The sequence below is a fragment of the Chitinivibrionales bacterium genome, assembly GCA_014728215.1.
Lineage (GTDB): Bacteria > Fibrobacterota > Chitinivibrionia > Chitinivibrionales > WJKA01 > WJKA01.
The window spans coordinates 1-57671 of record WJLZ01000126.1; the positions used below are offsets into that span (position 1 = coordinate 1).

A 57671-nucleotide genomic window follows, 5' to 3' on the forward strand; every position below is an offset into this window, starting at 1 on the left:
TGCCGAGTATGCCCTTGCAAAAGTGGTAAGCCTGATGGGTACGTCGCATGAAGAACGGGCTATTCAGAAGGAACGGGAAAAGGCCGAAGAACTCGATGATGAAATCAAGAAACTTCAGGAAGAACTCCAGGAAATAGAGTAAAAAACGCTCTCCCATAAAAAACACCTGTCACACCGCATATCAGCGGATGGGACAGGTGTTTTTTTTATGTTTTATCTCCCCTATTCCGCCTTTAGAGGTACATTGTTGTATTTTTATTAGCATCGAACAGTTTTTTATACATTCGAGACATGGTAATGAGTTCTATTCGAGTGAAGTTGCTTCACGGCTGGCCCGAAAGCCGGGAAACAATGCTCAAAAAATTCAGGAAAATGACCCGGGATGGTAATTCATGGAATGATATTATTCTCTGTGACCATGATCCCGATTATTATGTAATCCTCAATTATCCGCAGGATGAGTATTACGATCCCGACCGGACACTGATATTCCAGATGGAACCCGAACCCCTGAGAAAAGAATGGGGTGAATTCTATCGTCCCGACAAGAAAAATTTTCTCTATGTCTTCGATGTGGAATCGCACCGGAACGTATTCGACTGGTGGCTGAGCAGCGATTACAAGGGCCTGAAAAAGGCCCGGATAGTCAAATCAAAGACACTTTCAACCGTGACATCGAACAAAACATGGCCCCAATTACCGGGACATACCAAACGGCTGCAATTTCTTGAATACCTGAAATCAAAAATCCGGATCGATCACTTCGGATTCGGGTTTCAGGAACTCCATGATAAAGAAACCGGGATGTTTCCCTATAAATATACCATTGCAGCCGAGAATTGCATCGAACGTAATTATTTTACCGAAAAACTGCTCGATTCGGTGCTTGCTGAATGCCTCTGTTTTTACTGGGGCTGTCCGAATGTTGCCGATTTTATCGATGACCGGGTTTTTATCAGAATCGATATTGATGATTATGAAAAAAGTACGGCCATAATTCAAAAGAGTATACAAAACAAGGAATGGGAAAATCGGATTGACGCTATTCGACAGGAGAAAGTTCGTGTTTTAGATGAACTGTCCTTTTTTCCCACACTGGAGCAGGTGTTGAAAATGCCTGAAATACAACAGCGTACAGGGGTATAAGCGTGTTACCGAAAAATGTTTGCAATGATAAACTTTCCCGGATGGCAGCCGGATCCCGTGGTCCGGTTTCTTCAGAAAACCTTCTCCTCCCCGACTCTGTGGAGATTGAAACCGATTCACGATGTAATCGGTCATGCCCCTATTGTCCTTCAAACAAAAAAGAATTCGACCGGGGTAGCGGAACTCTTCCCGAAGAGGTATTCGATAAAATTCTCGCCGACCTTGCAGCATATAACTACAGTGGTATTATCCGCCCTCACCTTTTCAATGAACCGCTTATGGACCTCCGTCTTGTCGATTTCATGAAACGCATAAAAAAGGTTCTTCCAAAGGTTGATATCGAAATACTCTCCAATGGCGATCTCCTCGATATCGAGACCTATACGGCCCTTGTCGATGCCGACATTAAAGTAATCCGTGTCACCCAGCATGGAAAGCGGCCTACAAAAATTTTCAATGATCTTCTTGAGTATCTCTTTAAAAATATCGATGTTGAAAACCGGATGAGATACCGGATATTTTCCCGCGAAACCCCTCTTGCCAACCGGGGCGGCCTGGTCGAACCCGATGTCTTGAATGTGAACCCTCAGGCCCAATGCGATTGGCCGATGGATAACATGGCGATCAATTTCAAAGGCCATGTTCTCCTCTGCTGCAACGACTTTATGGGGCACCATGTCTTCGGGAATGCCGCAACCGAAAATATTATCGATATCTGGAACAGCGAAAAATTCAAATCGATCCGCACACGACTTCGCAACGGCGATCTTTTCATGGAAATATGCAGAAAATGCCAGGGTATCGAATAAATATATTATTTTAGACCCTTAATTTTTTCACCAACACCTGCACATTATAAATAGCGGATTGAAGGGGATTTACCTATGGCAAACAACAGCAACGGCGTCACAAAAACATGCCTCAACGGTTACTGGGACATACTTCCCGACTACGGCACTCTCAGCAGTGATACGGTTCCTGAAGAAGGTTGGATTTCCGATACCTATCTCGTGCCTTCTTTCTGGACAAAATCGACCGCCATGGTCCGGAAAAAGGGCGAAACCTATTACCGTCCCATGTCCATCGACAAAATAACCGATAACGAAGAGTGGGAGTTTCTCTTCGATGCATTCCGCTATCCACTCAAATGGTCGACAACCCGGAAAGGATGGGTCCGTCGCTCCATTGATATCAAGCAGATCACTCCGGACAAACGGTATTTTTTGCTCTTCGAAGCTGTTATGCCCCATTCCCATCTTTTCCTGAACGGTAAAAAGATCTGTTCTCATCACGATTGTGCACTACCGCTGGAAATCGATGTAACCGAGCATCTGAAGACCGGGACCAACGAAGTAGCGCTGTATATCGACGACTATCCCCGCAATCATAACAACCGCTTTCTTACTCCTGTCGGCACCGCATTTACCGTCTCCAATTCGGGAATATGGCAGGATGTGTATCTGATCGAACGGAGCGATCTGTATGTTTCCGATATCACAATTCGTCCATCGGTACGAAACAGCGAACTTACCGCCGTTTTTGAAATAACCAACAGTTCTCAGAAGGAGCGTACCGTCACGGTCGCCCCCGATATTATCAGATGGGACAAGCATAACGATCCTTATACAAAGGAAAAAGTCCTTTCGCTTCCCTCAAAAGAGCTTACCCTCGCTCCCAACTCAACCGAATGTATCGAGTGCAGCATGAAATGGGAGGATCCGGAACTCTGGTCGCCGGGCAATCCGGTCTTGTATCAGATACGAACTTCGGTTGAAGAACGTGGCCGGACGCTCGAAACCACTCTCGAACGGTTCGGGTTCCGGGAGATCTGGATCGAGGGCCACAAGCTGATTCTCAACGGCTCTCCGGTTCACCTCTTTTCCGATTGGGGCCACAAGCTTGCACCTTTCTGGCTTACCGAAGCCTGGGTCCGTAAATGGTTCGGCATGATCCATGACGCCAACATGAATCACAGCCGTCTCCATAATGCACCCCATCCACGGATGTATCTGGACCTGGCTGATGAGGAAGGGATTCTAATTACCGCCGAATCGCTCATTACCGGATCGGGAAAAATCCTTGCCTCCGAATCTCCCGAGTTCTGGGAAGCAGCACGGAAACATCTGAAAGATTTTATCCGCCGTGATAAAAATCATCCCTCCATCCTTCTGTGGAGCTATGAAAACGAGATGCGCTGGAATGAAGACCTGAAAGGAGAATGCCGGGGTGGTGAGAGCGATCTTCTGCTCAAAGAACCTCCCCGTTTGCAGCAGATGATTCATGAACTCGACCCGACGCGTATTGCTTACCCTGATGGTGATACTACCATATGGAATGAGGGGAAACAGCCGATCATTTCCCGTCACTACGGAAAAGCATGTTCGGGACTGGGATGGTGGCATCGTGAGCAGCCCCTTCTCTCCTCGGAAATGAGCTGGTATCATATGGCGGGTCCCCACAATGTGTTCAATCTCGGCGGTGATAAAGCCTATGCCGATTTTCATACTGTCGATGATTGGGGTGGACTCGATACCCAGCTTATTGTCGAGGCCGGACGGACCTTGGGAGTCTCCTGCTTTGGACCCTGGAATGTCTCCTGTGTCTGTAATCTCCGTATGGAAAAGGAACCGATCGAACTCCACTACGATGATCTCTCCGCACCGGGGACAAAACCTCTGTATGTTGAAGCTCATTCTTCCGAATTCAGCTTCTGGAAAGACGGAAAAGGATATACGCCTCATCATTCTTTCGGACGTCAGGTATCGGCGTTCCGTCCCTTTGCAGCGATCGATCTTTCGCTCAACTCTCAATACTATCTGGGAGATACTTTTGAGCGGGAGATTCACCTGGTCAACGATACGGATCACGATATTGCCGGCGGTCTCTCGGTGACCCTCGAAAAAGACGGCGTCCAGAAACACGGGATGGCGTGCACAATCGAAATCCCCCGGGGAGAAGTGGTCGCCGAAAAGTGCACCATGAAAATTCCGGAGAAATGGGAAGCCGGAACCTACACCTACAAAGTTGCCTTTACGAGCAACGGCGCCGCTCTCGAAATATGGGACCGTCAAATAACATTTGCATCCGGAAAGGATTTTCCTGCAGTGGATACCGCTTCAATCACTGCAAAGAAAATCGGGCTCCATAAAGCCGATTATCTTCACGACCTGTTCACCGCCGCGGGAATCTCCTTTGTCACTCTGGAAGAGATAAGTGAGAATTCTCTCAGGGAATGCGACATTGCGGTTTTAGGAAAAAACTGCGTTGTCCCCGAATCTTCACAGAATACAATAATCGACAATTTTATCTCCCGGGGCGGAAGGATTATCCTGTTGGAGCAGGAATGCTCGCTGTTCCCGTCGCTGACTCTCGAGCATGCACAGGTGCTTTCGGCCTTTCCCAGGGCCTATGATCATCCCGTCCTTAATGGGTTCTCGCCTTCCGATTTCGAACATTGGGGTGAAGACCCCTATGCATCACTGCTTTCGGATTCTTTCGTGGCCCAAATCATGTATCGCAAAGATGATTTACGTTCCATCCTGCCGATTATCGATTCCGGTGAGGGACGCTGGGGTGAAGGTGGCATCTATCATACACCGCTTTTCGAGTATACTCAGGGCAAGGGGTGTCTTTTGGCCTGTCAACTTCGGATCAGCGATAAATTCAGGACAATTCCTGCCGCGGCCAGGCTCATGATGAAACTGCTGGAATATGCAGCAGCCTATGTCCGGCCCGAAGACGCCTCTCCTGTTCTTGTTGCCGACGGCTCGAGCGATAGTGATATTACCCGTGCGGTCGAGCATGCGCGCAGTGGAGGAAATGCAATTATCGAGTCATTGACGCCAAAGGCATGCGAAAAGCTCAACAGCTCCGCCGGGACCTCACTTTCGCTGAAAAAGATCGATGAAATCTATCAGGCTGTACGGGTCGCGGATGCCCCTGTGTTGAGCGGTGTTTCCAATGAGGACATCTGCTGTATTGAAACCTGGACCTATGCCCCACCCAGCACGGAAAATTTTGTCATTGGCGACTGGTTCCTCGATCATACCGACGGCCTCGAACCGCTCTTGGCAACGCCAACACAATCCTGTTTAAAAGAACTGATGGTATACAATGGTAAAAAGGAGCGAGTCAGAGCCCATACCCTGTCCCGGTTTCTCTACGATGAAAAACCGGAAGAAGCCGTTGTGCTGGGCCGTATACCGGTGGAAGCGGGCCATATCTATATTAATCAGTTTGCCCCGCCCCTCGAAAAACGGGACCGGTTCAGACGATTGAAAAACCGTCTTGCGGCAAATCTCGGAGCAGATACCGGTCAAAGCCCGCTCTCCGGGACAATCTGTGCCAATGCCGGTGGTAAATCCCCCGGCTATCCTGGAGAAGTTCAGATTCTGACCATTCCGGTCGATCAAGCACTGGAAAAGGACATGCGCCGCTGCTGCCGCATTACCGGAGAAGGATGCCCGAACAAGTCTATCCTGAACATCGACGGGTGGAAGATTATCCCGAGTGATGGTGGAACTGTCGCTCCGGGTGTCGGTTCTCCGCTCTATGTCTACTATCAGGTTTTTTCTCCTATCAATCGGATGACTCCCGAATATCTTGAGCCGGACCCGAAACTGCTTTCCAATCTCGCCTGCAAAGGCAGCGGAACCATGACACTTTTTGTTAACGGCGCCGAACACGGAACGCAAAGGCTTACCACGGAAGAATCACTTTTTGACGGTATTCCCCTGATTCAGCGGTTCAACCAGATACTTATCAAGTGGGAGCCCGAAAGCAACAATTCGACCCTCGCCATGCAATGGCGCACCTGGAACGGCGCCCCCGAAAGTGAATTCAATTTCACCGCACTCAAAGAACGGAATTATATCTTTCCGGGTGGCAACAAACGGGAAGGGTATTAAGCCGAGTGCACGAACATACGAGCGCACGAACGTATGAGGGGTTAGTAAGCGATCGATATGCCGCAGCCCGACCGTGAGGGAGGGCTTAAGTACGAAGGCCGGTGGTCCGACCACCGGCCTTTACGAATCTTTACTCTGCCGATCCTGCCGAAATGTCAAACCATTTAAGGTTCACCATTCGACACTTCAACTTTCAACGCTCCCTCTACCCTAAACTTCACAGTCAAAAATTCCTTCCAGACTCACCGGGCTCTTTCCTTTGGCTTCACACTCGCCAAGCCAGAGCTGAACCGCGGCTCGCTGGTTTTCAGGAAGATTGCTGAATACATTGATATAGTTCGAAAGGTTGGGTAATTCCCAGATAGTATAGGGATTACAGAAAGAAGTGAATACCACCTGCGGATGTTCGGTCCACCATGCACGCCAGAATGATTCGACCAGTTCGCTGACCATGCGGGTGGAACCGTAACGGGGCGGAACATTAAAATTCACAAAGACCGCTTTGTAATCATGCATGATTTCCCGGATTTTATCGCCGTGAAACGGTGTTGTCTTATAATCTACTTTAAAACCTCGTTTTTCGAGTTCTTCACGAACAACCGGGAGGCTCTGAACAAATTCACGAAGGGTACCGAGAAACTGAACATCAACACACAGGACCTTGTCACCCTTTTCGAGTTTGACCGGAATAGTGCCGTCGTTACGGACAATGCTCATGCAGTTTTCGGCGATCTGCACCGGCAGTTTCCTGAATTTCTTTTTATCCTCATCGGTAACGGTCTGTTCCATGCTGCCGTCAAAGAGGCCGACCCGTTCCTTGACATTAAGAATGCGGCGGCATGCATCGGTAAGACGGTCTTCATCCACAATACCCCGTTCGATACATTCCATAAGCCACGGATAGTCTTCATCGCGGCCACCGAGAATGATATCGGCACCTGCAGCAACGGCCCGGGCAACCCGTTCATTGATCGGGTAATGGGCCGAAAAACCGATCATGCGGATAGCATCGGTAACAACGACTCCCTCAAAGCCAAGCTCGCCTTTGAGGAAATCGGTGGTGATTTTTTTACTGAGCGTCGTAGGCCAGTAGCCGATATTCCTGTTGGTATCCGAATCAATCGCGGGAAAGGCCATATGAGCGGTCATGATTGTCAGCACGCCCTCCTCAATTACCTGCTGATAAACATAACCGTAGGTTTTATACCATTCATCCAGCGAAAGCGAGTGCACCGATGTGGCCACATGAGGCTCCCGGGCATCAACACCATCACCGGGAAAATGCTTTGCCGTGGCGGCCATTCCATGTTCCTGCATGCCGCGAATAAAAGCCCGGGTGAGAGCCGCAACCCGATCGGGTTTTTCACCGAAAGGTCGGGCATAGCACATTGGATTCATGTGGTTCATACTGAGATCCACCACCGGAGCGAGGTTCCAGTGATGACCATGCATACGCCCCTCTTTTGCCGTAGCAACACCGCATTCATAACAGACTTCCTCGGAATCCAGTGCTCCCCATGCCATGGGCCAGGGAAGTGATGTTGCATTCTGCTGGATCCGTGCGCCCGCCCCAAGCTCAAGATCACTGCACTGCATAATCGGAATCGGATGGTCCTTCGCAAAATCATCGAAAACCTTCTTGACCTCCAGAAACCGCTCCGCACTCTCCGCGCCATTATACACATTCCCCATGTGGTACTTCTCAAGCATGGCAACAAGGTCGTCAGAGGACATTTTTTCAATCCAGGGACATAGCACCTGGCCGGCTTTTTCTTCCAGACTCATGCCCGAAAGAATCTTCTCGAGCTCCTTTTCCCGCTCTTCAGAAATTGGTTTCAGCACAATCTGCTCCTTTCATTAGTAGTATACTGTCGTATCACAAAAATGAGTTTTCGGGGCAAAGAAAATAGAAATTACCTTTTCAGAAATCAAATTTATTGCCGATGCTGAGAGTGAAAGTGGAGTGTGGAAGTACTCGAGTACTGGAATAATCGCTCTTGGTTCCGGCCAGGTATGGAAGGGAGCTGATGGGAATTTACGGCCGGTTTATACGGTCAGTGGTGCTTAAAAGAGGCGCGCAATTCCGGTCGCTTAAACACGATACTGCGCACATATTCCCCATACCGTGAACGAAACGCTTCCCGTCTTCGATCATAGTCCCGGGCCGGATCGATCACCCGGGGATCATCAGGCACCTTCGTGCGAACATGATCTTTTGACACCTGAGCGATGCATCGCTCAAGCCTGATGGCGTCAAAAGGCCTATCGAAATGATCACATATTTTGGGGAATTCCGTTTCGGGGTTTTTGCGCAGCCTGTCGAAGCAAAGGATGGTTTTCTTTTTTGTAAAATCTTCATCGAGCAGCCATTTATTTAGATGGCGGCCATAAAATGCAGCCCGTTCTTCGATCACCCCAAAATCGGTGGAATCTTCTTTATAATACCGCAAATAGGAAAAAATCGTATCCACCGGGTTGCGATACAGATACAACACGTTCCTGCGCTGGATATCGAGTTCGAGATCGTGGGTATGGAGCGCGAGAAAATGCCTTTTATCATGAAAAAAGAAAATCCGTGTGAGCAGGGGACGTTCGAAATAGAGTTCCATCACCATTCTCAGCCAGTGACTGCCCGTGCGGGGAAAACTTACCAGAAAAGGAGCATGGGGGTCGGCAACGAAACTGTCAACAATTTCCTTTTTGTAATATAATGAGACCGATGGTTTATTACTGCGCGGGCTCATGAATTTCACTTCGCACCTTTTCTTTTATTCTTTTTGGAATGAACAGTTCCCTTTTCGCTCCGAATGAAAGCAACCCCCAGCCTCGCAATGGATGATGCGGCGACGTTTTATCCCGGTAGTTCGGGTAGTAGAGCGAATAGCTCCGGGATGAATCGAGGGCATCGTGGATATATTCAAAGGAACACACCTGGCCATTATACTGATCATACCCGAACCATTCCATACCGGGAACCTTGAAATCATCAATGAAAGCATGGCCGGTTTTGAAATGATTGGTTATAAATTCAATTTCCTTTTTCAGGGGCCACTCGAATCCGTTTCCATGAGCATCGAGCCAGAAGATGGTCTCCTGGCTAAAGAGTTCGGTATGATCGCGGCGCAGGCGCTGCATGAAATTCTGCGAACTTTCGCAAAAGAGCATGACATTACCGAGTTCCTCCCGGGCAATACTCCGGGCAGCCTCATTGCAAGCCACCGGATCGGCCTCACAGGAGTAGCAGTGCACATGGGGATAGGTTCGGGCAACATAGGCCAGCGTTGAGCCGATATTGGCGCCGGTTTCAATGAAAACTTCTGCTTTTTTCAAAACACTGTCGGCACAGGCAAGAAGATAGCTGTCGCCGTGAAATCCAAGTGTATAAAACTCAGTTATCGTTCGATTTTCATGCGTCATCTTGATTGTACTTCCTCAGAAGAATGAAATGCCTGGTAATTGTGCAACTCGCTGTATTTTCCAGTAGATGTTCCACATACCGGAACGTTTCTTGTGAAAAAAAACATATATGGGTTATATCTTCCTTGTACCACCATGAGAGAAAATTGCTGTCTGGATAGAACGCGGTTTTTATGAAGGCTGTTCCACCGGGAACAAGGGCCTTCCAGATTTTACGAAGCTCCTCGGCTGGTTTTCGAAGGTGTTCGATAACTTCACAGAGAACAACACAGTTATATTTTTTTTCCAAAGCCCTGCCACCGACACCGTATAAGGGATCGTAGGCTGCACATTCATAGCCGGCCTTCTTCAGAAGTGAAGTTAGTGCGGCGTGTTCGCCGCTGCCGAAATCCAGAATCCGGCCCCCCGGCCGTGCGATTTTCTGTATATTTGATACTATACGCCCGAGATAGCCGATATATTGTTTATCCTCTCCATCGTTGGTATGAAGTGCATATCGTGCTTTTTCTTCATGAATCCCCACATGATACTTTGGCGGCACAAAGCGCAACGCACAGGTTTGACAGTGATAATATTCTCTCCGTCCATCCGCCCCCAGAAAAACCGTGTGAGGCTCCCGGCACAGTGGACATTCCATGCTCATCCCAGAAACGGATTGAGCCATGCCATCAGAAATCCGGTAATAACCGGAACAGTAAGGTTGTCGTTAATCTCAAAATTTTTAATGGTAATCGGAAAAAGCTCCATCACCGTAATAGCCGCGGCGGTTATCAGAGCAAGGGGCAGAGAAATAGTACCGGACCATGCGCTGAGAAGACCGGGCATGTGAGGAAAAACAGCCATCAGCAATATGCCGCAGCAGATAAAGCAGGCAACCGACCCTTCCAGGGATTTCTTCCCGATTTTAATCTTTCCCATGCTTATTCCCACCAATGCAGCCGCAGCATCACCCCAGATAAAAAGCCAGAGCGCCATTGCAGCGATATGGGGACGGTTAATGAAAATTATCGAACAGAGAAGTGATGACATACAGATATAGGTGGCCCCCGAAAACTTCCTCTCCTCATCAGGCCGCATCATGGAACCAAACATCTTATTCACGACCCCCTTCATGAATGCCACCCGGAACCGTAAGATCTCACCACCCAGGAAAAGGAAGGTAAAAAAGGCCAGAATAAGCACAGGATAATATTCCGGTTTAATCCCCCCCGGTACCCAGGATGCCTCCGCTGCATAGTTGGGGATATAAAAAATCCCGGCAGGAATCACAATGCCGAAGATAAGATGGAGAACTTTTCGCTGTATTTCTTCTTTCCTCAGTTTCATTCAGCTGTCCGTTTCGTTTGGGTGGTGACAGGATAATCCCAATGAAAATAAGTATATGATGAATAGGTTGGCTCAATTCGAAGGGTCAGAGGGCCTTTTTCGACAATATTTTTTCTATCTTTAACTGTCAGCGATGTGCCGCCGGGAAGAATTCGGCGTTTTTTCACCAGAAAGGAAGTATCCGATTCAGTTGCCTTAAACAAAGAGACATAACTGTATTCGGTGCAGTCTACAGTGAGTTCATAGACATTGGGGCTTTTTCGTTCAAAATCCTTTGACTGCAGCTCAGTGCCGATCCAGTAATACTGTGCCCCCTTCTTTTCGGCGATGAATGTCTGGCCGTAGCGTTTCCAGATAGCAATTCCCCGGGGTTCGACAAACTGATTGTCCTTTGTTCCGTAAGAACCGAAAACATCAAGCAGCTCCAGATTATGATCAAACTTGAGAATGCAGTGGTTCTCCTTATCGGTAACCCATAGATTATGATAGTAATCTACCGCCGCATATTCGGCCCGGTGATTCGAGGGCATGGTGATTTTTCGAATAACGGAGCCGTCGAATTTGATTTTCCAGAGCCGTCGTCCCCCTTTATCCGCACAGAGGATCAGACGGTCCTTATTGAAATAGCTCCATTTCATTCTGCCGTCGGCAACAGCAATCGCTGTCGGCCCCTTTTCAAACATGGTTGCTCCGGGACGGGGTATGGTTCGTGCAACCACTCCGGAAGTATCGAAAACCACGATCCTCCTGTTGCCGGGATCGGTGACATACACTTTTCCCTGCGCACCGAGAGCGACCCGTTCCGGACTGCGTAATTTCGGCCCGCCCCCCTTACTGCCGTCAAAGGCCTTCACCCACCGAACCTCTTTTTCGGGATTGAAAAGATGAACAATCCGATTGTTGCCCCGGTCGGCAACAAACACGTGTCCCCGGGCATTGGTGGTCACCCCACGTGGATCGAGAAACTCATCCCTGCCGCTCCCTTTCTTTCCATACAGCCCCAAGGTCCACATCGAAGTGTTGTATATCAACTGATGCCTTCCCGAATTAACGCCATATACCACGACCTCATCATCGTCCTTTTCCGTGGATGGATCATCGCGGGAATCCATCTTTGCGGTCGCAAGCCCCTGGGGATCATCAAAAAATGTCACCGGACCAAAAAACATGAAAAGATGTTTCGGTGTGGCTTTCCGGATTCCATAGGAATGACCATAGGGAGGAAATACAAGCGTTTCTCCACGTCCCGGAACCGCAAATCCAAAGATAAAGGCGGAAAAAAGCAATTTTTTAAACATAGAGACGAATTGAAGGAAAAGGGTACGATTGTGGGGAAAACGAAAAGAATTGAAAACAAAAAACCTGTCCCGAAATACTATGGGAACCACGAAATGAGAAAACATTGTACCTTTAACCTTTAACCTTTAACCTTTAACTTTTAACTTTTAACTTTCGACTTTCGGCACGCTCAGTGCATCGAGTTGGACTGAAAGAAAAATACATTTTTCAATAATTCAAAGTCCTGTTTGTTACGGTGGTTCAATGAAATTATTTTAAACAATCTGTTTCCAGACACCACGAAGGGGTTATCTTCATATTATGAAACCTATTGTATTGGCCATGATCATTTGCGATTACTATTACCGGGATTCCCATACGGGTAAAAGTATTCTTTCCGGAACGTTCAGTTCCATTAACAGTCCGAAATTCCCGTCAAAGCACGGTAATTGCGCAGTGTATATCGCACTCACCGATGTTGCGCAGAACGGAAAAATCCAGTTGGAATTTAAAAAAGAAAATGGTCCCTTTTCAATGAAACTCCCTCCCTGGGATGTAAAATGTCCTGAAAACCGCCGTGCAGTGGTTGAAATCGGCGGTAATATCAACGGACTGCCGCTTCCCGAAGAAGGGTATTATGAATTTGTGGTGCTCTGGAATGAAAACGAAATTTCTTCACGACGCCTTAAGGCAGTAAAAATCGATGTTGGCCCTGAAGATTCGCCCCCACCAAAACAAGAGGATTAATCTATGGAACTCTCAATTATTCTCGTAAAAATTGTCGGTGCCCTCCTGCTTATCTGGACCCTCTATTCTATCTATAAACATGTCAAAGAGGTCAAAGCGATAAGCAGCTCCCCGAACCAGGAAGAAGTCCAGTCGGTCAGCGAACAGGTGCTCAACAGTATCCTTCTCTACCTCTGGCTGGCCTTTATGGTTGTTTTTTCGGTTGGTATGATCGTGAATAACTAAAAGGGGTTTCCACCCCTTATCCCCTTTAGGAGCCGGAGCATAGGGATGTGCGGAGACGACTGCCGAAGGCAGGGCCGCAAGGCCACGGAGCAGGACTGCGGAGTGCAAAATGCTTGATTATAGGCTATGGCACCGGAAGGTGCATAGGAAGAGCGTTGCAGGCGTGATATGACATTGTCGGTTTGTGACGGGAAAGCTTTATTTGATCGATTAAAAGAATTGCCCCTTCCGTCGGTCTTTCATTGGGACGGTTATTCATTTTTTTCCTATTGGGCAGACTGAAACACAAATACCGCATATGCTTGTATTTTTTTGAAGATTTCTTTTTGCCAATTCTCTACATTTATTTCTGCATTTAAAGGCATTATAAAATTCATCTCTATCAGTTTCAGTATTCCATTTCTTTCCATTTGCAGCTTGTGCCGGACAATTAGTGACACAGATATTACAATTACCACATTTACTTTTAATTATTGGGGTGCCTGTTTCAAATTCGTAATTTCCATTTTCAACCAATATTGTAGAGAGCCTTAATCGTGGGCCATATTCTTTTGATATCAACAAATCAGTTTTTCCTATCCAGCCAATACCCGCTTGAGTAGCTGCAAATTTATGAGAAAATTCTGTTCTCAATGTTTTTTGATATTCTTCATCCACATCTTTGTCCTTAAGGGTTGGCTTTACTAATTTGTATCCTATCCCGGCAGTTTCTAATACTTTTTCAATTCTATGCAGTTGCATTTCCAAATTCGCATTGGTTTCTCTATAGAGTTCATAATATTCCAAAGTTGGACCGTTCTCTATAGAATCTATTATCAAATCATCCATTTTTTTTCCAATAGAAATCGCATACTTATATCTTCGAAATTTCCCACTCAATAACCCCTCTACTTTTGCGAAACCCAGTAGATATCCTGAAGATGATTGAATAATGTCTTGAATTTCTTTTTGTATTTGCATTTTCTTTCCGCCCCGGGGGTGTCCAAAATAACTATATATGCTAGGGAGTACTTGTCTCCGGTCTTTTCCCGTTTTTTTCAAAGAGCGCTATTGCTGCGTTCATGTCGCCCGGAAATGGTGCGCTGAGTTCCGTTTCTTTTTGAGTGAAAGGATGGATAAAGGAGATTTTGAATGCGTGCAGTGCGTGGCGGGTGAAGCATTTGAATATTTTGTAGGCAAAGGGGCGGTAGAGGGGGGCGATCTTTTTGACCTGTTCTCTGTCTCCGCCATAGAGGGGATCGGCGACAACCGGAAATCCGGTATAGGAGGCATGGATTCGTATTTGATGGGTCCGTCCGGTATGGGGGCTGAACTCGACAACAGAAATGCCCGATTCGAATGTAAGGAGACGGTATGATGTTTTCGCGGGTTTACCGTTTTTTTTTATGACATGTCTGATAGGATCGGACCGGCTTCGCCCAATGGGAGCTTCGATAGTCCCCTGCTCCTGCGGGCGGGCACCGATACAGATACCGATATAGCGTTTGGATATTTTTCGTTCTGAAAAAAGTGATGCCAGCGCGGCATGGGCCTGATTTGTTTTGGCGACTAAAAGAATACCGGAAGTTTCTTTGTCTAACCGGTGAACGATGCCCGGACGGTCGTGGGCAAAGCCGTCGGACAGTGAAGGGATATGATATGCCAGGGCATTGGCAAGGGTGCTGTCCCGCACTCCGCTTCCCGGATGTACCACCATACCCGCGGGTTTGTTGACTGCAATGAGGTAATTGTCTTCGTAAACAATATCAAGGGGAATATCCTGAGGCACGAGTGTCGTTGAAGTGAGTGCTGTCATCTCCTGTTCATCGATAGTAACGTCATCACCCCTCTTGAGTCGTACGTTTTTCCCGGCAACTGTCCCATTCACCAGCACACCGCCCGACTTGATCGCCTTCTGCACCTGCGACCGTGTCATACCTTCCATAACACCCGCCACAAACACATCAAGACGGCTCCCCGAAGAATTTTCATCTATTATATAGGTATTCATGTAAAAATCGGTGGTCAGAAGCCAGTTCTATTATTGTTGCCTATTATTCTCATCCATTATCATCCCACGCTCTTTTCCCTTCTCCTCCACAAAACTCTCTGGTTCCTTCTTACTCTGCACTTCATCCCGTATAAAGCAGAAAAGCAAAATCCCCACCCCGACGGAGACATAGATATCGGCAAAGTTATATATCGGCCAGTAGACGTCTTCGGAAATTCCCATTTTAATGAAATCCACTACCCCTTTCTGCGGATGGATAATTCTGTCCCAGAGGTTGCCGATTGCGCCCGGAAGGATCAATGCCAAGCCGAAACGCATAGGGAGATCATTTACCCGAATATGGTGATAGTAGATAAGCAGGACGATTACTGCGATAGTGGAAAATATAAAGAAGAAAAGATGAAGCGGGAATCCGGGGAAAATGGAGCGGGGATCGAACCCGAACAGCATCCCTTTATTGTATACGAGTATAAACTGAAGATAATCGCCGATCACCTCCACCGGTTTTCCCATGCGGAGCATTGTTTCCGCAAGATACTTTGTGTACCAGTCTGCAAGAAATCCGACAATTGTTATCACAATAAGCAGCACCCATTTATTGGAAAACGGCAGTTTCTTTTCCATATACGATTCCTTTTCTCCCATCTTTCGCCGGTCCGATTTTATTTTAATACTCTATCTATAAGTGTTGTTAAAATACCATTTTACGATTTAAAATGATACCTGTTGTTTCATATTTCACCTTTATCCGTCCGGGCAATGCAGCCATGGCCGGCGGCGCAGTGGCACTGGGGTTCTGGCTTTCCCATGCAGACAGGCCCCTCTGGGAGTTGCTGTTACTCATGATCTCAGCAGTGTGTGCTACCGGGTTCGGCAATGTGATCAATGATATCAGGGATATCGAATCGGACAAAATCAATCATCCCGACCGACCTCTTCCCACAGGTGAAATCTCTCCCTTTGCGGCAGGAGTCTTTGCCTTACTGCTCCTGATCACCGCACTTCTTTGTGCATATCTGGTATCATGGCTCCACTTGGCGGCAACCGCGGTTCCCTGCATTCTGCTCTTTTTCTATGCCCGCAGGCTGAAAGCTACACCTCTGGCAGGTAATATCATTGTCAGCCTTCTCGTAGCCTATCCGATTATTTACGGCGGCCTTGGCGCAGAACATAGAGAATACCTCTTTGCTCCTGCAGCACTGGCATTTCTTCTTAATCTAATACGGGAGATAGTCAAAGATATTCAGGACTCCCCGGGCGATACCGATTCGGGTATTATCACCACGGCATCGCTACCCGAGACAGTGATAAAAATAATCCTCTATGCACTCACGCTTGTCTACACGGTCCTCCTGTTTATCCCCTACAGTTTCGGACATTTTCAGAAACCCTATCTTATTATCGTTCTGGCACTCATCATCCCTCTTCACCTATATACGGTCATGCACCTGCTATCCTCACAGTGGAAACAACAACTCGGAAAGCTTTCAAAACTGACAAAGCTGGAATTACTCTTCGGCCTTGCAGCACTGGCGGTTGACCGAGGGATCGGGGAATGGATGGGATAGAGAATGGGAGGATGCAAGACAATGAGAATGATTAAGAATGACGAGGGAGAGGAAAAAAGGAAGTAAGATTAAGGAGATGATGACTAAGGACGATCAATGAAAAAATATCACAATTTTATCCGGAATCTTTTTCTCTGCCTTTTCCTTCTCCTTATCGCTGCTCAGGCCGAATCCGGGGATCTTTCAAAGGCGCCGCTTCTGGATGAACTCGGGTTTTCTGCGGGATATAGTGTGATACTTGCTGAAGAGCTTGATAATCAGGAGCAGTATTATCCGCTGCTTCTGATGGGGACTATTTCCCTTAATTTGACTCGGAAGCGTACGGCCGCGGGGAGCAGGGGGAGGCTTTTATGGTATTTCGAGCCCCAAATTAACCCGGTGATATACAGAGACAGATTTTCTGAAATCGAATTCGGTGCTACAGTAATCGGCCTCAAGTATCGCTACAATTTTTCCCCCCGGTTCTGTGGCTATGCCATGATCGGGTCGGGGCCCCATTTCATTTCGGTAGTCTGCGACAAACAGGCAAGCGGTTATATCTTTTCCGATAATTTCGCAATCGGCATCTGCAAATATGGTCCGGGGGGAACCGGTATCAACCTCCAACTCAGATACCGCCATATTTCCAATGCCGGTATCATGGAACCAAACTGGGGAATCGACAACCTGTTTTTGGTTGGCGGTATGGAGTGGTAAGGGAGTAAAAACGGGCAAGTGCCCCGAAAGGCTCTTACCCGTATCTTTATTCGTCATAGCTTGCTGAAACTATCCCGACCTACTTCTCTTTTTCATCCTCTTCCTTCTCCTCAGCTTCCTGAGGTTCTTCGGCAACAGGTTCTTCAGAAGGCTTTTCTTCGGCGGGTGTTTCTTCAACAGAAGCTTCAGCCGGTGCTTCGGTCTTTTCCGTTTCTTCGGTTGCGGCACTTGCCGTTTCTTCGGAAGCGGAAGTTTCTTCAGCAGGTGCTTCTGCTGTTTCTTCAGCAGGCGTTTCCGCCTGTGTTTCTGCAGCTTTTTCTTCCGGCTTTTCTTCCTTTTCTCTGGGTTCTGCTGGAGCATGTTCTGCCGTGTAGGCTTCCCATTCGCTCGAGTCTTTGTCTTTGAAATATTCGCTCACGCTGAGATTAATCTTTTTTGCATCAGAGTCGAACTCAATGACCTTTGCGGGAATTGTATCGCCGGCTTTGTATGCCTCCGAAGGATGACTGAGGTCCTGCCCCAGCTGGGCCAGCGGAATAAAACCTTCAACATCATCACTGAGATCCACAACCAGACCGCGGTCGAGAATCCGGGCAACCACGCATTCGGTTTCGGTGCCCATGGCAAACTGTTGTGCCAGTTCATCCCACGGATCTTTGGTGAGTTGCTTGAGTCCCAGCGAAATCCTCCGCTTGGCTTCATCGATGCTGAGAATTTTGACATCAACGATATCGTTCTTTTTCAGCAATTCTCCCGGATGGTTGATTTTCTTTGTCCAGGACATATCGGAAATATGCACAAGACCGTCAACACCCTCTTTCAATTCGATAAAGGCACCAAAAGCGGCGATGTTACGGACCTTTCCTTTGACAATGCTCCCCACGGGGAATTCACTCTCGACATTTTCCCACGGATCCGGTTCGAGCTGCTTGAATCCAAGCGAGATCTTCTGGTTATCTTTGTCAACACTGAGCACGACCGCCTCGACAATATCGCCGATACCGACAATTCTCGACGGGTGCTTGATATGCTCGGTCCAGGACATCTCGGAAATATGAATAAGACCTTCAATACCCTTTTCAAGCTCCATGAATGCACCATAATCGGTGATCGAGACAATCTTACCGCGGACCCGGGAACCTTCAGGAAACTTGTTCTCAATGCCTTCCCACGGATGTTCGGTAAGTTGCTTGAGGCCCAGTGAAATACGTTCTTTGTTTTCGTTGAAATCGAGCACCTTGACATTCAGCTTGTCGCCCAGAGCAACGATTTCCGATGGATGATTGACTCGTCCCCAGGACATATCGGTGATATGAAGAAGACCGTCAACACCGCCAAGATCGATAAAGGCGCCAAAATCGGTGATATTCTTGACCGTACCTTCACGAACCTGAGCTTTTTCGAGTTCGGCAAGGATTTTGTCGCGCATCTGTTGCCGGTTCTCTTCGAGGATCACCCGGCGGGAGACAACGATATTTCGCCGTACTTTATTCACTTTGATAACCCGGAACTTATAGGTATTACCGATAAGGGCATCCATGTCGGGTATCTGGCGAAGGTCGATCTGGGAGCCTGGAAGGAAAGCGTCAACGCCGAAAAGATCGACGACAACACCGCCCTTGATCCGTCGAAGAACTCTGCCTTCAACGGTATCCTGATTTTCATAGGCCTTGTGGATCCTGTCCCAAACCCGGAGAAAATCGGCCCGGGATTTGGAAAGAATTATCTGGCCTTCACTGTCTTCGGCCTGCTCGAGAAATACTTCAATCTCGTCGCCGTTTTTAAATTCATTGATATTTTTGAATTCGGAAACCGGAATAACGCCTTCCGACTTGAAATTGACATCAACGATAACTTCTTTATCGGTTATCCGAAGAATTTTTCCGGTGACAACCTTTCCGTCCTCAATGTTCGCCAGCGACGGACCATACTCTTCGAGCATTTCGGTTGATTCAACTGTAGAATGATAATAATCTTCCTCAAACTCCGAAAGGTCAACCTTATTTCCGTGCGCATCAACGCCATAGTGAGTTTTGTTTTCTTCTGTTGTTGCAGAATCTGCCATTATGTAATTTACTCCCTCCTAAGGGTACTGTTTGGTTAAGGGTGAAAAAAAAAGTTTTGTTTTTATGATATACTTTTTATCCGGTATTTGTTTTTTCTATGAGCACGGATGCTTTTTCTACAATACGGGAAACCTGCTGATCGAATGACATCGTTGTCGTATCGATTTCTTCAGCATCCCCGGCCTTACAGAGGGGGCTGTTTTCCCGCGATGAATCCTTATGGTCCCGCTCACGGATCTCCTCAATTAAATTATCGAGGGATTTTGTGATTCCCAGTTTCAGAAAATCTTTTTGCCGGCGGCGGGCTCGCTCTTCAACCGATGCAACCATGAAAAATTTCAATTCGGCATCGGGGAAAACCACGGTTCCGATATCCCGCCCTTCACACACAACGGAAATGCTTTTGCCGATCTCCCGCTGCTGCGCTACAAGCGCGTTCCGGACAACCATGGGTTTGCAATAGTCGGAAACGTTCCTCGTGACCTCATCACTCCGCACCGCAGTACTAACATCCTCACCATCCATCCATACCGTCGTATGCGGAGGAACACCGGAAAAATCCAATTCCGTGTGCTCCATCAGTGAAGCCAATGCCGGCGTATCGGTAGGGTCAATTCCCTGCCGCAGGCATTTAAGGGTTATCGCCCGGTACATGGCTCCGGTATCCAGATGAAGAAACCCGAGCCGCCGTGCAGCCTCAACTGCAGTCGAACTCTTACCCGACCCGGCAGGACCATCTATCGCAATAATCATATATTTATGTACTCAAAGAACAATATTGTATGTTCAGACAAATTTCTTAAAAATAGAATATCCGGCTCTTTTATGTCAAATGGCGGGAAAAAGGATACTCGTCTTTCGATGCTCGTCTCTTAATCTTCAACCTTCGACCTTCAATTTTTGACCTTGAACTTTCGCCCCCTAGTTCCCCAGCAAAATCGATCCTTCCGTATAAAAAGCACCTGCAATGCACGCGGTCATGAGGCAGGCCAGGGTTGCAGCGATCAGGGCGCGAAAAGCGATTCTGGAAAGGACGCGGGTTTTTGAAGGTGCCAGAGCTGAAACGCCCCCCACAAAGATAGCCATGGAGGCCACGTGGGCAAAGCCGCAAAGCGCATAGGTCGTTATCACGGCCGAACGGGGATAGACCAGTGCATCTTCGGCAATAAGCGATGCCAGATCTTTATAGGCAGTCACTTCGGTGACCACCAGTCGTTCGCCGATTATCTTTGCGATCTCCCCGGCATCTGCCGGTGGTATACCGCAAATCAGTGCCGGTATATAAAATACATACCCCAGAAGCCCTTTGAGAGACCAGTCGATATTAATCGCAAGATATTCATTGACCGGCGTTCCGATCCCCCCAATAATGAGATCAACAAGCGCTACAAGGCCTAAAAAGGCTATAAGGAGCGCCACAATGCCGACAATCATTTTCACAGCGGAATTCGCCCCCCGTATTATGGCCTCAAATACATTGCTTTCCTTTTCATAATGGGGGTGGATGGCAACCCCGAGGGTTTTGGGAGTCTTTGTTTCGGGAAGAATAATCTTGGACATGATCAACGCTGCCGGTGCCGAAAGAAAGGATGCCGAGATAAGATGACCGGCAATTGTCGGGAACCGGCCCTGAAGCATGAACACGTAGAGCGCCAGGACATTGGAAGCCACCGTTGCCATCCCTGCGGTAAGGACCGTGCATAATTCGGAGCGGGTCATTTCATTCAAATGGGGCTTGATAGTCAGGGAGGATTCGACGCCCACAAAGATATTCGATGATGCACAGAGTGATTCGGCACCCGAAAGTTTCATCAACCGGCTGAACACCGAACCAAACCACCTGATAAGAAACGGCATGATCCGGAAATAATAGAGGATCGCCATAAGCGCGGAAAAAAAGATAATGGTCGGCAATCCCTGGAAAGCCAGAAAGAACCCCATCGATCCTTCAGCCCCCGGCGGTATGGCCAAAGGACCAAAGACAAACCGGGCACCTTCATTGGCCGATTCCAACACCTTGACAACGATATCATTCACAAAAAGAAAAAGCTTCGCACCTGCAGGGACAATGAAAATGAAAAACGCAACGATGAGCTGAAGTCCGATCCCCCATCCCACAACATGCCAGTTCATCCGTTTTTTATCGCTCGATAACAACCAGGCTATACCAATAAAAATAAAAATGCCCGCAAATGAAACAAGATTGTAGACATGCATAGCATAATCCTCGAAAAAAATGGAACTGTTGAAAATAATTGGGTGAAGAAAGGGGTGCAAAATGAATGGTTGGGTTAAGGCAAAAAGCCTCCCCTGGCATTCTGTTATCCATTAACTATATTATTATTATGGCTCTTCATTCACGACTCTCAAAGGATTTTTAATGAAATTTTCACTTCGAAATGCTCTGGTTATCGCTCTGACCGGGGGGTGCATGCTTGCAGCCCAGGATATCGTGTACGTGACTTCAAAAATGAATGAAAATGTCGAAAAAATAGACTCCTATCAGGCAAAGGCCGAAGTCATAAAAGTGAGTGGGTGAATGGGTGTAAGTACAGAGGGTATCGGTCGATACTCCTATCACAAGCCCGAATCAACCTGGCTCTTTATCGACTCGGTTGAAGGACAGTATTCACCACAGCTTTCCGATAACTTTCTCAGCGGGTGCAGTCATGATATGCACACGACCGTACTTGATGCCCCGATCATGTCGCCCTCCTATCCCGAAGCACTCCTCGGTTATAATGCTTCAGTGGAACCGACCGGCGGGAATACACTCAAGCTCTGGTATCAGGATTCCATTACCAACTATACCTTTGAATATTTCATTGATACACTATCCTGGACGATCACGAAATTTGCCTATTATGATGAATCGGACATTCTTCAGTACCATACATGCTATTCCTGGATTGAGATCGGGGGAATTCACGTACTAAAGCAAGTCTATATCAACTGTGATACCTCCATGTCGGACGGAGGATATACTTTTTATGATATTACTGTGAACGACACCCTCTCTGTTCCGGTGGCCCGCACTACACCAGCTTTGGGGGGCGATGGATTTTCGTTTAATCCTTCGAGTTTAATATTGACCGTGCCGGCATTGCATTCACCCTGCAGAATTGGTATTTATACCGCCCGAGGTCGGAAAATTCTGAAAACAGTATTGACTCCCGGGATACGGAAATTCGATTTTAGAAATATCGCCGATACCGGACTAAGGTCCTTTGGAAAAGGGAACTATATCATTCGTATTACCGGTGAAACCTTTTCCGCTACGGTTCCATTCACAAAAGTCGAAAATTAGCCCATGAGACGGTTCCAAACGTATCAATTAGGATGGTTATGTTTATGCTTCCTGATGACTGCAGCTGGCGCCGGTAATGTTCAGCAGGTAAAGAATAAAAAGGAACGATGCGTTCGCCGTCTTGAGCGAGCCGAACAGCAGCTGGAAAAACTCGAACGTTCTATTGACCACCTGGATATGATGGCCGAGGCTTCGGGGAACGAAACTATTGGCCGCCATGTCGAGACATCTCTTAACAAGATAGAGTATTTCAAAAACCGGCTCGACCGGACCCGGAATCAGGTCGACAAGATAGAAGACGATCTTGCTGCACAGGATGATGCGGCGCCGTGCAAGGATTGTATCCGCTCGAGTGTCAACCTCATGTGCCGTCAGGCGGAAAGTATTTACTCGGAACTTGCGGAATATTCGGCAAAAACCGGCGAATTCGAACTTCAGGCACGACGGTCGGCGAATGCCGGGCAGGTCCTCTCCCGAGCAGAGAAAAAGATCGCCCGCTGCAAAGCGACAGCGGACCCAAGGACAATCAAAGGCGCCGAACGTATGCTTGGTGAAGCACAGGAGGCGCTTGACCGGAACAAGCCCGCCGCCGCTATCGATATGGCCCTCGGAGCCATAGAAAAACTTCAAACAATATGTGACGACAATGCCGGGGAAAAGGAACGTGTCGAATCCATGATCGCCCGGGCCAAAAAACTGGTCGGCCGGTCCGGGAGTGCGCAGGCACAATCACTGCTGAACCAGGGCATTTCCCATTTTACAAAGGGAAAAGAGCTTCAAAAAGCCAACGACAAAAAAGGCGCGGAAACGGAATTCATTATTGCACGGAAATTTTTGGAAAAAGCAGCCGACCTTGCCGGTAATTCCCAATGAGAAATCAGCTCCCAGTCCTCACGCTCTGGCTTTTTTTGCTTTCCCTGTCCGCTGCTGCCCAGCCTGCCGATTCACTTAACTATTATCATACCCGCAACAAAATGATGCAGTCGCAAGACGAAGATATTCTCAAAGCGGTTAAAGCCGCAGATGCACTCGCCGGGCAGGGATTCTATACCGAAGCTCTCGATCTGCTCAATGAGATCGCACCGGTGATCCAAACACCCGTCCCGCCCGGATCAGCGCCAAAGCACCGCCCTCCTGAAATGAAAAACACATGGCGTATCATGAGCGGCATGGATTATTACTATCTCAAAGACATCGGGAAAGCAGATACCAGCGATCAGGAAGCCAGGGATTCAATCCAGCAGCTTAAGGAAGAACCCTTTGCGGTATTCGCAAAAGCATCGTTGGAGTATACTCCCTCAAGTGCCTTTATCCGCTCCCTGACGCCATCGGTGTATATCGGCAACAACAGGACCTCTATCGATCTCGAAAGCCGGTTTCACTTCTTCAAGAAGTGGCTTAATACCGATATATATGCAAAAGCGGAAAAACAGTTGATGCGCAGTGATGAGTTCCGCGGTGATACCCCCGATACGTCGGATCTTCTGGAAGGTGAAATCAGACTCGAGCTGCAGAGTTTCCACCTCGATAACCCGGCAGGATTTTCACTCCCCCTTGCAGTCACCAACAGAACCTACCGCTACAACCGTTCGGGAAGAAGCTCTTATCTGGAATATTCAACCACCCCCCTGGGTGAGTTTACCACACGGGATTTCAAAAAGACCTATACCGCCGGTTTTCTCGTTCAGTACAAAGATTATTATGACCGGAATGCCGGTATCGGTGATTCATCCGGCATCGACTCGCTGGATATCTACCGGTTCGGTCCGACACTAACCGCTGATCTGCTCCTGAACCGGATAACCTGTAATTTTATGGCTGGCTACCTCTTCGAGCACTATCCCAATTCCCGGAGAATCGATACGCGAAGTGATTATGAATTTGAAGGACGAATAGAGCGAAAAATCAACGAGCTGATCAGGGTACCGGTAATACTCGATTATCTGTATAGCCACGAAGAATACAACCAGAATTTCCTCTTTTCAGTCGATTCGATTATTTACAATCCATTTCCCCGTTTTCCCTTGGATACTGTAGCTAAAGACACCACCATTCCCGCCGCATACTCGCTTTATGGTTCCTCTTTAAAAGCAGGGCCGGGTATTGAACTTTCTCCTTCACCCTTTCTCCAGATCAGCCTGGAAATTCCGGTTATTTATCGCCGGTATAACGCAATCGATCCTGTCGCGGATGAGAGATTTTCGGTCATTCAGTATATCGATGAAACCTCTGTTGTCTTTGAACCCGAAATCGGTTTCCGTCTCGCACCACAAATATTCGATTTCAGGTTCTATTTTGCATGGCTCCGGGAAAATATGGAGGAAAAATCCTATTACTATGAATCGAGCAACACCGGTGTGCGGCTTCGAAGCGATCTCTACTGGTCGCTTACCGATAAAGTCTCTCTCAGCGGCACCGCAGAATATCAGCATAAAAGATATCGAAGCAACAGCCGTAATTCAAATAATGTGTCGGCTTCCTTTAGTGCACAGATGAAATTATAGTATTTTTATCACCCTTTAATTATAACGCGTAACCACGAGGCACAGTGCCAATGAAAACTGTTCAAATCCTGCTCTTCACCCTGATAATTACACTTTCTCTTTCGGCCGATCAGCAACAGAAGTCGCAACTGGAGCTCCATTTTTTCGGCTCCAGCACCTGTGGAGAGTGCATGGAAATCAAAGAGCATCTGCTCAAACCCATGGCCGAAAAGCATCCCGAGATCGACCTGCATTTTCACGATATCGACACCGATGAGGGATTTGAACGCCTTGTTACCATGGAAGCCGAATACGGGGTCACCCAATCCTCCCCGCAGGTACTGTTTTTCCCCGACACATTCCTGACCGGCTACGATGATATCATGACATACGGCGAGAAAAAAATCAGAGAATGTCTCGATGTATGTAAACAAGCAGGGGGCGATAGTGTATCCCGGGATTCTGTTGATGTGGCCGGCTATCTCAGAGAAAAAACCCGGGGCTGGGGCTTTTTTATCGGCACCCTGGTGGCGGGGCTGGCCGACGGTGTCAATCCCTGTGCAATCGCAACCATGATTTTCCTGGTATCCTTTCTGGCAACACAGAAACGGAAACGGTCTGAAGTTATGATTGTCGGTCTCTCCTATACCGCGACGGTTTTTGTCACCTATTTTGCCATGGGGGCAGGGCTCAAGGGCATTATCGAACCGATCCAGCAAAACACTATCGGTAAATCGATTATACGATGGGGGGCCTTTACTATCGCCGTAGGGGTAGCATTTTTCAGTTTCAAAGATGCCGTTGTCTATGCCAGAACCGGTAAAACAAAGGATATTACCCTGCAACTCCCAAAGGCGGTGAAAATCCGGATTCACAAAACCATCTCGGGAAATCTGAGCAATCGCGGTCTCGTCATCGGATCGATTATCACCGGGTTCCTCGTCACCCTGCTCGAAGCTATCTGTACCGGCCAGATGTACCTTCCTTATATCGCCGCCATGACACGGCAACAGGAATTCATAATCAAAGGCTATCTCTACCTTGCCTTTTATAATTTACTCTTTGTCCTTCCCCTCCTCATTGTGATGGGGCTGGCCTACTACGGCATGAAATGGTCGGACCTCGCCAAAAAAACGCAGAAAAACATGGTGCTCCTCAAAGTCCTGCTCGGTATGGTCATGACCGGCCTGGCAGTATACCTTGGGGTGAATGGGTAAGGTTGAGAGTTAAATGGAAGTTAAACGTTGAAAGGTGAATGAAAGTTGAAGGTTAGGGGAAAAGAGGATGGTGGATGACGATGGTGGATCTGGATATTAGACAAAGATAATTGAACCGTTCAAGACCTCAACCCTGAACCCCGATACACCGCCATGCCCCAAAAGAAACATACATGCAAAACCTTTTCTCACACCTGTCCTGGGGTCAGAGTGGTGAAAGGTACTTTTGGTGATGATCCGGCGAGTAATCTCACTGCCTATGCTGTAGAGAATCTTGGTCCGGAACTGAAGAAAGAAATCGACCGCCTTGCTGGCTCCTTTATGAATAGTATGGAGAAAAACACGCCGCTCCATCTGGAATTCAACACGATTATACCCCGTATCCCGCCTGCGCACCGTGATAACATTGAAGCACTGATCAGAGATCTTGAAGTTGCTTTTCTTCACCGGCGATACGAAATGCTTCGCCTTGTTTTAAAAGACCCCCTTCCCTACGATCACCTTGTCGTGATGCTTGACAGATATTGTCTTGAACAGACCTGGGTATCGGACCCCGAAATACCCAGAATCGCTGCCCGGATTGTGGTGGGACATATAAGTCAATGGCGACTCATGTGTCTTCTTCACGACAAAATGCGGGGGCATATCGAGCACCTGTCCCAAGCATCATCGATTACCGCCGCCGACATGAAACACACTTTTTCGTGGCTTGGAAGGCTGATGATTTTTCTTCGCTGGGTCCCCTATGAATGGGTTGAAGAAATCCTTCTCGAAATTATCGATAAAATACGCCTTAAAAGCTCTGTCGATGAAATCCGGCTGTGTACCTCAGTGCTTCGTGCGTTCTTCTGCCGACCCAACATCAGCCTTAAGTCGGTAACTCACTTGTGTGATAATCTCCTTGATCGATTCCAGGATAAGCTGCCTTCCTCACTGCACCCCTTGCTCCGGGCAATTCTTGTTTCGGGTGGTGACGAATGCCGTCGATTTCTCGAACAGCAGGTGTATCGGAACCCTCAGCGCTACTGCACTCCTTTCTTTTTCGAAACCATGGCCCTGATCGACAAGGCTGAGACAGCGCGCCTGCTCTGCAGTGCCACAGATCACATTCTCACCTTTATCGATAAGGTAACCTATATTAACCTCCTTGCAGGAACCGGTGAGCGTACCGATTTTGTCGCAGATCAGTTGACTGCATTCTGGGATGATAACAATCTCGATATCAAACTTGCCATTCTCAAAGCAATCGATAAACTTCACTGCCCCCGAACATGTTCATTTTTCATTAAAAAACTCGATCGGGAAGATAACACCCGGTTTCAGCTTCTCATGCTCGATACGATTGCCGCATCGGGGCGGTTCGATGAACTCATGAAGCTGCCGGGGAAACTGGCCGGTGGCCATCCGGTCCTCTATTTTCATATCATTGACCTGTGTCATCGTACGCTCCTGTCCGAACCTGCCCTACTCACCAAATTGAAAAACTACACCCTGCTCATGCACTTCGAAATCGCCAGGGTCCAAATATATATGCTCTACCGCTTTCTCTTTAATTTCCAGGTCCTGATCGAAAAGGTCCGCTTTTTTGTTGAGAAAGCGGATGCGCTCGAAATCGATGTGACATTCGACAAGGAAAGCGGTTTTGTTCCCCTGGTTGATATGAAAGTTCCAGCAGCAAAAAGACGAAGACTGAATACCAGAGATTTCAAAAATCTCCTCGAAGAAATAACGCGCCTCAACTTTCGCCATGTGCAAAGCATGGCACTGCGCGAACGGCTGGGCGATATCCTGGATTTTGCATCAGATTTCAACCCCCGCTATTCCGATGATATCTTCGGTCGGGCAAAGGCGAAATTCGTACGCGCAAAGGTGCTCCACAAAGATGATTTCACCTGTTTTCGGGCCCCGAAAGAAACGAGTGTTCAACAACAATGCAATGATTTACTGGAGCGAACCGGCAACTCGATCGCGATGGTCCAGGAATACTTTCTTTTCAAGGAATGGTTTGTCCGTCGGGCCCCCTTTGTGCTTCATGATGGTCTCTTTGGTTTGATCGAGAAAATCCGGCGGGGTGACGAACTCCATTTTAATCCGGATGCTTTTTTGGAGGATGATGTCAAAAAGGATCTTCGAGAAATCTTTTATATCTTCTATGAATGTACCAAACAGGGAGTCTATCTTACCGACACACTGCTCGATTTTTTACGACAATGGCCTGCCCGGGAAATTCCCGATCATGTCTGGAAAGACCTGACTCACCGGCGGTCACAGATAGCGCGGGAAGAAATGGTGTTTGACCCCCACCATACTTTCGACCGGCACCTTCAGTTTACAACCTTTGCCCATCGATACCGCTACGGTAAAGAATCGGTCGACAGACCATCGATAATCTACCTCTGGCTGAAATTCGAACAGGCATCGGAACAACTGAAACAGAAGCTTTCCCCCCGCGGCTGGCCCGCGCTTCCACCCCACGGGGAAATGAGAACGACTATCGGTCCACTGGTGAAAAAAATGTATGTTCAGCAAATCGACGATGCCTGTGCGTTGTATGATTTTCTCATGCCGATCTACAAACGGTTTCATCCTTTGGGCATACGGATACGGATCATTCCCAATATTACCTATGGACTCTTTTGTCTGGCGCCGATCCTTATGGATCTTATTACAAAAGGCGTCCATGTCTCCCTGGCCGGAATCTCATCCCGCTATTGCGACGACATGAATATCAGTGAGTTCAAACTCCGCCATGACGCCCTCTATCCTGTCAAGCCCTATCCATTCAGCACCGCAAGTAACTATGGAACACTCAATCACGACCGGATTCTGATCGTTATTGACGGCACGATGGAACCGGTACATCGTCAGCACCCTCGAAAAATAAGGCTTCCCATGGCTCACCGGGGCTATTGTAACCATATTGCAGCGGTAAACTATGTACGGAGTAAATACGGATATGAAATGAATAATCCCTGCAGAGATGTGGCCTCCTCCCTCGGATTGAGCGAGCGGTATGTGCGTAATCTTGTTCGTACGGTTAATTTCGAGCAGACCGTCAACAGCCTGCTGCAGAACTTCGATAAAAAGGAGTTGAAACGGTTTCACCGGAAAACCGGTACCGGACGGACCTATTATACCTTTTCCCAATGGAACCCGGACGGTTACAGTGCCCTGACCGGCTCCCGTGGCTTTGGAGAACGGGAAATCCCCTGTGCGAAACCGGAAAGTATAACCTGCCCCACACTTCTCTTTATCAGCATGAATGGATTCTCCAAAAAGGATGCAATCCCCGCCTATTTCGATAACAACCCTGAAGTCGAAAAGTCCAGAATCATCATCGGACCCTACGGAGTAAACCTCGATACCGGATGGCCCTGGAAAGGGAAGGGTATTGTGGTGAAATTTCCTGAGGGGGAGAATCGATGAGTTGAGGTTGAGATTAAGCAAAGGTAGTGACTTTCAACTTTCAACATTTTTCCCCTCTCCCCTCGCCTCAGGGGGGTGCAATCAATTAGTTTTAACGCTTCATATAGGTATTAAACAGTATTATAATTACAACTTAAACTCAAGGAGATGAGTATGAGTACAATCGAATGCGTACATGCACGCGAAATAATCGACAGCCGGGGTAACCCGACACTCGAGGCTGAAATATATCTTGACAGTGGTGCAATGGGAAGAGCTGCGGTCCCCAGTGGAGCATCGACCGGTGAACATGAAGCAGTGGAATTGCGCGATGGCGATAAAAAGCGTTTTCTGGGCAAGGGTGTACAGAATGCCGTTACGAATGTCAATGATAAAATCGCCCCGGAAGTTATTGGTATGGATGCTCTCGATCAGAATGAAATCGATAAAACCATGATAGATCTCGATGGTACCGAAAACAAGGGTAATCTGGGCGCCAATGCCATTTTAGGTGTTTCACTTGCCTGTGCAAAAGCTGCGGCTGAAGAACTCGATATGCCGCTGTATCGTTATATTGGTGGGGTGAATGCGAAAGTAATGCCGGTTCCCATGGCCAATGTCATGAACGGCGGCGCCCATTCTTCAGCTCCTATCGATGTGCAGGAATTTATGGTTCAACCATGGGGAGCCGAGAGTTTCAGCGAAGGTATCCGCTGGGTCTGCGAAATTTTCCATGCCCTCAAGGCCATTATCAAAGGTCGTGGACTCTCCACTGCTGTCGGTGATGAAGGCGGGTATGCACCAGAACTTAAGGGCAATGAAGATGCTATTGAAACGGTAATCGAAGCTATCAAGAAAGCCGGACTTAAGCCCGGCAAAGATGTATGGATTGCACTCGATCCAGCAGCTTCGGAATTCTATGACAAACGCAAGAAAAAATACATTTTCAAAAAATCCGATAAATCCGAAAAATCATCCGAGCAGATGGCTGAATACTGGGAATCATGGTGCAAAACCTATCCGATCCGCTCAATTGAAGACGGCATGGCTGAAAACGACTGGGATGGCTGGAAAATCCTCACCGATAAAATCGGCGATACTGTTCAGCTTGTTGGTGACGATCTCTTTGTTACAAATGTCAAGCGTCTTCAAACCGGTATCGACAAAGGTGTCTGCAACTCCATTCTTGTCAAGGTAAACCAGATCGGAAGCCTCACCGAAACTCTTGATGCCATCGAACTGGCTCATAAAAACGGCTATACCGCGGTTATCAGTCATCGCAGCGGTGAAACTGAAGATACAACCATTGCCGATATCGCCATGGCAACCAATGCCGGACAAATCAAAACCGGATCGGCCAGCCGTACCGATCGTGTAGCGAAATACAATCAGCTCCTCCGCATTGAAGAAGAGTTGTGCGATATCGCTCAGTATGGTAAGTGGTCTAAATAAAACCGCTCTACTGCATTTGTACAGAAAGTAACATTCAAAAGGGAGATTACCGTTTTTCTGTAGTCTCCTTTTTTCATTTTTAATGCCGCAATCGCACGTTCAATTAGTTCCAGACTCACTTATACCGTTGGTGAAAGAGCCGACCGGGGTTTTCTTCCGAACAATTCTTCATACTCTCCAGGCAGATGGGAAAGAACATCGTTAATTTCGCCTTGAGATATGGCTTTCTTAAGCTCATCCATAACAACACGTGAACGATGAACGGCTTCGCCATATCGAACTCCTGTTCGGGCGCCGACCCGGTTGTAAAACTCCTCAAGATTAAAATATTCGCTGTTTTTCTCCTCAAGCAAAAAGGGTTTCAAACGATTTGGCAACTGGGCCGCCAACAGGCTGCACTCCTTACGACCAAGTCGCTCCCGTAATGTATGAAATACCGATGCCGGTGATCTCAAAGGAAAACGAGTCCTGATACGTACCGATTTGAATGTTCCAATGCATGAAGGCACTGTTACGGATGATACGCGCATCCACGCAAGCCTTCCCACCCTCAACTATCTTCGGGAACAGCAGGCACGATGTATAGTCTGTTCCCATGCCGGACGGCCAAAAGGTGAAGTGCGTGAGGAGCTGCGTCTTGATCCGGTACGCGATCGCCTTTCCGAACTACTGGGTGTCGAGGTTAAAAAGACCGGTGACTGTATTGGTGATGAGGTAAACAAAGCCGTGGAGCAACTACTGCCTGGTGAAGTACTTCTTTTGGAAAATACCCGGTTTCATCCTGAAGAGAAAAAGAATGATCCCGATTTTGCCCGCAAGCTTTCGGAGCACGGAGAAATATTTGTCAATGATGCCTTTGCAAGCGCACACCGTGCCCATGCTTCCACCGAAGGAGTTGCTCATTATCTCCCCTCTTATGCAGGTCTGCTGATGATGAAAGAGTTGGAGGTCTTGTCATCGTTACTGCAAAATCCTGATCATCCCTCTATCGCAATTATGGGTGGAGCCAAAGCGGCTGACAAAATCGGTGTTATCAGTCGTCTCCTGCCGGATATAGACATGCTTCTGGTCGGCGGTGTTCCTGCAACAACACTCATGAAAGCAAAGGGTATGGAAATCGGCGTCTCCATTGTCGATAACGATGCCCTCGATGATGCGCGGTCGTTGATCGAAAAGGCAGGCAATAAGCTGGTTATGCCGATCGATGTGTTAGTCACCACCGATATTTCTGTCTATGGGGAAGCGGAAATGCATCAGGTTACCGATGTTCCCCTTTCTACCAGCATTATCGATATCGGCGCGGAAACCAGTGCAATGTACAAGAAGAAACTCGAAAAAGCCGGAACCGTCGTATGGAACGGTCCTCTGGGGATTGCCGAAATCGAGCAATTTGCCCAGGGAACCCTGAAAATCATGAACAAACTTTCGGAAATCGATGCCACGGTGGTTGTTGGCGGGGGCGATACGGTTGCGGTTATTCAGAAGGCCGGTAAAAAAGATGCTTTCACCCATGTCTCAACCGGCGGCGATGCTTTTCTGGAGTTTCTTGAAGGAAAGGAACTCCCCGGCATAGCGGTATTACAAGGTGAGTTTGCCGAAGCTGCCTATGGGCAGGTGTGAGAAAAATGTAATGGAGTATTGGAAAACTCCCAATACTCCACTACTCCAATTCTTCTTACAATCCCCCCGCCCCATAGGTCTGCGGTAATTCCCCGGCCTGCCATTGTTCGGTTAATTCCAGCGGTTCAAGAGCATGGGTGTTGTCGATGTGGATTACCATATCAAACTGTTGGGGCAATGTTACCTCAAAATAATGACTCACCCGTTCAGTTTCCGGCATATAAATAACACCGATAGCCCGCTCCAGACGGGAGCGCATCAGGGCTTCACGCAACTTCTCGTTTCCCTGTTTGAGCAGCAATGCAAAGGAATTGTATTCTGCACGATGTAAGATATTCTCATAACTCTCTTGCAAGGATGGACTGATGGTTTTCCGTTGCACCAGACCGCCCCAGCGACTTGCTGCCGAGACAGTGCCGGTGTGGGTGGTAAAACCGATCGACAGGGATCGATTGCCGTATCGCTCCCGCATAAGTTGACCGATATTAATTTGACCACGAGAGGACATCTCGGTAGCCCGGGAATCACCGATATGAGAATTGTGAGCCCATATAACCATTTTAGGTTCACGTCTCTTTCGGATATGATCGGTCAGTGCTTCCGCTATCTCCATCATGTGACGGTCCCGCATATTCCAGGTCGATACCCGGCCGCCAAACATGGCCCTGAAGTACCCTTCGGAATTCAATGCAACCTTTGCGCTCTGCTCTGCAAAAAACTGTTCATCTTCTGCAATCAATCCATTCCTGCTGATATATTCCAGTGATTGACGCTGGAGGTCTTGCAACTGACGAAGGGCTTCTTCCCGGCAATTTTCACTTACATAGCTCATAGCCATCCCATAGCTTTCTTCTTCACGACCGTATTGTTCAAAACAGGAATATCGTTTGCGTGCCTTTTCGGCCGCATCAGGATCGACCTGGTCTAAGTACCTGATTACGGAATCGATCGATCCGTAGAGACTGTACAGATCCAGTCCGTAAAACCCGGCCATCTCATAGGGCGGTTTTCCCCGATTATATTCCCGAAGGAAACCGATAAAATCGACAACGTCTATATTGCGCCACATCCAGGCAGGAAAACGTTTGAAATCCTGAAGTGAATCGATCGCCTCGAGATCATCGCTGCGGTGCTTTACATATCGGTTGACACGGTACGCGTCCGGCCAGTCGGCCTCAACAGCCACTGCATTAAATCCATGCTCTGCAATCAACCGGGCAGTCAACTCGGCCCGAATCCGGTAAAATTCATGCGTCCCATGCGAGGCTTCGCCAATAAGAACATATCGTGAACTGTGTGCCTGTGCAAGTATTTCGTCATAATCGCCGGTAACCCCGATAAAAGGCAATGCCTCACGATTAATCGAATCATAAATCTGTAATTCGCTGTTCATACAATCCTCCATCGTAATATCATGTTTTCAACAATCAAGCGTTCCGGAATGATGCCTCTAAAAAGCGCAAATCACATGCCATTCTACACTCCGAAACCTCTTCATTTGTTAATCGTCCCGGATCGTTGTGGCATTATAATTGATGGAGTATAATTAAACCTCATATTTTATGGGGAAAAGGTTAATAATCGGCACCGGCGCCGACGCGCAGCTACCGGTCATGAAAGAGGTTGAAGAAAAGGCAAACCGAAAGGGTGTTGAGCTGATTGCCGTTCCCACCAGAGAAGCATGTGAAATGATCAGTCGGGAGAAAAAAGAAAAAGGTATCAACGCAATCATTCATGTAACCTGCTGATTCGTTCATGATTCTCAGAACTGAATACCGATAAAAAAGCCGGGCCACTTTTTCTTCCAGGTCCTCCCCTGCCGTATCGATTCTGCATTCCAGTGGGGTGCATAGAGCGTAGGACTTGAACCGGTAATATTGCTCCATGAAACACCGGCGAAAAAATTCATATGCGAATTGATTTTCCATTCGCCCGAAAGACGGATACGGGTAATAAAATCGAGCTTGTCGAGCTCGAGCTTCTCTACATTAAGTGCCTGCGTGAGCAAATCGACATTGAGACAGAAACCAGGAAGGGAAATGTCTTTTCCAATGCCATACCCTACAGAAAAACATCGATTGGTTTTTGATGGTATAATTCCGGCGGTAAAAAGTGAATAACAGCGGGAATGAGGAACCCGTAATCCAAGATTCATCATTCCGACCTCATCCAGCCAGGTCTGGCTATGAGAACCCACCCATTTCCCGAAGGTAATAAATGAAGGAGGGACATCGATAACTTTTCTGTCGGATGGACTCTTTTTCCTGTCTTCAAAGGGTAATGAAAGCGGAACAGGGGAATCGGACAAAGATCTGTTCACGACAGAGGAATCAGAAAGTGGACCGTCAGGCTTACTGTCATTAAAATCCATTGCCAATCCTGAAACAACTAAAATTATCAGAATAAAAAGGGATTCGTATCCACACGTGCTCTTTTGGCGTGACGTTGAGAAGAGAAATGGAAAAAGCATGAAAAAGCTTTACAATAATATATACTACAATCACTATGACAGAATTTGCACATGGTACTTTAGCCCTTAAATAGCAGCGCCATAAATATCACTTCTTAAATTATCCCGCCGGATATGGCCTGCGGCAGGTGCTCATTACCATGTGCTTACAGAATTCATACTACGATTGTGTAATAATAATATTGGTTATTCGATTACAAATATGCGGGAAAGGTTATACCCCGATTGGACCTCAAACAACAAAAGCTCCCCCGAAGAAAGACGGGAGAGCTTTTGATTTATAATAAAGCGCCTTACTGTGCATGATTGCCGGTTGTGCTACCGTATTGCAATTGAGTATCCTGCCATTACCAATAATGAACTGTTCTTGACTTCCTCGGCATTATCAGTTAATTCATCAGTATCGAATACATTGACGAAACCTCTCATCCAGCGAGCTTCAAGACCCAGATATCCGGGGCCGAGTTTGAAATCTACACCAGCGCCAAGGGTTATGCCTGCATCCAGATTCCTGATTTCATCATCAGCATCGTCTTCGGTGCGGAAAGGAGACAGATAACCGAGATTTAAGCCTGCCGGAACATTCTGAAGATTATCAACTTCAGAATTCAGCTGAATACTCAGGTGAGGTCCAGCATAGAGATTAGGACGAAGGAAACCGGCAGTGGGTATCTGCAATTTGAAAAGCACCGGTATTGTCAAATAATCAGTCTTGATCTCGACATCGTCGAATACCTGAGTTCCAACCTGTGCATCGTACCGCTTTCCACTCCGATGATAGAGAACTTCCGGCTGAATTGCGATATTCCGGCTTAGCATGAATTTTGCCGAAATGCCGCCGGCAACAAAATAGAAATTGTTGTCCGAGAGCACATCAAAGGCATCGTCTCCGCGCCATTGATTCTCCAGCACATCGATACCGTCACCGGTAATATGGCTTGTAATGAACCCAGCTTTTGCACCGAATTCGAAGTTTACATCCCGAAGTCCCTGGGCATAAGCGGTGCCCGACCAGGTGAAAAACATGAAAATACTGAGAGAAAGAATCGCTTTGTTAATACGTGTTAGTTTCATAATTTACCTCCTTAATGAAAAATTGATACAACCGGCTGTTTGAGTTACTTCCCTTATCGGGTTGTCATTTTGTCCTCATACACAGTGCACTCCTACATAATGCAAAATCAATGCCAACACCCGTACACGAAAGAGAGGGAATTTACAATAGAAAGCAAACATGACACCGCATATTATAGTATACAGGCCCGCGACAGCGAAGGAGTACTCTCATCCACAACAGATTCAAGGGGCCATTTTTCGGGATTAAAATGGGTCTAAATGAGGAAAACCGGTTCAACCGAGAACCAGAAAGATGCCCCGGGGACAGGATGGCAGTGGCGCTCCAGACCGGTAGTGCCGATCGACCTTGATACAAACCGAAATCGGCAGTTTGACAGATCGAATTATGTTTTCATTTCCGGAAATGAATTTGCCATCTTGACAGGAATAAACGGTTTTCGCTGCAGGATTGGTGGCCTGAGCCCGAAAGGAATAAAATAACCGGAACCAGTCACCCCTTCCGGAGCCAGCCGGATTCAGGGAAGTATCTCGATGACGACACTGTCCGCCACACACCTCCAGATTTCATCCATCTCTTCATTGGTGACCGCAATACAGCCATTGGTCCAATCGATTCCACGCATATACTTCCCAGCCCGGGGATACTTGTTCGGCATTCCATGGATCATGATCATTCCTCCGGGATCATCTCCACGGCCGTCGGCGGCTTCAATATCATCGCTGCGGGGATAGGAAATATGGAGTGACTTATAATATTTGCTTTTTGCGTTTCGCCAATCGATAAGATACCGGCCTTCCGGAGTACGGTTATCACCCTTCTTTCTCTTATGTCCCCTCGGATTCTTACCGAGACCGATCTGATAGCTGCGGAATATTTTGTTGTTTTTCATCAAAAACATCTTTCGTTCGCCTTTTTTGACCATAACCTTATCGGCCTGCGGCAGGGCATGAATAAGTGAAATCGACGTTAATAAAAGAATGCCTGTCCGTGTGATACCTTTGATCATATCCTGTGACCTTTCATCATATATTGAAATCTCCATAATTAAATGACGAGTCAGGGCATGTCATGCCGGACTTGCCTGTCCCGAACTTGTTTCGGGAATCCGGCGTCCATCCGTCACTGAAAGACCGGATGGCAGGCTCCTCCACTTTGCTTCGTGGTCCGGCTGGAGTTTATCCCGAACAAGCCTGCCCCCTACACCGATACGGGGATTCGGGGCCGGCAATGACGCAGAACATAGGCATTAAATATGGTAGCTCTCATTAGTTAAACGCTAAAACAATAGTGTGCAATAGAAAGATAAGAAACCAAAAAATAAACCCCTGCAGACAATTCCTCCACTTTTCACCAGTCGGCGTTCCATATTCGCTGGGCCCGGGTCACTTTTTGATGGAATTTCTGATTCTGGACACCCGAATCTTGAGACAAGTGTAGTGTCATTTACGCAGAGTCTTCATCTCTTCAATTTGACTGGCACCCCCTTTTAACCTATATTTTTATTTTCTTATTATCACCCATACAATTCTTGAAACGAGGTGTTCATTGGCTCCAAATGCTCTTCAGAAATATCGGGATCACGGACTATTGATTTTACGGATCGGTCTTGGCATAATGTTTCTTTTCCATGGATGGCCCAAGCTGACCGGGGGGCCGGAGAAATGGGAGATGGTTGGTGGGGCGATGCAGAATCTGGGAATCAATTTTGCCCCTGTGTTATGGGGATTCATGGCTGCGATTTCAGAATTTTTCGGTGGTCTATTTCTTATTGCCGGCCTGTTTACCCGGATTGCGAGTGCTTTTATGTTTACAACAATGTTTGTTGCCGCTTCCATGCACCTTGGCCGCGGCCAGGGCCTGGGCACAGCATCCCATGCGATCGAACTCGGCATTGTTTTTCTTTCCCTTATTTTTATTGGAGCAGGAAAGTTCAGTGTTGATGCTCTTCTTTTCAAGCAGTGGGATACAAAATCGCATTAATGCCTGTTCTATCACTGATATTATCAGATTTTCGAGCCATATTTGCCGGTACCGGCATAACAGGATTATCAGATGAAACTTTTCCGGTCTCCACGATTTCAGGCACTTCGGGCATATTCCTTCCCGGCAATGATTGTTCCCATTGCCGCCGGAGCTGCACTATCTGCAGATGATGGAATTTCTGCCGACTGGCGGCTTCTTCCCCTTATTCTCCTGAGCGCACTGGCCATTCATGCCGGTACAAATCTGGTCAACGATCTCGAAGATTTCAGCCGGGGTGTCGATAATCCAGAATGGCCGGGATCGAGCGGCGTTCTCGTTTTGGGTTTACTCACTCCCCGCCAGATCGTACTGCAGGCACTATCCTGTTTCGCTTTCAGTATCATTGCCGCTCTACCGCTCATCGTTATGCGCGGATGGTCCGTTGCCGCTTTAGGCGTCGTCGGCATTGTTGCGGGATATTCCTATACGGGAAAACCACTCGCCTATAAATATCATGCCCTCGGTGATGCTGCGGTTTTTATGCTCATGGGAATGCTGCCGGTAGCCGGTACCTATTTTGTACTCACCGGTTCCTGGAACCCTTCGACACTTCTTATCGGCATCCCTATCGGTTGCCTGGTAACCGCCATCTTGCACGCCAATAATATGCGTGATATAAAGCACGATTCCGATTCTGGATTTCGTACACTGGCATTCCATCTGGGATACCGCGGCTCGAAAGTGCTGTTTGTTGCGCTTATCATGACCGCCTATACGATCCCGGTTCTGCTTGCGCTCCTGCGCACGGCGGGAATGTGGAGTTTACTTGTTATGGCAACAGCTCCCATGGCCTTTTCCGTGGTGCGTAAAATTGTGAAAAGCTCATCGGAAAATCCCCGAAAGTTAATGTCTATCGATCGGGAAATAGCGCTCTTACATATGGCATTCGGCATCGCCTTTGTCTTTGGAATTGGAGTGAACTGAAATGAGTTTGCCCCTTGCATCACCCTTTCCCTTGCACCATGAGACCACCCGGAGCGATTCCTCACTGCAGGGCGGAGAAGGGATACTGTCGTATTTCCGCCACTGTCTCGATGAAAAACGAAAGGCGATGGCAACACAGCTTCACTCACTCTGCAAAAAGCATGCGCTTCCAGAAGAGGTGGGCGATGCTTTTGCTGCAGCGCTTGCAACAAAGGGCAAAGGGTTTCGTCCGCTTCTATTTCTTGCTGCCTATTTCAGTGCAGGCGGTAGGCCTGTATCGGGCTTATATATAACGGCTCAATCGATCGAGTTTATGCATGATTTTATCTTGATCCACGATGACATTATCGACCGGTCAGCACTGCGCCGCGGCAAACCCACGCTTCGTAGAGCATTAGAAGAGAATCTTCGAAATACCGGTCTGGCCGGGCGGTTTGATGATATCGCCATGGTGCTTGGGGATATGGTGTATGCTTTTGCCATAGAATCGTTTCTTACAGTACGACTTACTCCGCTGCGAAAGGAAAAAGCGCTGCGTCAATTTACCGGCGCCGCACAATCTACCGGTGCGGGGCAGCTGAAAGAGCTTGCTTTAGCCTGCTGCGAAATCGCCCACGTAACACGCGATAGAGTATATGAGATATACGATCTGAAAACCGGCTGTTACTCCTTTGCCGCACCTCTGGCTGCCGGAGCGATCCTTGCCGGAGCACCCCATCGCCACGTGAAAAATGTTTATGATGCGGGACTGGAGCTCGGGCGAGCCTTTCAGCTTATCGATGATATGATCGATATCATGGGAACAGAGCAAACAAACGGAAAGAATGCGCAAAAAGACTTTTCCCAGGGAATCATTACGGTTCCATTACTTTATATGTATGAAAAAGCACAGGCTTGCGGCAACGAAAGGGTATGCCGGATTTTTAGTAACAAACATGCGGATGAGAGAAAGTATGCCATACTCAGACAATGGTCTCACAGGATTGACCTCCCGGACCGGATCTCCCGGATGCAGAAAGATCATACCTGTCGCGCACTCGAACAGCTTTCATGCCTGAAACAGTTTTCATCCATGGCTCCCACGATAGAAATACTGATGAACCGGATGTTTTCAGCAGCAGAAAAAATATTTCGCTCAGTTGATTTACCAAAGGAGGCACGATGACCGAATTTGTCGATCAGGTTGCAATTGTAACCGGTGGAGCACAGGGAATCGGAAAAGGGATCGCCTCCATGGCACGTTATCTTCTTTCCAAAGAAGCAGGATTTATTACCGGACAGAATTTTGTGGTTGACGGCGGTATGACCCGGAAGATGATTTATGTCGAATAGTGATTGGTGGGGCCGAAGGAAGCTATTTCTTTTTCTTCTTTGATTTTTTAGGAGAAACTTTGGACTCGGAACTGTCGGGTTTTCTGGATGAGTCGAGCATGCGGGGCTGAATCGGTGTATCATCAGCAACCGGCTGAGGGCTTATGGACCCCGAATCCTTGCTTTCACTCTTCGTTGCAGCAGACTGTTTACGGGTAACGATCTTCTTCGCTTCAACATCGGAAGCACCCCCAAAAAGCACTCCCGCCATGAGCATAATGATTGTAAGCTGTAGTCCCTTTTTCATACGATCTCCATTGCCATAAATATTTTCCCTTATATAAAGATACAGTCGAGCGGGTGTGAAGTCAAGGTTCGGAAGAATTGGAGGAGTGGTCTCTGGATCCACCATCCTCTTTTTTTCCTAACCTTCACCTTTTAACCTTCATCTTTCATTCAACTTTTCCCCGCCCCTAAAATCCTACACTCACCGCACCCAGCACTCGTTGTGATTCATGTTTTTCTTCAAGTACCGAGGCTGTTGACAGTTCATAAACCCTGTGTGATACCGCCAGATCCAGGGATACCCTCTCCGCAACGGTGTAGGCGATTCCTGCGGAGACCATGTGTTCTCCATTAAAAGAATGCGTTTCCTCAGCATAATCTTCTTCAACAAAGCCGTCATAGTGAACGTTGTATGGATAGGGTGAATATTCTTTCCATGCGTATCCTCCCCGGAGCGTGAGGCAATCGAACAGAAATGGTATTTCGATTCCCGCGCCCGCACCAACTTTCCAGTGTCGCTGCAATTCGGTTTCGATCGATTCCGGATGGGGCGCCCGGGCATTAACTTCCGCAGTAAGCACCGTATGCGGCGTGGTAAAGGCCAGGCCGACAGCACCGCTGTAGTAGGTTGTCAGGTAGCCATCCATGGTAAAATCATAGGATTCGGAGAGTGCAGAAGGAAGCACTTCCGAGCCCCACTCGCTGAAAGCTATGTATGACGGAAAATCGATTCTCATGCCGAGCGCGAAATGGTCGGATGGCCTGAACCGAAACCCGAGGCGGGCATCATAGCCACCGTAATCGCGATTGATTTCATCGATATAATTATCATTGTACGGATCGACCACTTCCCCGTTCACGGTTCTGCGAAACTCAAGCTGATCATCACTGTGGCCGGTCACCAGCGATAGGGCGAGTCCCACCGCAAATTCGGGGATTATACGGACACCAAAACCTGCGGTCCAGAATTCCAGATGGCCGAGCGATCGATACCAGTTGTCTATTTCGACCGTATTCCCGCCCGACATCCATGTGCCGCTGTATCCTAAAACAGCATCGAAAGCATAGGGGTTCTGATACGCGATCCCGAAAGCAATGTTCCTTCTCCCGATAAAATTGTGGACATAGGCGACATTGCCGACCTGGAGCCGGGAAATGTCACTCTCACTCATCGAAATGGTATTCCCCGGATGAAACTCACTGAATGCCTGCGAACGAAGGCCGCCGAAGGAAAACTGGAAAGCACTACCCTTTGTAAATGTTATGCCGGCAGGATTCCAGAACAGCGAGGAAGCATCGTTGGCAAGGGCTGTATAATTGTTACCCAGGGCCAGGGCGCGCGTGCCGACCCCTAGATCGGTACGCGCGGGATCCCCGAGCACCTGAGCGTGGAGGATTGTCGCGGTTAATGCGACAAGGAACAGGCTTAGGTATAGAGTTTTCTTTACCATTTTTTGATCCTTTTGGCTTTATAGGTCCCCGAATTCGAACCAAGCTCTACAACTCTGTTACTCTTTCGGGAACTTTTCGTGACTTTCCTTGCAGGACCCCGTGAATTAGCATGGTGAATTGTTCCGGATGATACCGGTTTGACCGAACGCCTTTTCACTACTACGCTTTTGGAAGATGATTTATGCTTTCTGCCCGATGAACTATGAATTACCGTACAGCTCTTTCTTCCATGCGAGCCGTTGTTATGGTGAATTACGGTCTTTTTCCGGTGTCCATGATTTCGATGAACTATCACCTTGTCCCTGCATCCACGGTGCACATCATTATGGATATAAATATGCTTTGTCCGGCGCGGATGGTATATATGCCGTCGCGGTCCTTGAATACGGCAGATCCTGTGACGGCGTCCGCAGGAACATCCACTATGCAACTCTACACCAAAATACCAGGGTCCATACACATAGCACTCAAGATCCCCGTTATAATAAACAACACGGTGTTTCCGCACCCGTCTTCCGCAGGAGAACACATGGACCTTTGTGACCTCCTTAACCTCAACCAGATCGCAGTCATGATAATCATCACGCCACTCTCTTATCGGAGTATTGATCGAGATCTCAAAGGAAAAATGATCGGCAAACCCACTGAGCGGTATGAGCAATCCCGCCGCTAAAATCATAAATTTCCGCATCGGAACCTCCTTTTGAATGTTTGGTGATACTTTTCCTCACAGCCAATCAACTGCACCCCTCAATAGAACAAATGCCGTGCCATAGCTATAAGTATTTGATTTTAAACAAAAAACAGCACAATAACATCACTAAGAGGAGTCAAATTATCGGGAAACTTTTCCCGGCAAAGGAAGGAAAACAGGAGAGGAAACAATGTATCATTAATAAATTCAATTAGTTAGAGAAGAGTAGAACCAGATGAGACAATTATCCCGGTCGAAAATATTCCGGACTGGGGCCATCAACCTTCGCCCTGCGCCCTTAACACTTCATCCCATACTTCTCCAGCAGAAGTCGCAAGCTTTTCCGGTCGATATCCAGAATTTTGGCGGCATTGGTGAGATTACCGGGAGCACGCTGCACCGCCTGGGCGATCATTTCCCGGTCAACGGATTCACGGGCATCCTTGAGGCTGGTGTAGCGGGGACCTTCATCGGTTTCCAACCCGAGATCTTCTCTGGATATTGTAGAGCCGCCCGCGGTTATAACTGCACGCTGAATCCGGTTCTGGATTTCCCGAACATTGCCCGGCCATTCATAGACCAGAATCGCCTTTTCGGCCTCACGGGAAAACTTACACCCGGGGCTTCCCAGAGATTCGCAATACTGTTTCAGAAAAAAATGCGCCAGCAGAAGGGCATCTTCACCACGCTCCCGCATGGGCGGGACGGTTATCGGCATGACATTGAGTCTGAAAAACAGATCCTTCCGAAACCTGCCTTCATCAACAGCCTTTTCCAGGTCCACATTGGTAGCGGAAATAATACGGACATCGACTTTGATCGTTTTGGAGGAACCCACCCGCATAATTTCGCCTTCCTGTAACGCCCGCAAAAACTGAGGCTGCACCTGGGTTGGCAATTCACCCACTTCATCGAGAAATAACGTACCCCCGTTCGCCTCTTCGAAATGCCCCTTTTTCGCTGCAACAGCGCCGGTAAATGCACCTTTTTCGTGACCAAAAAGCTGGCTTTCGATAAGATTGGGAGGGATGGCACCGCAATTGACCGCAAGGAACGGTTTGTCATTTCTTTTACTCAGCTTGTGCGCGCTTCGTGCAAGAATCTCCTTGCCGGTCCCGGTTTCGCCTATCAAAAGAATGGGAACATCGGTGGGAGCGGCCTGTTTGACAAGGGAAATTGTTTTTTCGAATCGGGGGCTCGAGAAAATCAGGTCCTCAAACCGCTTTTCTTCAACCCTGCTCTTCAGTTCCTCAATGGTGGCTTCATGTTGGGCAAGAAGATCCGAGTTTTTCACCAGATTGGCCATAAGGGTGGTGAGTAGTCGGAAAATCTCAAGATCCCGCTGAGAAAAGGGATGTCGATCGGTTCTGCTGTCGAGATAGAGATAGAATTCTTTGCCGGGGTATGCCCCATGAAGAGCATCGAGTCTGCTGCACAAAACGGTTCTGATTTCATGACTGCTGATCGATTCCTGAACTCTCAATGTCTCATCGCTGATCGTATCGGAGATAAGAAGCGGCTCCTGCTTTTCCTTGACCAGCTTGAGAGCGGTACTGCTGAAAGGGGCATTGGTATCACTTTCCTTATCTTTATGGATAATTTCACCGGCGCCGTCCTTGGCTTCACCGATAAGAAAGGCACGATCGCAATCGAGCACCTGTTTACAGAGTTCCAGCCCGCGGCGCAACAGGATCACGACATTCTGTTCTTCAGCCATAGCAGCGGTCATCCGGAGAGCGGCTTCGAGCATGCCATAACTATCGGTCTTTTCACTCATGATTGCGCCTTTCTTCCTTGAGATCCCAGGAGGTAACCTGCAGCGGCATCACTTCAATCTGCTTGCTGAATATCCTGTCCTTGCGTGTCCGGATTTCAACCTTGTTCGGTCCGGGGGCCAGCGGTACGCCGATGAATCCCTCTCGTGAAAATGACCGCGCCACTTTGCCGTTAATTACCAGTGTATCACTCTTTTTCATCCCTTTGATCATCAGGGTGCCGACATCGGTTCCCGGGCTCGTGGTGGTGAGTGGTGATGGCTCGGAGTCCATGGTGTTTCCCTGCGGAAAACTTACTTCCGGCTTAAGCGTATCCTGAAAAGCCCCGAGTGTTGGAAGATGACGGGCCCCGCGGTTGTGACGGATTGCCGAGTAAACGATAAGCGCAAGGCTTGACAACCCAAGCAGAGCGACACACACCCACAGGAATGCAATACTCCGGGGCGTTAAGGTAAAGGAGCGGGATTGAAGCGGGACTGCAGGTGATGTTCCGGTTATTATTTCTTTCCCTTTTACAAAGGAGGCGAGGTTTTCCTGGGCATGACGGTGATGACTTCCGACATATTCGGCCAGCACCGAATGGACTTGTTCTATGGATGGGCGCTTGTCTCGATCTTTGCTCAGGCACTCCATGGTGAGTTTTTCGAGTGTTTCGGGACAGTCTCCTGTTGCCAAAGCAGGGGGGTCCTCATTGAGCACTTTATACGAAACCTGCCCCAGCGAATCACCCGGAAAAGGGACCTTGCCAGCAAGGATTTCGTAGAGAATGCATCCTAAAGAATAGATATCCACTCTGCTGTCGACATCGGCGGGATTGACCATGGCTTCGGGCGCCATGTACGAGAGGGTGCCTATGACGGCAACCATCGATGAATGCTGGGTCATTTCCTGCTGAAAAGTGGCAAGACCGAAATCCGCCAGTTTGACCTGTCCCTGTTTACCCAGAAGGATATTGGCGGGTTTGATATCATGATGAATAACATTTTCGGTATGCGCGCTTCTCAGTGCTGCTGCAACTCTTTCAAGGACTGCCATGCACTCCATAGGGCGAAGCCCCCGCTCGAGGGCAATATCAAAGGAAATGCCTTCGATATATTCCATGACGATATAATAATTACCGCCGAAATAGGCGTAATCGAACACAGAGATGATAGTATCGTTGGAGAGCGTGGCCATAGCCTCGGCTTCACGACGGAACCGGATAATATCATGCTTGTTCTGGGCACGCTGGGGAATCAGGCATTTGATCGCCACGATGCGTCCAAGAGATTTCTGCCGCGCCCGCAGCACCGAACCGAAACCGCCCCGTCCGATTTCATCGATTATCTCGTAATCTTTCAGTGAAAATGCCATTATCCTTGCCTGGATTGCTGTTGTGCTTTATGCAGCCACTGCTTAAAATAGGTGTTGCCCGGTGACAGTTCGGAGGCTTTTTGAAAATAGGATACCGCAGCATTGTAATCGCCCGATGCCCAGGCTACTGCACCAAGATTGAAATGGGCCATCGCATATTCGGGCTGCACATCGAGTACTTTCAGATAGCATTGTTCGGCTTTCCGAAAATTCTCGCGGGTATGATAGAGCGCACCGAGTAAATTATAGGCTTTCACCAGCGTCGAATCGTATACTACGGCACTTTCAAGACGCTCAATTGCAGCATCGGCATTTCCCTCTTTGTGGTGACAGGTACCGAGGTTGTAGTGAAGGATCGCCAGAGTACGACTGACCTCGCGCGTGTTCGGTTGAAGATTCGAGGCGATATTCATATGATAAATGGCGGGATACCAGTCTTCGATACACCCGATATCGAGATTCATTTTATACATAGCCTCGGCGCACAGGCTCATACCCATGCCGTAATGGGCCTCAAAATTCTCGGGATCCTTTTCCACAATTTTCGAATAGATCTTTCGCGCCGAAAGGAAATTGCCCGCTTCAAGGAGTTCGTGGGCATATTCGAGGCGATGATTCGTGCAGCGGATTGAAACGAGCAACGCCATGCAGACCGGAACGAGCACTGCCCAGTGGCATCTTCTGAGTACCAGAAAGCATGAACGAGCTTTAGTGATTATGGATACGCGCAACAAACGAGTCCTTATATCGATACTACTTCCTCACCGTCACCGTACAAAAAATAGTTAAGAAAGCAGGGGTATACCAAGAAATCCTGGGCGCAGAAATCCGGGACGGACTAACTTTTGAACCTTAAGGCGAATAACAAATATACAATTATTATGATTTTTCAAATTTTATGGCTTTAATTTTCGCCCGCGCTTCGATAATCTTGCTGCCCCCAAATGTTTATTTGGTATTTAAAAATTTATTGCATTTCCTCTTGAGCAATTGATATATTAGAACCTTTACAACTAAAATCAAGGAAAAGTTATGAAATTTATATACTGTCTTTTCCCGTTGTTTTTCCTCGTGGAACCAATATTTGCCGGCTTGAATCCAGATAGTTACACGTTGAATTTCGACAGAATTTATGCTTCCGAAGAAGAAATTTTCATTGATGATTCCCGCGAAATTGCCGATAGTAAGGCGAGTGCAGGTAATCAAAAGGTTTATCCGGTAAAGAATGCCGCAATGGAACAAGTGAATCGGGACATTCAGAGAGGTATTTCCTTGGCCGCCACAGGAACGGTCATCCATTTCAGTGGTCTTTTTTTGCAGGTACTTTCTATTCCGGTAATAATTAGCGAGGCATCAACGAGCGGCTCGTTTCCGGCCGGCGGCTTTTCTTTGGCAATAATTGGCGGCCTTTTAACGATGACAGGACCTATACCTTCGTGCATTGGAGAAACAATCGTTCATAATTCCCTGGATTCTTATATTCACGTCGGCTATTCATCAGCTCCGCGTGGATGGCAACATTACAGAGCAGGTTGGGTGTTCAACGGAGCATCTTTTTTAATCAGTTTCATTGGTGGTTTCATGGCCTATGAAGCCCCTTCAATGGGAATGTTTTTCACTCTGTTATCGACCGGTCTCGGTATCGCCGGAGAAATACAATGGGCAAAAGCCGCAATTAAGCCACTTATATACAGCAAAAAAGCTGAGGGAAAGGTTCATTCGGGAAAAATCAAAATCGGTTTCAAACCGGTCATTGCACCCGGTAAAGGATTTGGAATGGCGATGGATATGAGTTTTTGATACATTGTGTTTAAAATACCGCAATCAGACTGCAATGCTCTCTCGAAAGCCTTTACTTCTTATTCTTCTTCTCCTGAGTCCTCTTATTCTTGAATTCTGCATTCGACCGGGAGGAGCTGACGGCTCATTTTACTGCATGTTCGGAGGAGGCGTTGCCGGAATATACGAGAAAATAACCGGAACAATGACCTTTGATTACAAGTCCGAAAAAATCCCCACAGAAAGTAAAGAAACAAGTGCTGTTCCGGCAATATCAGCAGCACTCGGGTGGTTTGCCGGCTATCAAAACAGCTTTGGCGAGATTGAAATCCGATATGTTCAGATGCGCTTGAAAGACAGTGGACAAAAGGAAGTTCCGAACAACAATGCAGCCGTAAGCCATTCGACTACACTCAATTTCGGTTTTATTATTACTTGAGCTATTGCAAAAAAGGAGTTATTAAAATGAAAGCAGGTTACCACGGTTTATTTAAATGCTGGACAATTATGATTATGCTCCTGTGTACCCATTGCGGCTATAAATATACCGAAATAATCAGTAAATCGGTTCATGGGCCTATCACTGCAAGCACTTTTGTTGTTTTTCCGGTAACCGGGCTCTATTATAACGCACCGTCATCATGCCTGTTTCCTTCCGATATAAGCCAGGCCGGGCGTTATGAACAGGAATGGAATTCGACAATCAGAAACAAGCTCGCGCATACGTATCCGGAACAACAGTGGGTCTTTCTTGAAAAGGGTGATAACCTGTTGAGATCAACCGGATATTCACTCGACCGCATTTATTCCCTGGCCGAAAGCAAGACTTTGTCGCATTTGGTATCTCGAACTCAAAGAGGTGTGATCAAGCGATGGGATACACCGAAAAGTAATGGGATGGGAACAATCCTGAAACATTTCCAAGATTCTCTGGGTGCAGATTATGCTCTCATGTTTATGAATCCGTCATTGACCGGCGAAAAGAAAACATCCTATACGCCTCCAATGTACGGTCCTAATGGGATGGTGAGTGGTGGCGGCTTTTATACTCAGACCTCCTATACATCCGACATACAATTTCAGGTATGGGATTGTCGCAATGGCCGGCTTCTCTACTGCTCCGGCGCCTGGGATAAATCTACCAGCTATTGCCTGTTTATCCAACCCCAGAGCTTAACCATCAAATCATCAGCCCGGGATGTCGCTGAACGGTTATCGAAGGTGATTGCCGAACTGCTGAAAAACAACAGGAAGCTTTTTGCGGCTGAATCCGGAAGGCTCGATTCGAAATGAACACATGGTTCCCGGGACTTGCATTCTTAATGTCTGTTTTTCTATGTAATAATTCCGCCGTGTTTTCCCATGATCGGGCCAAGTCATCGGGAGCAGAAACCACCGAGTCATATGGAACCGGCTCCAATGAAGTGCTCGATTTTTACCAGAAGTGGATATCCCCGGCAAAGGGGGGCAACACCTGTCCCATGTATCCCTCATGCTCGCAATATGCCAAAATGCAATTCGAGCGAAACACACCGGTTCCTGCCTTTATTGCAACCTGCCGGCGACTTATCGAATGCGGCCATGACCTTGAGACATATCCCAAAGTTGCAGTTAACGGAAAAACCCTGAATTTTGATCCGCCCGATCGAGCAGAAACAAATTTGGTGAATGAAAATCAGGAGCAAAGATACAAAAAAACGTATTCTGATGAAAGCACCGATAATGAGCGAAGAGATACTGCTGCCGAAACGTGCAGCGCCGACTATGCCGAATATCTTTACGAAACAGGCCAATATTTCCTCGCATACGCAATGTACCTGAAGGCGTCCTTTCACTGCACAAATGTGCAACAAAAGAAAAAACTGCTCCACCGCGTCCGCCACAGCGCTTTCTATGCCTTTAATGAAATGGATTTCATAAAACATTGCAGCTTTTTACTATTGTTTATCAATGAAACCGGAACATCGGACAACAATTTACACCTGCTTATAGCTCGAAAGCATCTCTTCCATCACAACAGCCTCAAGGCATTGAGATTGCTTGGGTCAACAAGTCCTTTTCAGCAGGACTCCCTTCAAAACGAGCTGTATTTCCTGCGATCGATCGCCCGGTTGCAGCTCTTCTTATGGAAAGACGCCAAATTGAGCGCCGACTCGATCCTGCCGACATCAGACTACGCATTTTTGCAGGATTCTTTAGCCGATTTATCAATTCGGCTTCAGGATCTAAAATTAAAAAACCGATATCGTGCCGGAATTCTTTCATCAATTATCCCGGGGACAGGCTATATGTATGCCGGAAGGCTGTCGGCGGGAATAGCCGCGTTCATTATTAACGGCTTGTTTGGCTGGTCTGCTGTAGAAATGATCCGGGGCCATCATTATCCACTTGGAGCCACCATTGCCGTGCTCGGATTGGGATGGTATCTTGGGAATATTCGGGGTTCGATTAAGTCTGCAGATCGTCATAACCGACGCGAAAAGGAATCTCTTGTGCGCAGGATACTATTCGATATTCAGATCGGGCCATGAAAACCCGGAAATAATTATCCCACCGATTCGCCGTTAACCACGATAAGATCGACCTCGGTATGCGGTACCCCCTGTGCTTCAATTGCATCTTTCACCGAAGGCTTGCCTGTGAAAACATAATAAATACGTCGCTTGCGTTTCTCCTCCGGAAGAAAATCATTCAGCTCTTCATAAAATCTGAATGTTGCGATGAAGGAACGATCATTTGAGCTGCTCATATTCATTCCCGGATTATGTTTACGGCAACTCTATTTTTCGGCATTTTTCATTTCTGGATATCGCCCCTGAACTCTTAAAGTACAAAAGTTAGTCCGTCCCCCACTCGCGGTCCCCCACTCGCGTCCCCAATCGATGAATAGTGTGGAGTAAGGAGCGCGCAGGCAAAAATCTTCACCCCGCTACGAATCGACATCGCTCAATCCGTGACTCCAGTACTCCACCACTCCAGTCTTTGCATCAAATATCGGCTTCAGCCATCCAGAAGCCATGCTTATTGCATCGCTCGACTATTTTGACTTTTGAACCTGCTTGTTTAATATGAAAAAGCGAGCCGGGATAGACACCCGGAGTCAGCATCTGGCGGGACACGTATTTGTTGTCAACATAGCAGTCAACGTACATGATATGATGCGCTTCTTCCATAGGATGAACAACTTCACCAACCATAACCAGAACATCGATACATCCTGCGCCCGGAACGAGTTTACAGTCTTTATTCACTGTTATACCGGGAATATGCTTTGCCGCACCTTCCTTACTCTGCTCCATCGATTCTTCAAACAGTTTATCGTTCTGTTCGAATTTAGCCGCAGCGCACACCGGGCACGATTCCGGTGAAGAATCAAATTCAACATGACCGCATACCGCACAAGTAAAAATACTCATGACATCCTCCTGTCAGATTATATAGTGTTACATGTTTATATCTCCGAGTATTTCGGAGTGATTAATTTAATGTATTTGTCAAAACACGCGGACTTCGGGCTGATTTTTCTATTAATAAGCGAGTAGAGAGAATGAATGATAGTGGGCGTAGGAAGATAAAGTTTTTTCATTACTATACAAACGTTGCGGTACTTAACCAACCATTACCTGCGCAATCCAATCCGATTTTTCAATATACTAGAAAAGCCAATAAGTGACAATACAAACCTCGATATTTATTTAAACATTCTTTTTTGCGGTCTGTGTTATGATATTTTTAAATCTGTTTAATTAATGCACTTTTCTTGCAATGCACACTTTTATTCTTGATGATAAATTAAAAAAACAGGTACAAATCGATTAGATATTTAATAAATTCATAATCGACTGAATTAATTATCCCCTGTCATTCGGACATAGTATGAAAAATATCATAATTTTCTTTCGGCACAAAACCCCGGTACTGTTATCGATCCTGATCTTCGTGGTCAATACTTTTAGTGGAAGAGCATATCATGTCTCTGCGACGACGGGAAGCCAAAATGGAGACGGTTCATTGCCTGCACCTTTTCTCAGAATAATGGCGGCCGCCGATCGTGCTCAGCCGGGTGATACGATCATGGTACATCAGGGTATTTACCGTGGCCGGATAGCCCCTCCCCAGGGAGGAGAACCGGGGAGCCCAATTGTCTATATGGCCTTTCCCGGGGACACGGTATTTCTCAAAGGCTCAAATATCTGGGACCCATCATGGGAAGCGCTGACCACCAAGGCAAATACATTTTACGCATCTCCCGACCCGGCACTCTTTACCGATGATTCTCAATATGACGGTGCCAATCCCTTTGAAATAGAACTTATCGGATCACGATCGAGCCCTGCGGCAACGCTGGGTCAGGTATTTGTTGATGGTGAACGAATGACTGAAGTTGATGAAGAAGGGAAACTCTTTCAGGGCTCGTGGTGGTATGACAGCCTGAGCAAAAACATCTACCTCTGTTTTCCATCAGGAAAAAATCCCGACAGCAGCATGGTTGAGATAACGACACAGCGACGGGTCTTTGCGCCCCACCTCCGGGAGCTCGGTTATATTACTGTCAAAGGTTTTATCATGGAACATTGCGGTAATCAATATCCGGCAAGCTGGTACATGCCCGGCTATCCGCCCCAGGCAGGATTACTCGGATGCCGTTCCGGAAACCACTGGGTTATCGAAAATAATGTTATCCGGCATGCAAAGGGGATCGGAATCGATTTCGGTGTTGAATCCGATGAAGACGATATCGAACGAAAGGACAACACTGTTAATGGAAGCGAAGTCGGGTATCATCTTATCCGTAACAATCTCATTACCGACAACGGTACCAATGGTCTTATGGGCTGCTACACGCACAATGTTCGCATTGTAAACAATATCATCGAAGGCACGAATTACCTTCGGATAGACGGCAACGAAAAAGGAGCCATTAAAACACATGGGTTCAACGATGGTATACTTGAAGGCAATCTGTTTCGCAATAATAAATGTCAGGCAATTTATCTGGATGCCGGCTTTACGGGTGCACGAGTAACAAAAAACATTGTCGTTTCAAATACCGCCTATGGTATGATGTTTGAACTACAGCGCCCCCACTCGACAGCGACACTCGTGGATAACAATATCCTTGTCGGTAACGGCTATAACAGCATTTATCACCCTGATGCCTCAAGCGTGACTTATGCCCATAATCTGCTCGCTGCATCCTCCGGCTCCGACGGTTATGGGTCCTATGGTGAAGGTCATCTCATGCGCATTGTCACCGATCGGAGGAGTGCTCAGCTCTACGAAAACAGAATGTACAACACCCTCTTTTTCAGAAACTTCGGAGGCCATATGAGCTGGCCCTTTACCGATTGTGTGGATGATGAATTCGGGGAATGCTACAGTGACTACAATGTTTTCACCGGTTCGGCATTGAGCCGTTTGTTTTTTATCAATAAATACTGCGGTGGCCTCCGCCCATGGGGAGACGACTGGAATATGATGATCCAGATGGTGTGTGACGATATCGGAAACGCACTTGTCGGGACGGCACCTCAACACAAGGCCTCAAATTACCGGGGAGCCGCTCTCACGTTCTCCGAGTGGCAGGCATACTGGGCCAACAACGGAACCGCAAATGATCAAAACAGCATCATAAGTTCTGAATGTAAAGCAGCCTACAATCTGCTATCCAATGAACTGACGATAACGATCGATTATGATCCATCGAGTTTAAGCTCACAACCGGTAGCCGGTCTGGATACCGATATCCTCGGCAATGCTATCCCGCAGGACGGGACCGCCGATCCGGGACCGATTCAGGGACTGAGCAAAGGAGTGCACACGTTCCAGCTCTGGCCCCCCCAGGATTTTCCGGATTTTCCACTTCCGGCGCCGTTACAAAACAGGGCAGTCAATCTTCCAAAACCATCAAAGCCTCTCCCCGCTCCGTGGATCATGGCGCCCTTTGACGGGCGGATTCATATCCCCCGAGGCCGGAAGATAAAATCAATTGCCGTCTATTCGGCCGGGGGGCGGTTCATCTCCCGAATAACCGCAGAGGACTCCAAAGTAATAATGCTGGATAAGCATCTCGATGCAGCCCCGGGAATTCGTCTTGTAAAATTTGTGGCGGAATGAAGGGGGACGTGATATTACCGGACAAAAGGCAGATCACACATTAAACCTGATACTGAGGATATCACCATCATTGACAACATACTCTTTGCCTTCAAGACGGAACTTCCCTTTTTCTTTTACAGCCTTTTCAGAACCCGATTCCTTTAAGTTGGCATAGGAGAAACACTCGGCCCTGATAAATCCGCGCATCAAATCCGAATGAATCGCTCCCGCTGCAAGCAGCGCCGTATCGCCCTTCACAATAGTCCAGGCCCGGACCTCATCTTCACCAACAGTAAAAAAACTGATATAGCCCAGCAGCTCATAAGCTGCCCGGGCAAGACAATCCCGTGCAGATTCGCCGATACCCATGTCTTCCATGAAAAGAGCGATTTCTTCCTCATCGGTAAGCCGTGAAAGCTCCATTTCGAAATTGCCGGCAAACTCAATTACCTTGTAGGATTTGCCGATTGATTCGAGGAGTGATTCATTTTTCCCAAAAAGCTCTTCACTCGAATTTACAATTGCAAGAACAGGTTTTTGCGTGAGTAACTGAAATCCCTTAATTAGCTTCATTTCGTTTTCGGATAATCCAAGCTCTCTCACCGGTTTCATCTCTTCGAGCTGTGCATGTATTTTTTTCAAAACCGACTGTTCGAGCTGGATTTCGTTACTTTTTATTCCCCGCTTAAATCCTGCCTCAATTTTTTCAAGGCGGTTTTCGACAATTACCAGGTCCGAAAGCAGAAGCTCTTCGGTGATAATGTTCAGTTCCTTTTCCGGCTCAGGTGCGCCGACCAGATCACTCTGGAAATTGCGCAGCACCACCGCAAGTGCATCTGTATTTTTAATCAGTCTCAGAAGCTCCCCCGATAAGGAGCCCTCCTTTGCCGCTCCCTGCGACACGCCCGCAAAATCGATCATTTCTATTCGGGCATAGGTAGTCTTTTTAGGATTATAAAGGTTACTGAGCCATGTTATCCGCTCATCGATAACCTCCACTTCCCCCAGATGAGGTTCAGCTTTGGCATCGGCATAGACTGTTACCGGCACTTCTGAACGGGTTAATGCATTAAAAAGCGTAGTCTTACCGCTGTTGGGAAGCCCTAATATTCCAATTTTCATCTTTTCTCCAGGTTAAAAAACTTGTTAAAATAATATATATGAAATATCAGAGAGTGATTATGCCCCGGATTGAGCTAAATAATACCCGTCAGGCCTAATCTTACCAATTCTTCAATGAAAAATGGAAAGAAAATCATGATACATACGCAGCATAGTTATTTAGTATTTTAAATTATATTTATAGTATAGTTTGATTTAAAATAAAGGACAGAAACATCATGATGAGCAACCGCGGATTTGATGTTGAGGAAGCTAAAGCGCGACTTCAGCACCTTCTTTCCATGCCTGAAACCCCTGTGCGAAAACGTGAGATTGCCGCTTTGCGACGGTCACTGGAATTATTTGGTAAGCAGGGGCCGGAAAAAAAACGACGGTCACCCGGACGGGCAAAAACTTCACGGGCAATGGCATCCAGACTTCAGGAACCTGTAGACGAACCGCCGAAAAAACCAGAGAGAGAAACCGAAAAAACAGAAAACGGCCATCGGCGGGTTATTATCCGCAAGCGCGCTCCGGAAAAACCGCTGCTGCAGGATGAACGCAAAGATAAAAGAGAACAGAAAGAAATGCTCAGGTCCATTCGCTCGATGATCGGATCGGAACGGCATGGCATGAGCTAAATGCTCGAGAACGCTTTTTTCTCTCTCATGGTCTTGGGATTGTGTATCACGCTATCATGCATCAGCAACCCTACTTATCCATCAAGAAACACCACCGATGCTCCCGAGGGCATGGTTTTGAATCGAGCAAAAGATGCGGTGTTCCCGGCGACATATAACTGAACCGGAAACAAATATGACACATACCTATGGATTCAGATATGTTATAGTAAAATAAATACCATTTGTCACTATATCCTTTCGACTATTTTTTCATTTTGGGCAAAAGGAGCATTTTTTGATGCTGACTATTATCGATATTCCCCGGGAAATTGCCGATCTCTATGCTCAAAGCAAAGAAATTGCGCAGAAAATTGCAGCGACAATTGCACAAGAAGTTCCCCTGCAGAAATTCACCAAGAATACTTCATTAACCAGAACCTGCCCATCATCGGTAGTAATCATTCAATCCGGCATATTTAAATATTTTTACGACAATAAGTTTATCCGATTTTATTCAAACGGCGATATTGTTTCGGTCCCCTCTGCAGGAAACAAATTGCCACTTGCAATTACTTCCGAATTCGCCGCCGAAATGCTGGTACTTAATAATGAACGTTTTTTATCCGTACTCAGAAAGGATCAGTCACTGGCGACGAACTGGCTGGAATATCATTCGATGAATGAAACGATCATGCATTCACTGACCTCCCTGTTCGCCGGTGAAGATTTCAAGCCTGATGTCGATATTCGGCAATATCAATCCGGCGAGGTAATCATCCAGGAGGGCGATGCTCCGGATAATCTCTTTGAGATGATCGAAGGCAAAGCTGCTGTCTCGGTCAAAGATACCCAGGTAGGAACTATCAATGCCGGAGAGGTTTTTGGCGAAGTGAGTTTCCTGACCGAAAGCACCCGTACAGCGACGGTAATTGCCGAATCCCGGTGTCTGATCCAGGCAATCAGCGGGGATCAGTTCGAAAAAATTATTAAGTACCGCCCCACTTTAGTATTTTCCGTATCACGGACACTGGCCAATCGCTTAACTGAAGTTAATGACCGTCTGATAAGGATATCATCACTAACATGACCAGATCATATTTACACATACGAACCCTTATCCTGGTGCTTGCGGCAGGCATCATTGCAACCGGCTGCCAAAATGGAATCAAGGTTGTGATGACCGGCACTATCCAAGGATATAAGCCTTCCGACGATGTTTTTGTTGCATTATCCCGCAACTGGGAGAAGATATATGTTTCTCCCCGGGTCTTCGAGATCGATCCGCAGGGAAGGTTTTATCTGGAATTTAAAATCCGCAAACAGATTCTTCCGGTCACCTTCGTCGTGAACAATCGTGCCCATGCACGGCTAACTATCGAAGATATGTGGAGTCCACAGGCGAAGCTTTATGATGAAATTCGCAAGCGAACCTTCCCTATTACTGTCGATGAACAGGGGGTGTATCGGGCGACATTGACATTGTGAGGGGGAGGAAATCGGGATAATGGACCAAGATAATGGATACCAAGACCAGTGACCAGCATCCAGTACATGAAAGAAAGGAGGGAATGTAATGAATAAAGAACTGTCTAATAAAATCTCCTCTGTTCTTTCCCGGCGGAGTATTCGATCGTACAAGGACGAAGAAATTTCCGATGAGATAGTCGATGCGCTTCTTCATGCAGCCATGGCGGCGCCGTCGGCCTGCGCAAAGGATCCATGGCGTTTTGTGGTGATTCGGGATAAAAGCATGCTTGCCCAGGTATGCGAAAAGCTTCCGAACGGTAAAATGCTTGCCCGGGCAGGACTCGGAATCGTTGTCTGCGGTGATCAGAATGTTGCTCATGATAATCAA

The 57671-nt window shown here is 47.5% G+C and carries 54 protein-coding genes and 1 pseudogene (1 of these 55 running past the window's edge); 29 read left to right on the forward strand and 26 right to left on the reverse strand.

What is annotated here, in order from left to right:
• Positions 1 to 291 precede the first annotated feature (291 nt).
• From GF401_09950 to GF401_09960, 3 genes are all read left to right on the forward strand, one after another.
• Positions 292 to 1146 carry a hypothetical protein gene (locus GF401_09950; protein ID MBD3345371.1) on the forward strand — a complete coding sequence of 285 codons (855 nt, stop codon included), beginning with the start codon at positions 292 to 294 and terminating at the stop codon, positions 1144 to 1146.
• Between the two features lie 2 nt (positions 1147 to 1148).
• Complete coding sequence (locus GF401_09955) at positions 1149 to 1955, forward strand: hypothetical protein (protein MBD3345372.1); 807 nt, start codon at positions 1149 to 1151, stop codon at positions 1953 to 1955.
• Between the two features lie 75 nt (positions 1956 to 2030).
• Complete coding sequence (locus tag GF401_09960; GenBank protein MBD3345373.1) at positions 2031 to 6053, forward strand: hypothetical protein; 4023 nt, start codon at positions 2031 to 2033, stop codon at positions 6051 to 6053.
• 210 nt (positions 6054 to 6263) lie between these two features.
• Here the strand turns inward: GF401_09960 and GF401_09965 are convergent, their stop codons facing one another.
• The 6 genes from GF401_09965 to GF401_09990 form a co-directional block, all read right to left on the reverse strand.
• Entirely contained in the window at positions 6264 to 7895 is a 1632-nt protein-coding gene (locus GF401_09965; GenBank protein MBD3345374.1) for a hypothetical protein, read from the reverse strand.
• Between the two features lie 212 nt (positions 7896 to 8107).
• Positions 8108 to 8797: a hypothetical protein gene (locus GF401_09970; protein MBD3345375.1), complete on the reverse strand. Its 690-nt coding sequence runs from the start codon at positions 8795 to 8797 to the stop codon at positions 8108 to 8110.
• The gene (locus tag GF401_09975; protein ID MBD3345376.1) at positions 8781 to 9470 is read right to left on the reverse strand and encodes a hypothetical protein; all 690 of its coding nucleotides are present in this window, start codon (positions 9468 to 9470) and stop codon (positions 8781 to 8783) included. The genes GF401_09970 and GF401_09975 overlap by 17 nt, the downstream gene beginning before the upstream one ends.
• On the reverse strand, positions 9460 to 10134 hold the full coding sequence (locus GF401_09980; protein ID MBD3345377.1) for a methyltransferase domain-containing protein: 675 nt from the start codon (positions 10132 to 10134) through the stop codon (positions 9460 to 9462). Before GF401_09980 ends, GF401_09975 begins: the two co-directional genes overlap by 11 nt.
• Positions 10110 to 10796 (reverse strand): hypothetical protein, encoded by a 687-nt coding sequence (locus tag GF401_09985; GenBank protein ID MBD3345378.1) that lies wholly within the window; start codon positions 10794 to 10796, stop codon positions 10110 to 10112. The genes GF401_09980 and GF401_09985 overlap by 25 nt, the downstream gene beginning before the upstream one ends.
• Positions 10793 to 12199 (reverse strand): hypothetical protein, encoded by a 1407-nt coding sequence (locus tag GF401_09990; GenBank protein ID MBD3345379.1) that lies wholly within the window; start codon positions 12197 to 12199, stop codon positions 10793 to 10795. The genes GF401_09985 and GF401_09990 overlap by 4 nt, the downstream gene beginning before the upstream one ends.
• 196 nt (positions 12200 to 12395) lie before the next feature.
• On the opposite strand from GF401_09990, the gene GF401_09995 reads away from it, so the two are divergent.
• Both GF401_09995 and GF401_10000 read left to right on the forward strand, forming a co-directional pair.
• Positions 12396 to 12821, forward strand: coding sequence for a hypothetical protein (locus GF401_09995; protein MBD3345380.1), 426 nt, complete (start codon positions 12396 to 12398; stop codon positions 12819 to 12821).
• A gap of 3 nt (positions 12822 to 12824) precedes the next feature.
• Positions 12825 to 13046 (forward strand): hypothetical protein, encoded by a 222-nt coding sequence (locus GF401_10000; GenBank protein MBD3345381.1) that lies wholly within the window; start codon positions 12825 to 12827, stop codon positions 13044 to 13046.
• A 255-nt stretch (positions 13047 to 13301) separates the two neighbouring features.
• Here the strand turns inward: GF401_10000 and GF401_10005 are convergent, their stop codons facing one another.
• The 3 genes from GF401_10005 to lspA are packed head-to-tail and all read right to left on the reverse strand — an operon-like array spanning position 13302 to position 15681.
• Positions 13302 to 14006 carry a hypothetical protein gene (locus GF401_10005; GenBank protein MBD3345382.1) on the reverse strand — a complete coding sequence of 235 codons (705 nt, stop codon included), beginning with the start codon at positions 14004 to 14006 and terminating at the stop codon, positions 13302 to 13304.
• A 40-nt stretch (positions 14007 to 14046) separates the two neighbouring features.
• A complete protein-coding gene (locus GF401_10010) occupies positions 14047 to 15036 on the reverse strand; it encodes an RluA family pseudouridine synthase (GenBank protein MBD3345383.1) in 990 nt (329 codons plus the stop codon).
• A 30-nt stretch (positions 15037 to 15066) separates the two neighbouring features.
• Complete coding sequence (gene lspA, locus GF401_10015; protein MBD3345384.1) at positions 15067 to 15681, reverse strand: signal peptidase II; 615 nt, start codon at positions 15679 to 15681, stop codon at positions 15067 to 15069.
• A 71-nt stretch (positions 15682 to 15752) separates the two neighbouring features.
• On the opposite strand from lspA, the gene GF401_10020 reads away from it, so the two are divergent.
• Together GF401_10020 and GF401_10025 are read left to right on the forward strand one after the other, a co-directional pair.
• Positions 15753 to 16604 (forward strand): hypothetical protein, encoded by an 852-nt coding sequence (locus GF401_10020; protein ID MBD3345385.1) that lies wholly within the window; start codon positions 15753 to 15755, stop codon positions 16602 to 16604.
• Positions 16605 to 16700: 96 nt separating this feature from the next.
• Positions 16701 to 17300, forward strand: a complete 600-nt coding sequence (locus tag GF401_10025; protein ID MBD3345386.1) for a hypothetical protein — start codon at positions 16701 to 16703, stop codon at positions 17298 to 17300.
• A gap of 79 nt (positions 17301 to 17379) precedes the next feature.
• On the opposite strand, the gene rpsA is transcribed toward GF401_10025, so the two are convergent.
• The 3 genes from rpsA to GF401_10040 all read right to left on the reverse strand — a co-directional run bounded on the left by rpsA (position 17380) and on the right by GF401_10040 (position 21583).
• Complete coding sequence (rpsA, locus tag GF401_10030; GenBank protein MBD3345387.1) at positions 17380 to 19365, reverse strand: 30S ribosomal protein S1; 1986 nt, start codon at positions 19363 to 19365, stop codon at positions 17380 to 17382.
• Between the two features lie 76 nt (positions 19366 to 19441).
• The gene (locus GF401_10035; protein MBD3345388.1) at positions 19442 to 20119 is read right to left on the reverse strand and encodes a (d)CMP kinase; all 678 of its coding nucleotides are present in this window, start codon (positions 20117 to 20119) and stop codon (positions 19442 to 19444) included.
• A 168-nt stretch (positions 20120 to 20287) separates the two neighbouring features.
• Entirely contained in the window at positions 20288 to 21583 is a 1296-nt protein-coding gene (locus GF401_10040; GenBank protein MBD3345389.1) for a nucleoside transporter, read from the reverse strand.
• A gap of 163 nt (positions 21584 to 21746) precedes the next feature.
• Between GF401_10040 and GF401_10045 the strand changes: the two genes are divergently transcribed.
• The 7 genes from GF401_10045 to GF401_10075 all read left to right on the forward strand — a co-directional run bounded on the left by GF401_10045 (position 21747) and on the right by GF401_10075 (position 31230).
• Positions 21747 to 21905, forward strand: coding sequence for a hypothetical protein (locus GF401_10045; GenBank protein ID MBD3345390.1), 159 nt, complete (start codon positions 21747 to 21749; stop codon positions 21903 to 21905).
• On the forward strand, positions 21906 to 22673 hold the full coding sequence (locus GF401_10050) for a hypothetical protein (GenBank protein MBD3345391.1): 768 nt from the start codon (positions 21906 to 21908) through the stop codon (positions 22671 to 22673).
• Positions 22674 to 22727: 54 nt separating this feature from the next.
• Positions 22728 to 23546, forward strand: coding sequence for a hypothetical protein (locus tag GF401_10055; GenBank protein ID MBD3345392.1), 819 nt, complete (start codon positions 22728 to 22730; stop codon positions 23544 to 23546).
• Positions 23543 to 25177 (forward strand): hypothetical protein, encoded by a 1635-nt coding sequence (locus tag GF401_10060; GenBank protein MBD3345393.1) that lies wholly within the window; start codon positions 23543 to 23545, stop codon positions 25175 to 25177. Before GF401_10055 ends, GF401_10060 begins: the two co-directional genes overlap by 4 nt.
• A 50-nt stretch (positions 25178 to 25227) precedes the next feature.
• On the forward strand, positions 25228 to 26373 hold the full coding sequence (locus tag GF401_10065) for a hypothetical protein (GenBank protein MBD3345394.1): 1146 nt from the start codon (positions 25228 to 25230) through the stop codon (positions 26371 to 26373).
• 210 nt (positions 26374 to 26583) lie between these two features.
• On the forward strand, positions 26584 to 29799 hold the full coding sequence (locus tag GF401_10070) for a hypothetical protein (protein ID MBD3345395.1): 3216 nt from the start codon (positions 26584 to 26586) through the stop codon (positions 29797 to 29799).
• Positions 29800 to 29952: 153 nt separating this feature from the next.
• A complete protein-coding gene (locus tag GF401_10075) occupies positions 29953 to 31230 on the forward strand; it encodes a phosphopyruvate hydratase (GenBank protein MBD3345396.1) in 1278 nt (425 codons plus the stop codon).
• A 119-nt stretch (positions 31231 to 31349) separates the two neighbouring features.
• On the opposite strand, the gene GF401_10080 is transcribed toward GF401_10075, so the two are convergent.
• Positions 31350 to 31760: a DUF2267 domain-containing protein gene (locus GF401_10080; protein MBD3345397.1), complete on the reverse strand. Its 411-nt coding sequence runs from the start codon at positions 31758 to 31760 to the stop codon at positions 31350 to 31352.
• Between GF401_10080 and pgk the strand changes: the two genes are divergently transcribed.
• Complete coding sequence (gene pgk / locus GF401_10085; protein ID MBD3345398.1) at positions 31699 to 32850, forward strand: phosphoglycerate kinase; 1152 nt, start codon at positions 31699 to 31701, stop codon at positions 32848 to 32850. The genes GF401_10080 and pgk overlap by 62 nt on opposite strands.
• A gap of 55 nt (positions 32851 to 32905) precedes the next feature.
• On the opposite strand, the gene GF401_10090 is transcribed toward pgk, so the two are convergent.
• Entirely contained in the window at positions 32906 to 34243 is a 1338-nt protein-coding gene (locus GF401_10090) for an erythromycin esterase family protein (protein MBD3345399.1), read from the reverse strand.
• A 169-nt stretch (positions 34244 to 34412) separates the two neighbouring features.
• Here GF401_10090 and GF401_10095 point away from each other — a divergent pair, with 169 nt between their 5' ends.
• Positions 34413 to 34598 carry a hypothetical protein gene (locus tag GF401_10095; GenBank protein MBD3345400.1) on the forward strand — a complete coding sequence of 62 codons (186 nt, stop codon included), beginning with the start codon at positions 34413 to 34415 and terminating at the stop codon, positions 34596 to 34598.
• A gap of 14 nt (positions 34599 to 34612) precedes the next feature.
• Here the strand turns inward: GF401_10095 and GF401_10100 are convergent, their stop codons facing one another.
• From GF401_10100 to GF401_10110, 3 genes are all read right to left on the reverse strand, one after another.
• Positions 34613 to 35221, reverse strand: coding sequence for a hypothetical protein (locus GF401_10100; GenBank protein ID MBD3345401.1), 609 nt, complete (start codon positions 35219 to 35221; stop codon positions 34613 to 34615).
• Between the two features lie 417 nt (positions 35222 to 35638).
• Positions 35639 to 36394, reverse strand: a complete 756-nt coding sequence (locus GF401_10105) for an outer membrane beta-barrel protein (protein ID MBD3345402.1) — start codon at positions 36392 to 36394, stop codon at positions 35639 to 35641.
• Between the two features lie 518 nt (positions 36395 to 36912).
• Entirely contained in the window at positions 36913 to 37404 is a 492-nt protein-coding gene (locus GF401_10110) for a L,D-transpeptidase family protein (GenBank protein MBD3345403.1), read from the reverse strand.
• Between the two features lie 608 nt (positions 37405 to 38012).
• On the opposite strand from GF401_10110, the gene GF401_10115 reads away from it, so the two are divergent.
• The 4 genes and pseudogenes from GF401_10115 to GF401_10130 all read left to right on the forward strand — a co-directional run bounded on the left by GF401_10115 (position 38013) and on the right by GF401_10130 (position 40676).
• On the forward strand, positions 38013 to 38378 hold the full coding sequence (locus GF401_10115; GenBank protein ID MBD3345404.1) for a DoxX family membrane protein: 366 nt from the start codon (positions 38013 to 38015) through the stop codon (positions 38376 to 38378).
• A 72-nt stretch (positions 38379 to 38450) separates the two neighbouring features.
• A complete protein-coding gene (gene menA, locus GF401_10120; GenBank protein ID MBD3345405.1) occupies positions 38451 to 39344 on the forward strand; it encodes a 1,4-dihydroxy-2-naphthoate octaprenyltransferase in 894 nt (297 codons plus the stop codon).
• A 1-nt stretch (position 39345) separates the two neighbouring features.
• On the forward strand, positions 39346 to 40509 hold the full coding sequence (locus GF401_10125; protein MBD3345406.1) for a hypothetical protein: 1164 nt from the start codon (positions 39346 to 39348) through the stop codon (positions 40507 to 40509).
• A gap of 59 nt (positions 40510 to 40568) precedes the next feature.
• Positions 40569 to 40676: pseudogene (locus tag GF401_10130) on the forward strand (SDR family oxidoreductase).
• A 22-nt stretch (positions 40677 to 40698) separates the two neighbouring features.
• Here GF401_10130 and GF401_10135 read toward each other — a convergent pair.
• The 6 genes from GF401_10135 to GF401_10160 all read right to left on the reverse strand — a co-directional run bounded on the left by GF401_10135 (position 40699) and on the right by GF401_10160 (position 46945).
• On the reverse strand, positions 40699 to 40962 hold the full coding sequence (locus tag GF401_10135; GenBank protein ID MBD3345407.1) for a hypothetical protein: 264 nt from the start codon (positions 40960 to 40962) through the stop codon (positions 40699 to 40701).
• A 166-nt stretch (positions 40963 to 41128) separates the two neighbouring features.
• Positions 41129 to 42391 (reverse strand): hypothetical protein, encoded by a 1263-nt coding sequence (locus tag GF401_10140; protein MBD3345408.1) that lies wholly within the window; start codon positions 42389 to 42391, stop codon positions 41129 to 41131.
• Positions 42385 to 43083 (reverse strand): hypothetical protein, encoded by a 699-nt coding sequence (locus GF401_10145; GenBank protein ID MBD3345409.1) that lies wholly within the window; start codon positions 43081 to 43083, stop codon positions 42385 to 42387. The genes GF401_10140 and GF401_10145 overlap by 7 nt, the downstream gene beginning before the upstream one ends.
• Positions 43084 to 43384: 301 nt before the next feature.
• The gene (locus GF401_10150) at positions 43385 to 44863 is read right to left on the reverse strand and encodes an AAA domain-containing protein (GenBank protein MBD3345410.1); all 1479 of its coding nucleotides are present in this window, start codon (positions 44861 to 44863) and stop codon (positions 43385 to 43387) included.
• Entirely contained in the window at positions 44856 to 46214 is a 1359-nt protein-coding gene (locus GF401_10155) for a protein kinase (GenBank protein MBD3345411.1), read from the reverse strand. Before GF401_10155 ends, GF401_10150 begins: the two co-directional genes overlap by 8 nt.
• Positions 46214 to 46945: a tetratricopeptide repeat protein gene (locus GF401_10160; protein ID MBD3345412.1), complete on the reverse strand. Its 732-nt coding sequence runs from the start codon at positions 46943 to 46945 to the stop codon at positions 46214 to 46216. The genes GF401_10155 and GF401_10160 overlap by 1 nt, the downstream gene beginning before the upstream one ends.
• 301 nt (positions 46946 to 47246) lie before the next feature.
• On the opposite strand from GF401_10160, the gene GF401_10165 reads away from it, so the two are divergent.
• The 4 genes from GF401_10165 to yidD are packed head-to-tail and all read left to right on the forward strand — an operon-like array spanning position 47247 to position 50524.
• The gene (locus GF401_10165) at positions 47247 to 48014 is read left to right on the forward strand and encodes a hypothetical protein (protein MBD3345413.1); all 768 of its coding nucleotides are present in this window, start codon (positions 47247 to 47249) and stop codon (positions 48012 to 48014) included.
• Positions 48015 to 48048: 34 nt separating this feature from the next.
• Positions 48049 to 48432: a hypothetical protein gene (locus GF401_10170; GenBank protein MBD3345414.1), complete on the forward strand. Its 384-nt coding sequence runs from the start codon at positions 48049 to 48051 to the stop codon at positions 48430 to 48432.
• A 26-nt stretch (positions 48433 to 48458) separates the two neighbouring features.
• Positions 48459 to 49286 (forward strand): hypothetical protein, encoded by an 828-nt coding sequence (locus GF401_10175; protein MBD3345415.1) that lies wholly within the window; start codon positions 48459 to 48461, stop codon positions 49284 to 49286.
• Positions 49283 to 50524, forward strand: coding sequence for a membrane protein insertion efficiency factor YidD (yidD, locus tag GF401_10180; GenBank protein ID MBD3345416.1), 1242 nt, complete (start codon positions 49283 to 49285; stop codon positions 50522 to 50524). Before GF401_10175 ends, yidD begins: the two co-directional genes overlap by 4 nt.
• A gap of 14 nt (positions 50525 to 50538) precedes the next feature.
• Here the strand turns inward: yidD and GF401_10185 are convergent, their stop codons facing one another.
• Both GF401_10185 and GF401_10190 read right to left on the reverse strand, forming a co-directional pair.
• Positions 50539 to 50748, reverse strand: coding sequence for a hypothetical protein (locus tag GF401_10185; protein MBD3345417.1), 210 nt, complete (start codon positions 50746 to 50748; stop codon positions 50539 to 50541).
• Positions 50749 to 50980: 232 nt separating this feature from the next.
• A complete protein-coding gene (locus tag GF401_10190) occupies positions 50981 to 51409 on the reverse strand; it encodes a hypothetical protein (protein MBD3345418.1) in 429 nt (142 codons plus the stop codon).
• Positions 51410 to 51869: 460 nt separating this feature from the next.
• Here GF401_10190 and GF401_10195 point away from each other — a divergent pair, with 460 nt between their 5' ends.
• Complete coding sequence (locus tag GF401_10195; protein ID MBD3345419.1) at positions 51870 to 54110, forward strand: hypothetical protein; 2241 nt, start codon at positions 51870 to 51872, stop codon at positions 54108 to 54110.
• Between the two features lie 33 nt (positions 54111 to 54143).
• On the opposite strand, the gene ychF is transcribed toward GF401_10195, so the two are convergent.
• Complete coding sequence (gene ychF / locus GF401_10200; protein MBD3345420.1) at positions 54144 to 55214, reverse strand: redox-regulated ATPase YchF; 1071 nt, start codon at positions 55212 to 55214, stop codon at positions 54144 to 54146.
• 218 nt (positions 55215 to 55432) lie between these two features.
• Between ychF and GF401_10205 the strand changes: the two genes are divergently transcribed.
• The 4 genes from GF401_10205 to GF401_10220 form a co-directional block, all read left to right on the forward strand.
• Positions 55433 to 55834: a hypothetical protein gene (locus GF401_10205; GenBank protein MBD3345421.1), complete on the forward strand. Its 402-nt coding sequence runs from the start codon at positions 55433 to 55435 to the stop codon at positions 55832 to 55834.
• 280 nt (positions 55835 to 56114) lie between these two features.
• On the forward strand, positions 56115 to 56903 hold the full coding sequence (locus GF401_10210; GenBank protein ID MBD3345422.1) for a cyclic nucleotide-binding domain-containing protein: 789 nt from the start codon (positions 56115 to 56117) through the stop codon (positions 56901 to 56903).
• Positions 56900 to 57301 (forward strand): hypothetical protein, encoded by a 402-nt coding sequence (locus tag GF401_10215; GenBank protein ID MBD3345423.1) that lies wholly within the window; start codon positions 56900 to 56902, stop codon positions 57299 to 57301. Before GF401_10210 ends, GF401_10215 begins: the two co-directional genes overlap by 4 nt.
• Positions 57302 to 57413: 112 nt before the next feature.
• On the forward strand, positions 57414 to 57671 hold the 5' portion of the coding sequence (locus GF401_10220; GenBank protein ID MBD3345424.1) for a nitroreductase family protein. 249 nt of this gene lie beyond the right edge of the window; the window shows 258 of its 507 coding nt (coding positions 1–258); its start codon is at positions 57414 to 57416; its stop codon lies beyond the right edge, outside the window.

Coding starts and splice junctions, on each gene's coding strand:
- GF401_10195 (MBD3345419.1), top strand. CDS start 51,870: ATGAAAAATATCATAATTTTCTTTCGGCACAAAACCCCGGTACTGTTA.
- GF401_09970 (MBD3345375.1), bottom strand. CDS start 8,797: ATGAGCCCGCGCAGTAATAAACCATCGGTCTCATTATATTACAAAAAG.
- lspA (MBD3345384.1), bottom strand. CDS start 15,681: ATGGGAGAAAAGGAATCGTATATGGAAAAGAAACTGCCGTTTTCCAAT.
- GF401_09950 (MBD3345371.1), top strand. CDS start 292: ATGGTAATGAGTTCTATTCGAGTGAAGTTGCTTCACGGCTGGCCCGAA.
- GF401_10215 (MBD3345423.1), top strand. CDS start 56,900: ATGACCAGATCATATTTACACATACGAACCCTTATCCTGGTGCTTGCG.
- GF401_10170 (MBD3345414.1), top strand. CDS start 48,049: ATGCTCTCTCGAAAGCCTTTACTTCTTATTCTTCTTCTCCTGAGTCCT.
- GF401_10210 (MBD3345422.1), top strand. CDS start 56,115: ATGCTGACTATTATCGATATTCCCCGGGAAATTGCCGATCTCTATGCT.
- GF401_10175 (MBD3345415.1), top strand. CDS start 48,459: ATGAAAGCAGGTTACCACGGTTTATTTAAATGCTGGACAATTATGATT.
- ychF (MBD3345420.1), bottom strand. CDS start 55,214: ATGAAAATTGGAATATTAGGGCTTCCCAACAGCGGTAAGACTACGCTT.
- GF401_10075 (MBD3345396.1), top strand. CDS start 29,953: ATGAGTACAATCGAATGCGTACATGCACGCGAAATAATCGACAGCCGG.
- yidD (MBD3345416.1), top strand. CDS start 49,283: ATGAACACATGGTTCCCGGGACTTGCATTCTTAATGTCTGTTTTTCTA.
- GF401_10135 (MBD3345407.1), bottom strand. CDS start 40,962: ATGAAAAAGGGACTACAGCTTACAATCATTATGCTCATGGCGGGAGTG.
- GF401_10150 (MBD3345410.1), bottom strand. CDS start 44,863: ATGAGTGAAAAGACCGATAGTTATGGCATGCTCGAAGCCGCTCTCCGG.
- GF401_10155 (MBD3345411.1), bottom strand. CDS start 46,214: ATGGCATTTTCACTGAAAGATTACGAGATAATCGATGAAATCGGACGG.
- GF401_10145 (MBD3345409.1), bottom strand. CDS start 43,083: ATGCGGAAATTTATGATTTTAGCGGCGGGATTGCTCATACCGCTCAGT.
- GF401_10045 (MBD3345390.1), top strand. CDS start 21,747: ATGAAATTTTCACTTCGAAATGCTCTGGTTATCGCTCTGACCGGGGGG.
- GF401_10165 (MBD3345413.1), top strand. CDS start 47,247: ATGAAATTTATATACTGTCTTTTCCCGTTGTTTTTCCTCGTGGAACCA.
- GF401_10185 (MBD3345417.1), bottom strand. CDS start 50,748: ATGAATATGAGCAGCTCAAATGATCGTTCCTTCATCGCAACATTCAGA.
- GF401_10095 (MBD3345400.1), top strand. CDS start 34,413: ATGGGGAAAAGGTTAATAATCGGCACCGGCGCCGACGCGCAGCTACCG.
- GF401_10125 (MBD3345406.1), top strand. CDS start 39,346: ATGAGTTTGCCCCTTGCATCACCCTTTCCCTTGCACCATGAGACCACC.
- GF401_09995 (MBD3345380.1), top strand. CDS start 12,396: ATGAAACCTATTGTATTGGCCATGATCATTTGCGATTACTATTACCGG.
- GF401_10080 (MBD3345397.1), bottom strand. CDS start 31,760: ATGCGCGTATCATCCGTAACAGTGCCTTCATGCATTGGAACATTCAAA.
- GF401_10115 (MBD3345404.1), top strand. CDS start 38,013: ATGTTTCTTTTCCATGGATGGCCCAAGCTGACCGGGGGGCCGGAGAAA.
- GF401_10035 (MBD3345388.1), bottom strand. CDS start 20,119: ATGATTATTGCGATAGATGGTCCTGCCGGGTCGGGTAAGAGTTCGACT.
- menA (MBD3345405.1), top strand. CDS start 38,451: ATGAAACTTTTCCGGTCTCCACGATTTCAGGCACTTCGGGCATATTCC.
- GF401_10205 (MBD3345421.1), top strand. CDS start 55,433: ATGATGAGCAACCGCGGATTTGATGTTGAGGAAGCTAAAGCGCGACTT.
- GF401_09960 (MBD3345373.1), top strand. CDS start 2,031: ATGGCAAACAACAGCAACGGCGTCACAAAAACATGCCTCAACGGTTAC.
- GF401_10100 (MBD3345401.1), bottom strand. CDS start 35,221: ATGGATTTTAATGACAGTAAGCCTGACGGTCCACTTTCTGATTCCTCT.
- rpsA (MBD3345387.1), bottom strand. CDS start 19,365: ATGGCAGATTCTGCAACAACAGAAGAAAACAAAACTCACTATGGCGTT.
- GF401_09980 (MBD3345377.1), bottom strand. CDS start 10,134: ATGGCTCAATCCGTTTCTGGGATGAGCATGGAATGTCCACTGTGCCGG.
- GF401_10040 (MBD3345389.1), bottom strand. CDS start 21,583: ATGCATGTCTACAATCTTGTTTCATTTGCGGGCATTTTTATTTTTATT.
- GF401_10000 (MBD3345381.1), top strand. CDS start 12,825: ATGGAACTCTCAATTATTCTCGTAAAAATTGTCGGTGCCCTCCTGCTT.
- GF401_10110 (MBD3345403.1), bottom strand. CDS start 37,404: ATGATCAAAGGTATCACACGGACAGGCATTCTTTTATTAACGTCGATT.
- GF401_10010 (MBD3345383.1), bottom strand. CDS start 15,036: ATGAATACCTATATAATAGATGAAAATTCTTCGGGGAGCCGTCTTGAT.
- GF401_10065 (MBD3345394.1), top strand. CDS start 25,228: ATGAAAACTGTTCAAATCCTGCTCTTCACCCTGATAATTACACTTTCT.
- GF401_10055 (MBD3345392.1), top strand. CDS start 22,728: ATGACTGCAGCTGGCGCCGGTAATGTTCAGCAGGTAAAGAATAAAAAG.
- GF401_10090 (MBD3345399.1), bottom strand. CDS start 34,243: ATGAACAGCGAATTACAGATTTATGATTCGATTAATCGTGAGGCATTG.
- GF401_10025 (MBD3345386.1), top strand. CDS start 16,701: ATGAAAAAATATCACAATTTTATCCGGAATCTTTTTCTCTGCCTTTTC.
- GF401_09975 (MBD3345376.1), bottom strand. CDS start 9,470: ATGACGCATGAAAATCGAACGATAACTGAGTTTTATACACTTGGATTT.
- GF401_10140 (MBD3345408.1), bottom strand. CDS start 42,391: ATGGTAAAGAAAACTCTATACCTAAGCCTGTTCCTTGTCGCATTAACC.
- GF401_10105 (MBD3345402.1), bottom strand. CDS start 36,394: ATGAAACTAACACGTATTAACAAAGCGATTCTTTCTCTCAGTATTTTC.
- GF401_10050 (MBD3345391.1), top strand. CDS start 21,906: ATGGGTGTAAGTACAGAGGGTATCGGTCGATACTCCTATCACAAGCCC.
- GF401_10020 (MBD3345385.1), top strand. CDS start 15,753: ATGATACCTGTTGTTTCATATTTCACCTTTATCCGTCCGGGCAATGCA.
- GF401_10190 (MBD3345418.1), bottom strand. CDS start 51,409: ATGAGTATTTTTACTTGTGCGGTATGCGGTCATGTTGAATTTGATTCT.
- GF401_09985 (MBD3345378.1), bottom strand. CDS start 10,796: ATGAAACTGAGGAAAGAAGAAATACAGCGAAAAGTTCTCCATCTTATC.
- GF401_10005 (MBD3345382.1), bottom strand. CDS start 14,006: ATGCAAATACAAAAAGAAATTCAAGACATTATTCAATCATCTTCAGGA.
- GF401_09990 (MBD3345379.1), bottom strand. CDS start 12,199: ATGTTTTCTCATTTCGTGGTTCCCATAGTATTTCGGGACAGGTTTTTT.
- GF401_10060 (MBD3345393.1), top strand. CDS start 23,543: ATGAGAAATCAGCTCCCAGTCCTCACGCTCTGGCTTTTTTTGCTTTCC.